This is a genomic window from Butyrivibrio sp. FC2001, from assembly GCF_000424125.1.
In the GTDB taxonomy this organism is placed as follows: domain Bacteria; phylum Bacillota; class Clostridia; order Lachnospirales; family Lachnospiraceae; genus Butyrivibrio.
Window position 1 is genome coordinate 81,344 of the sequence record NZ_KE384135.1, and the last position, 46,214, is coordinate 127,557.

Below are 46,214 nucleotides of genomic sequence, written 5' to 3' on the forward strand. Positions count from 1 at the left end.
AGAGTGCATCCGTTTTCACCCAGGCATGGACAGGTATAAATACCCTCGCTGTCTTTTTCCATTTTCAGATAATAAAGCCCATCGTCTCTTTGAATAAATGCTGCTTCTGTCTTAACCTTGTTTTCTTTATATTCTTCTTCAGTAAATCCTGGAGCATCCCAGACATCATCGTCGTCATATTTACAGCAAATTCTGCACTTCGCACATGTTCCGCTTTTCAGTATCCTCTTAAGCACTCAAAATCCCTCCACACCATTTTCCTTGTAATACTTCTTTGCCCCTTTATGGAAGGGAATGCTAATTCCCTTAACAGCTTCATTTAATTCAAACGTTGAAAAGTTTCCTTCTCCGGCAGAAATACGTTCCTTTTCCTCAAAAAGAAGTTTTAAAAGTTCGTATACTCTTTCCTTTTCCAGATGGTTTGAAGCCACCAGCACCGCCCTTACAGAAACCGTGTCGGTACTTTCCTCCAGTCCCTGATAAGTTCCAGCCGGAATAACCGAACTGGTATAAAAGCTATAGTTTTCCTGGAGAATACTTACATGTTCAGCATCAATGCCAATCAGACGAATAGTCTTTTTTTCCGATAAATCCGTTACAGCTTTTGTGGGAGTTCCTGCCACGATAAAAGCTGCATCAATTGTTCCATCAACGAGTTTATCAACGCTGTCACCGAATGAAGAATTGACAACATGAATATCGTCAAAACTCATATCATATGCACTAAGGATCTGCCTTGCGTTAAACTCTACTCCGGATCCTGAATCTCCCACGGAAACCTTTTTACCTTTGAGATCCTCCACCGAAGAAATATCATCCTTGCAGGTAACTATCTGGACATTCTCATCATAAATCCCGGCAATAGCTGAAAAGCCGGTATACATCTCCGAATCAGAGTAAAGATCCGTTCCTGTGTAGGCATAATACATTACATCATTCTGAACTATTGCAAGATCAGTGCTTCTATTAGAAAGCATCTTAATATTCTCACCGGAGCCACCTGTTGAGTATATTGCAAGTGTGCTGTTGGAGAGCTTTGTATTCAGAATATTGGCCATGGCATCGCCAAGTGAAAAATAGGTTCCGGAGGTTCCTCCTGTGGCCAATACCATTTCTCTCTTTTTTCCGCCTATAATATTGCCGCATCCGGCCTGCGCAACTATCATTGCAAAGACAATAAGCACTGCCGATAGTTTCTTAATCACCTTATGTAATCTTGAAAAATCGAATAAAGTTATCATGTTATTTCAATTTGCCTTTCCTGAAGACTTTGGAACCTCCTAATAATAGACATAGCTGCACATTATTAAGTTATCCCATACTCTATTTTCACATACACAAGTTATAGATTTATAAATTTGGGATTAAAAATAGATAATATTTTTTCCAGAACAGTTCCCCCACAACACCGAAAAAGACAACATAAAAGGACCTGACACTTTATGCTAAGATTTTCGTTAGCTTAAAGCCGGTCCTAATATATACAGTATTTTGGTTTGTTGATTTATTTAAAGGGTTTCAAATCTCTGTGTGCTGCTGTTGAATCTGCCATTCTATCCATAATGTCGTTCAGATTATCTGCCTTAGTATTGAACTTCTCGAGGATTTCATCCATGAGAACAGCCGTATTCTCATGCCGGAAGGCTTTTTAATACCATACAAATATCATTTTCAATTGAAGCAAGGTATTTTATCCTGTTTATCGTATTCTCTGTTTCTGCTTCTCCGAGCCTTATCTCTTCAGCATCATTGCTCACTACTCCCAGTGCACGCCTGATATTGTATTCAAGCCACTCTATCCAGGTATATGCTATTCCAAATAATTTATCATACGATCTGAATCCATTGTCATAAGCATTAAGATACCCCTTGAAAAAAGCCTCCAGATAGTCTTTACTGAATTTGCCGTTTACAGTTCCTGCCCATTGGAGCGCAAGATCAAGACATGATGATACAGGATTGCTGTAGCTAAGACATTCAAGATCAATCACGTAGGCATTTCCTTCATGCCACATAATATTCTTGGGATCCATATCATCATTACTTATTGCTCTCATTGCAGGAAGATTTTTCCGCGCTTTATTTAGCTTGTCCTGTGCGTTTTCAAGAAGCGGCATATTTGCCTCAAGGAGAGGTGCAATTACGCTATCTTTTTCCTTAGCACTTTCAAGTAATGCTGTAAAATCAACCTCACTTAATGCAGGTTCTTCCTGAGAAATATTCTGCGCATCTATTGAGTGAATCTTTCCAAGTATCTCACCGGCTTTGTAGCTCTGTTCAGTTAAAATCTCATTAAAATCTGTGATTTTCCCTTCCTGCCATGGAAAAATATAATAATACCTTCCATCAACAGAAACCATCTTTTTTCCATCAAAAGATAATGCTGCTACAACAGGAATTCCATTATCCTCCAATATTTTCTCAAGCCTTTCTGCTTCAGCATAATTCTTCATCGCTTCAGGCCTACTCATTATTTCAGGATTCAGACTTTTCACTGCGTATGTTCCGGTAGTTGTCTGCACTTTATACATCTTATGCATAAGCCCTCCGGACACAGCGAGAATCTGTCCTTCAATTGTCCCCAAACCGCATTGTTCTATCAATGCATTAATATTTTCCATACCCTGATCCTTTTTCATTTTTCTTCAGTATCCTAAAAGAAATTATCACCGTCTCAGTTATCATGCATCCTTAAACTTCCATCTCATATAGCGCCATTGAATTCCCATTATCATAGTCGATAATATCAACTATTTTAAATCCTGCCTTCAGATAGATTTTCCGAACCACCTTTTCATTCAGACCTGTATCTAATGGTATATTTTCACCCACTTTCATTCTTTTCTAATCTAAATATATAACAAAAAAACAGAACCCAACAAAATATCACTGATTTCGGCAGGTTCTGCACAGATTACTTCCTCAATCTATTTTCATTATCTTTTGCACAGCGAAGTAGCCCCTCTAGAACATCTGAAAACTCTAATCCGAATTTTTTTGCCTTACTGCAGTCCATCCAAAGATTATGCCTTACAGGTGCATCTTTAAGTCTTATGTTAAGTTTCATAGCGTCTAAAAATTCTCTGGTAATCTCGTACATTGACTTTGTGGTTTCACTTCCAAAATTATAAACACCGCCGGGAAGTCCGATTACCTTTTCCATATTTTCAGCCACTTCTTTAACATAGGTTATGCCTCTGAACTGCTTTGAGCTAAACGAAACCGCCTCATTGGCCCTAATCAGATTCATGAAATAATTTGGCTTTTCCAGATAATAGTCGTACATCCACTCTGCGCGAAGCATAACTGAATCAGGACATATATCAAGAACTCTCTGCTCCATCTCCAATTTATGACGGGCATAAGTATTAGCGGGTTTTACATTTTCCTCAATATATGGTCCTTCATCCTCAAGTCCGTTATATACCTGATCAGAACTGAAACATATTAGCTTTTTGCCTCCAGATGCTTTAGCCAAATAAATAGGGATTTCTACATTTGCATGATAAGAAGCCTCTGGATCCTTCTCGCATACACCCATATCCGAAATTGCCGCAGTATGTATTATCGCATCAGCACCACTTTCACATACCAAATGCTTAATATCATCTTCGGACATTCCTCGCAGGGACGGTGCCGCAATAACATCGCTACACATTTCCATAATCTTATGGCCCACAAATCCCGATGCACCTGTTACAAGTATCATATTTATACTCCCTAAACAATTGATGTCACAAATAAACTGACAAGATATATATTATTCATCCTAGATTTTGATTAGCATGTGATTATAGTATAACTCATGCAGATAAAACTATAATCCATCACTAAGAATTATGTTATGTATTTTTTTATTAGCATTTTTATTACCCTATCGTTCAACACCACACCAGAAGTTTCATAAGAAATTATCAATTTATCTCCCGGAAATATACCGTTTGCAATATATGAATTAATCTTCCTGACAGCTTTCTCTGCATATTCCGGATCATCCATTCTTCCATCATGCTCCCAGTATATTTCTTTACAATCTCTTTTTCTAAGGAATGTGAAATCCGGATATACTACTCCAAAGTTCTTTAGTTTCAGAGGGCACTCGTACTTGTATTCAATTCCCATATCAAAGAAGGTATCAGCAAGGATTTTTTCTGATTTAGATCGAACTCTTTCACCTTTCTTTGTATATATTTCAGGAATACCTGGAGCAAATTCTTTTCCTGTATATGGTTTATTCTTCCAATCTGCAAGTTTTTGCTCCCATGGAATTTCTACTGGCTTTATAAGTGTTTTCCTGGCAGGATGAAGGTTGTTGTAAATCTCTTCAATCTCATTATCTTCGTATTCCCTTGAAATTTTCTCGATATGTTTAATGCGCCTGTCTACCAGTTTTTTGATTTTCTGATCATAAGACTTCTGTGCGAGAGCATAGACAAGTGCCATGTCTTCTTTCTTGATATAACTAAGTTTGTATCCAGCTTCATTTATATCTTCTACACACTGTATATATTGAACTTTTTTTTGGATGATGTCACTCTAAGAGTACCATCCGGAACATCGATAAGCCTGCCATCTACAGTCTCTTTGATTTTCTTTAATCTCTGTTCTTCTAATGTTAGTAATTCTTTTAAACCTTGCATTTCTTTTATTTTCCTTTTTGTATCTCTTTATATTTACTGCTACCTGTTGTATATTTATTTTTCATGATTTCAACAGACTATTTTCCCCGCCTTGACCTGTTGTTATCTATAAATCCTAATATCCAACAGACTATTTTATTACTTTCTACCTGTTGTTATCCGTAACAATACTATTCTCAACAGGTAAATTGGATTATTCTCACCTGTTGGAATTCTCAAGTTCACAATTCCAGCAGGAAAAGACTGCATTTTATCACTGTTGAAATCAAGCATAATAGCAATTCCAACAGGTAACAGCTACGTTTTGTCACTGTTGAAATCCCAAAATCTACAATTCCAACAGGTAATACCAAAGATTTCAGCCTGCTGAAAAGCCTAAAACATCAAATTCCAACAGTCTCTAAACAAAATTTGTCTAAAAATCTTGGAAGTCATCCGATCATAATGGCATATATTGCAATTATGCGGAATATCCGACCACAACAGCCGCCAGCCATTGTGTGGAATAGATACGCGGCTGGATGTACCAGCCGCGATAACTAGAATAATCTCAGAAATGAATTATAATATACTCTCTAAAAAAGTCAACCAATCGTCACGACACTCAGGCTTACTTTTCAGTCGCCTTCGTCAAGAGAGCTACCGTCTCAACATGGCAGCCAGCAGCTCTAAAGCACGATAAATACTGGCTTTGAACACATTTCACCTTTTAACGATAGGCCTTAAAATGAACCCAGTTTTGAAAACACCATAAAGTTCCGTTTCTTCAATATACTATACTTGGTTATTTACGAAGGCTCCATTAAATTCCGATATAATGCTCATTCCAACAAACTGGAATTGTTAGCACTCTGTCTTATTGCACCGGAGGCATAAAGCATAAAATGCAATCGCCAGAAACTGTGATACCACAGACACAGTGACAAGATACACAGGATTCAAATCATACAGGGCACCGAGAAGCCAACTGCCCAGAAACCACGCAATACCAAATCCTGTCTCAAATATTCCGAAACCGGTGCTTCGCATGGAACGCGGGACGATTCCGCTGACAGCTGCTTTCATAATACTTTCCTGCGCACCCATTCCAATCCCCCACAGAATTATCCCAGCTCCGATCAACCAGGCATTTCCAGTCATAAAAACAAAACATGAGAAGAATGTGCTGCATAGTGTGGAAATGATCAGAGCCTTCAGCCCGACCTTATCATAAAGCCAGCCAAAGAATAGTGCAGCAAAGGCATCCACAGCCATTGCCCCAGCATATAGCAGACTGAGCATGGATTCATTAAATGCTCCGGTATTAGCCGAATGAAGTGTGATCAGGGTGAAGTCTGCAAAGCCAAAAGCAAAAAAGCAGATGGCCGCCATGAACAGAACAAATGACTTCCTGAATTCAAAGCTTGCCGGTTTGTCTTCCTGCTTTTCAAAGATCTCCGGATCAGGGTATCTTATCTTTGCTGCCAAAACAAGAGCTATGGTGATCATTGCAGGAACAAGCAGTATCGCAAAAGAGATCCTATACGTTGTAAAAAGGTCGTCTGTACCTTTTACAAGAGCTGTTACAAAAAGCAGTACCGGTCCGAGAAACGCGCCAAGCTGATCCAGAAACTCCTGATAGGCAAAGCCTTTTCCAGTTCCGATCTCGCTTGCCGCAAAGCTTACCAATGTGTTTTTGGCAGGCTTTTTTATCGCTTTTCCGATACGCTCCAGGATCACAAGCCCGCAGGCCCAAATCCAGCCATGTTCAGGTACGAGTGCCAGTGCAGGAATCGCCAGAGCCTGTATTACATAGCCTGTGATAACAAATGTCCAGTATTTCTTCGTTTTATCTGCTATAAATCCGGATATGAGCCTTAGTGAATACCCGCACAATTCTCCTATACCGGACACAAATCCGATGGTTGCAGCGGATGCCCCTGCGAGGTTCAGATATTCGCCCAATATGCTTCTGGCGCCTTCATGAGTCATGTCCGAAAACAGACTTACGATTCCCATCAGGGTTATAAATGTTATGGCGCCAGACAAAGCCCTTTTTTTATCCATGTTCTACTCCACTAATCCCGATTTGCTTATTTCATTATCCTGGAATTTAGATAAATCAAAAACAATACAAACTACTATAATCTCTTTTTTCATCGTCAAAATATATTGTAGTAAATCCCATTTCAGAAGGTATCTTCAAATTTGACGCTGTATTATCAATAAATATGCACTCTTCTGCCTTAAGACCGGACTGTTTTAAGGCTTCTTCAAATATTTTTCTCTCAGATTTTCTACTATGAACATCTGCCGAAATTATTATCACATTAAACAATTCCTTAAGTTCGGTGTTGCTTACAATGGTTTTTATTCTATCAGCTTTATTGTCGGTTATCATTCCAATTAGGTAAGACTTTTTATCCAATCCCCTATGGGCCCCAAAATGCAGAAGATGATCTGATCATTCGTTGCTACAAAATTTCTTCGCATTTATCCTGCATATCCTGCGTGATCTTGTCAAAAGCTGCGGCTCTGGGTGCAAGGTACCCTCCGAGAGATATACCTATGATCGTCACATCCTTCAATTTGAAATAGTCAATGCAAATATCACTGACCAGGATACTATAATGATACTTAAAACCAACTTGATGCCCACTTCCGGCCTGAGGTCATAGAATTCCATTTTGCCAAATCCAATCAGAGACATCAGGCCTCCAATTATGATCATGATCAATGGTAGCAGCGTCGCAAACAAAAGAAGGAAAATAGCTGCTGCGAAAAAAGCTTCTACTCGTAAGCAATCACTGATCATTGAGCTATTCAAAAATCCCACTAGCAAAAAAATGCCTACGAATAGAAAAATAATACCGGCAATGCGAAACAAAAATCCCTCTTCCCAGCTTAAGCGTTTGTGATTCCATATTCCCGGGAGATATGCAAAACCGTGATCTCTCAGATAATGTTCAATGATGGAAAGGAGTTTGTCCTCATCAAATCCAATATTCGCCCAATCCTTATGATCGATTCTTTTTCTCCAAGGCAAATTCTTCGGTGTAGAGAGTGAAAAAACAGCTCTGGTCTCCGTGGACAATGGCGGCTTATAAGTATCTTTGACAAGCAAGGTTTCACCGCCGCAAAACGTTTTGTCTCTGCTAAGTATATATGTCACATAAAAGGAACCGGTGTCCCTGTTGTCAGTTTCTTCCGAGATTTGCTGCGTTTTCCACCTGGCAACAATTTTATTTTTTTGAACAGTTACAACAAAGGGATATTCATCCGAGTTTAGATCCCTTTGTATTAAAGCTTTAAAATCATTAAATTCTTTTCTATTAATCCTTTTCTTCATGTTTTACTTAGTCCATTATCCTACTGAAATTAAATCTTACATCCAGTTTTGTCTATACAATATGTTCATTCTATTCTTTACTCGCAAAAAAATAAAGCCCAGGAGGCTTATTTCCTGAGCTTTATCTACCTTTTATTTTGTATTTTTTCTTGGCACATCTATGTCAATTCCAGCCTTAAAAATGATCTGGAATCTGTCATCGTAAATCTTGATCTCCTTGATATAGCGCCTAACCATGATATCATCAAACTCTGCAATCTCGGTAGGCGCTTCCTGAAGGAATTTTTCCATCTCCGCAACTTTTCTCTTAACTCCTTCGTTCTTGGCCTTATCAACCATCAGCTCTTTCTTATCAACTTTGAGCTTTTCTATCTCCTCTGCCAATTTCGAATAATCTTTCCTTGCCTGGGCAAGCTCTAACAACTCTTTCTGTTTTCCGGCCAGTACCTTATTGATAGCCTCAAGCTCCTTAGAATTATCATTGGCCAGAGCTGTTTCAATGTTTTCTTTGAGCTTTACCTTCATATCCTTTGAACACTTAAGGACCTGATTGATTGCTGTAACCGCTGCTTCCTTAAGCTCAACATCGGGAACCATTGGAGCCGGGCATGCATTAGGCCCATGCTCAAATCTGGTGCAGCACTTCCATTTGATGGTGACCTTGCCTCTGTCTGTTAGAACGATCCGCCTATAAACATCTCCGCATTTTGTGCAGGTACATAAGCTGCTAAGAGCATATTTGCTGGAATAAAGTCTCTTCTTACCGGTCTTAGTATAGATGCTGTTTCTCCTAAGAAATTCTTCCTGAACCTCCGTGAAGATATCCCTTGGAATAATCGCTTCATGCCCATTTGTAACATAATACTGAGGAACTGTCCCATCGTTCTTCTTTCTAGTTTTCTGCATGAAGTCTTTTGTAATAGTCTTCTGCATAAGAGCATCTCCCATGTACTTCTCGTTCTTGAGAATTTTTTCCACAGTACTCATGTGCCACTTATATTTTTTCGCGCCTGTCATAACTTTGTCTCGTTGTAAACCATTTGCGATATCTCTCAATGTAGCTCCGTCCAAAAACTCTTTATAAATGCGCCTTACTATCTTGGCCTCGTCCTCAACAATAACAAGCTTTCCATCCGGCCCTTTGGTATATCCGAGGAAACGGTTGTAGTTGATGTTATATTGTCCGTTTTGATATCTGTACTGAATACCCATTTTGACGTTCTGGCTAATGGATTCTGATTCCTGCTGGGCCAGCGATGCCATAATGGTAAGTAGGAGCTCTCCGGTAGAATCTAAGGTATTGATGTTCTCTTTTTCAAAGATGATCGCTAAAGTAATAGTTTTTCTAGTTCAAAAATAATAACCAATTATTATTATAGCAGGATTTTTTTATATACCTCAACACTTGAATCAAACAGCTTATAGCGAAAGCATATTTAATTCGCCAAATCTTTTAATTACGCCAAATCTTATTCCCCCCCACCTCTGATAATTTCTTATACACTTTCCTCATCCAGCCCAGATATGAATGGATATTTGACTCTCCTATCCTTCTGAATAGCCCTACCACTGCGTTTTCAATATGAATGGATAAGTTTAGTGCTCCGTCTGGACACCACTGATGGCCAGAACATGTATCAGCCCAAATCTATAAAAAGCTATCGTTAAACTGTATTCACTTTTCAAATCCAACAGGTCCACCGTCTCGACTCTAACGTAGTCCAATTCCCCTACACTTTAAAAAAAGCATAAAAATAACGGTGCCTCTCTGCATGCTAACATCTTTTAACGTTAGCCACAAAGCGCACCGTTAAGCCACTTGTATTTTTCTATTTAACTGGGTTCAACCTTTGTCAGCAATACTACCGTCTCAACGTGATTCGTCCAGGGGAACTGATCCACTGCAACAGCTCTCTGTACATAATATCCGCCCTCGGCGAGAATCTCCAGATCTCTCGCAAGAGAGGTAGGTTTGCAGCTGACGTAGATCATGTGCTTAACACCGTAGTCGATGATTTTCTTAAGTGCCTTGGGGTTGATGCCTTCGCGGGGAGGATCGAGGATGATGAGGTTAGGCTTATCCTCGATGTCATCCAGTACCTTAAGTACGTCGCCGGCGATGAACTCGCAGTCAAGAAGATGATTGCGGGCGGCGTTTTCCTTAGCGGCAGCAACAGCTTCCTCGACGATCTCGACACCGATAACCTTGTTGGCGATGGGTGCGATTATCTGAGCGATGGTTCCTGTTCCGCAGTAGAGATCGTAGATAATCTTATCACCGGGATCCTCTGTGGTGTTGTCATAGAGTCCGTCGATGTACTCTCTTACTGTTCCGTAAAGCACCTCCGCACTAAGGGAGTTAGTCTGGAAGAATGAAAAAGGAGTAATCCTGAATTTCAGTCCCAGAAGCTCTTCGAAGAAATAGTCCTGTCCGTAAAGGATAGTTGTTCCTTCATCAATTACTGCGTCTGCCTTAGCATCATTAATAGTGTGGAGGATACCTACGATATGTCCTGAGAGTTCAAGTGTAAGAAGCATATCCTTGTACTCTGAAAGGTCGTGATCCTCCTGAGTTGTTGTTATCAGATCTATAAGGATATCGCCTGTCTTGACAGCCTTTCTCACGAGAAGGTGTCTAAGATATCCCTCCTGCTTCATTCTGTGATAGAAGCTGATTTTTCCTTCTTTATAAAGCTTTCCAAAATATGACGTTGTAGCACTAAGAATCTGGCTGTAGTCGTCATCAACAATTCTGCAGCCTGTAACGCTAACGATGTCATGCATGCTGTTTCTTTTGTGCATGCCAAGAGTGAGGGGACCACCGATCTCCTCATCTCCGAATGTAAATTCCATTTTATTTCTGTATGCAAACTTAACCGGGCTGGTCTTGATGCCTTCCCAGGTATAGCTCTGTGTCTGCTTTTCCAGAATAGGATTAAGAATTCTTCTTACCTGCTGCTCCTTGAGACCAAGCTCCTTGACGTAAGGCATGGTAAGATAAGTACAGCCTCCACATTTACCAAAGTGAATACAGGGGCTTTCTATAGCATCAATAGGCTCTTCGAGGACCTCGAGGAGCCTGCCTTCTGCTCTGCCATTTCTGTTTTTAATAATCACGCATGACACCTTCTGGCCGGGGAGGGTATTCTTGACGATTACCTTTCCCTCAGGTGTCTCCATTATGCCTTTGTTCGGAAATTCAACACGAACAATTCTTCCCGTTACGATATCTTTTTTCTTCATTTCTCCAAATCCAGGTCAACGAAATCGTCGTCATCAAAGTCGTCGAAATCGTCATCATCATAATCAAAATCATCCTCGTACTCGGGCATCATGTAATTGAAAACTAAAAAGGCAATAGTAGCAACCGCTGCGATTGCACCAAATACTGCAAGGCACCATAAGATAATGTTTGCAGGCTTCTTAGCATTAGCTGCTTCCTTTTTCTCCAGAAGTTCATTAATCCTTGTCATTTCAAGAAGATCTTCAATTCTGTTCTTTTCCATTTCATACCCCTTTCCAAGATGTTAATTGTCAAACAACTACTATAATTATATCCAATAAATCATATTCTTTCTATCGATTTAGCAGAGTTTATACTTTTTTAAGCTTCGCAAAAGCAGCGAACATTATCTTCTGTCCATACTCATCAAAGTTGATGGTAACCTTATAATCTCTTGGCTCTTTTACGATATCAAGAACTGTGCCCACACCGAATTTCACATGTGCTACTCTGTCGCCCACACCGTATTCAAGTGTTGCTGAAGCAGGTGCTCCCTTTGATAATCCCGCAAGTCCGGGCTTTCCAAGAGAAGCCTTGCTGTGAGCGCTTGCAGCGCCTGCAATAAAGGGCTTGTCCTTTGGAACCGCTCTTTTCTTAGGAGGTGCTGGCTTTGCAACAGGTCTTCCGTAAGAGGGCTGAACTGCTGCAGTTGTGCCGGCATAGGCACTTCTCTTAAGCGGTGAACTCTGAGAATTCATGCCATAGGCGGGCTTTGAGAAGTCCATCTTCTTTTTGAAAATTCGGCCGGTATCAAGATCGATGTCGTCATCATCATCGATGGATTCTCCTCCATCAAAGAGATATGTACTCTCCGCAAATCCGACCTTTTCAAGAAGGTTATCGGGAATCTCTGATACAAATCTGCTCATGCGATTGTACTCGATCTGACCGCGGTTCATTCTGCACTTTGCACAGGTCAGAGTGAGGTGCTTCTTTGCTCTTGTTATACCAACATAAGCAAGTCTGCGTTCCTCCTCAAGTCCCTCGGGATCGCTGTCCTCGTTCATGAGAGTCATGTAGCTGGGGAATACATTCTCCTCCATACCTGCAAGATATACATGATCAAACTCAAGTCCCTTGGCACTATGGAGTGTCATAAGAAGAACCTTGTCATCATCATCAGATACATTATCGATATCAGCCACGAGAGCAACCTCTTCAAGGAAGCCTGTAAGTGTAGGCTCATCCTCCTTCTCCTCATAGGCTGCCATCTTTGATATAAGTTCGTCCACGTTCTGCTGACGCTCGTTATCCTCAGTGGTATCGCCCTCATCCAGTGTATAGAGATAATCTATAAATCCTATCTCCCTTATGATGTGCTGAAGGAGCTGATCAAGTCTGGACTCCTTTGAGAAGGCTCTGAAAACTCGTATCATCTCGGCAAAGGCCTTAATCTTAGACTGTGCCGGTTTATTAAGTCCGGGAATCAGATCAGCCTCTGCACAAGCCTTTAAGAAGCTTAAGTTATGGGTATCAGCATATTCCTGAACATGCGAAATGCTGGTAGCTCCGATTCCTCGCTTTGGAACGTTTATTATTCTTCTGGCAGCAAGGTCGTCTGCACCCGAATCAACTGTCTTAAGGTATGCAAGAAGGTCCTTTATCTCACGTCTTCCATAGAAGTTAACGCCGCCCACAAGGTCATAGGGAATGCCCTCATAGACGAATCGCTCTTCTATAAGTCGTGACTGGGCATTGGTTCTGTAAAGAACAGCGATGTCCTTATAATCTGCCTTGCCGGTTTTCTTGAGCTTACAGATATCAGATGCGATATATTCAGCTTCCTCCGGTGCCTGGGTAACCTGCTTTAATTTTACAAGCTCGCCCTTGCCCTCATCGGTCCAGAGTGCCTTGTCTTTTCGTCCGTAGTTATTCTTAATTACTGCGTTTGCAGCATCAAGTATGCTCTGAGTTGATCTGTAGTTCTGCTCCAGCTTAATGACTGTCGCATCCGGGTAAACCTTTTCAAAATCAAGAATATTCCTGATATTGGCACCTCGGAATCTGTAGATACTCTGGTCATCATCACCAACCACGCAGAGGTTCTTATATCTGTCAGCGAGAAGTCTTATGAATTCAAACTGTACATTGTTGGTATCCTGATACTCATCCACCATGATATAGCGGAATCTTTCCTGATACTGCTTCAGGATTTCGGGCTCCTTCCGAAAAAGCTTCACCGTGTTTAAAAGCAGATCATCAAAGTCCATGGCATTATTTTTCTTCAAAGTATTCTCATACTCGATGTAAGCCTTGGCTATCTTCTGCTTTCTGAAATCAGAGCCTGATGTGAGCGCGTACTCATTGGCATCCACGCAGTTGTCCTTTGCATGGGATATCGCGGTCTGGATTCCACGAAGCTTAAGCTGCATTGTCTCAAGCTGATATCTTTTACAGATGTCCTTTAAAACGGACTTTGAATCATCTGAATCATAGATGGTGAAGTTGTTGTCATATCCGAGCTTGTCCGCATAGCGTCTTAAGATTCTCACACAGGTTGAATGAAAAGTCGCAACCCATATGCTCTCTGAGCCAAAGCCCACTATCTTATCGACACGCTCTCTCATCTCGCCTGCTGCCTTGTTAGTGAAGGTGATGGCGAGAATATTCCAGGGATTAACTCCGCATTCGTCAATTAAATAAGCGATTCTGTGTGTCAGCACTCTGGTCTTTCCCGAACCTGCACCTGCAAGTATCAGCACCGGGCCATCTGTCTGCAGAACCGCTTTCTTCTGTTCACTATTCAGGGTATCGTATATACTCATTAAAAATCTGTTGCCTTTCTAATATTTCCCTCATCCGGCGCTTTGCGCCACCTTCTCCCATAGGGAGAATGCTTCTATTTTCTCATTTTTTCTTCTTCTTTTTATTTGTATCTCCGCGCTCCTCCTGGATATGGTCTATGATATTTTCAATAAGAAGCATCTTAATGAAAACATCATAAGAAAGCATGGAGATAAAGGTTAACATCTGAAGCTCATCCTTGTCCTCGCCCTTTGCTTCGGGGAATGACTCCTGAGCTCTTCCGTATTTTTCCTTAATATCCTCTTTGAGATGAGCTATTATCTCATCCTGCGCATCATAAATTGTGGTGTAGATATCCTTCAAATTGATCTCAGCATCATCATTGCCAAAGCGCTTATACAGTGGCTCAAAAAGAGTCTGAATATCGCTGAAGGACAGGATGTTTTTGTAATAATAAATATAAATCAAAAGGATTATGTGATCCTTCGAATACTTCTTCTTAATAGGCGGCGGCAGTAGATCATTCTTGGCATAATTGTTGATCATGGTCTTGGTAAGGATCTTATCAACGCCGGGATGTCTTGCTGACTTGCGAAGGTTCTCCTCCATGAAGGTCAGAAGCTGATCCATGTAAAGATCAATATTGGGAATATCATTGACCTCCACCTGCTTGGTCCTGTCAAGACTCGCCATTATGCTATTTAAAAGATCATCATAATCCAGTGTCATTATATGTCTCCAGTTAAAATCATCTATACTTTATTTGCTGCAATCAGGCTATGCTCTTTTTAACCTCATCCGCCTGGTGCATCATTTCTCTTGCATTCTCCAGAGTGGAATCCGTAATCTGGGCACCGCCAAGCATTCTCGCCAGCTCAGAAACTCTGTTGTCATCGCTGAGTCTGTGTATCTGAGTCACAGTTCTCTCCTGTCCATCCTCGTCCTGAGTTCCCTTTGCGATCTCGTAGTGGTTATCAGCCATGGCTGCAATCTGAGGAAGGTGTGTGATACAGATTATCTGGTGTCCTCTTGCAAGGAGTCCTAATTTCTCTGAAACCTTCCATGCGGTCTGTCCGCTGATTCCGGCATCTATCTCATCAAAAATGAGTGTGTCGATGTCATCCTTTTCAGCAACAACTGTCTTGATTGCAAGCATTATTCTGGAAAGCTCACCACCGCTTGCCACCTGGTCTAGAGGTCTTATCTTCTCTCCGGGGTTTGTGGATATCATGAATTCCACATCATCAAAACCGCCTGCTGCCATCTTTTCCTCATCAGGTCTTACTTCAATCTCGAATCTCACATCGATGAAGTTCAGGTCCTCAAGAGCCTTCTTCAAAAGGCCTGATAACACGTCTGCATTCTTTTTTCTTAAATCAGAAATCTTTTTGCAGATTGCGAGAGTCTCATCATGGAGTCTCTTTTCATCAGCAATGAGCTTTTCTCTATAGGCACCAAGGTCCTCTAACTTTTCAAGCTCTTTTTCCTTCTCGTCTCTGTATTCTAAGACTGCTTCGATGCTTCCGCCATACTTATCCTTTAAATGATTGATAACGTTAAGTCTGTCCTCTGTGATCTGAAAATCTTCAGGATCAAATTCCAGCTCATCGATATAGGATGAAATCGCATGTCTAAAATCCGATAATAAATTATCTATATCAGATAGCTGTTCCAACAGCTCCGCAGCCTTATCATCATAGCTGCTTACGGAAGAAAGCTCTCTCACTGCTCTGCCTATGGCATCCGCAGCACTGTCATTTGAATCTCCTGCTCCCGTAACCTCTGCAGCTATACCTGCTGCCTCGGCAATCTTTCGGGAGTTGACCATTCTCTTGTACTTTGTCTCGAGCTCATCATCCTCACCGGGTCTTGGATCTGCTTCGTTTATCTCATTAAACTCAAAGCTTGCAAGATCCTTTTGTCTCTCGCGCTCCCTCTCATCGAGGTTTGTCTCCTCGAGGCTGCCAAGGACTTCCTTCCAGCTCTTATATGAGGCTGCGCATTTTTCCTTGAGCTTTGTAAGCTCCTCGCCTGCAAAATCATCAAGTATCTCCAGGTGCTTCTTTTTATGCAAAAGCTCCTGATGGTCGTTCTGACCATGGATGTTTATCAGAATATTGGAAAGATCTCGTAGCTGCCTTGCGCTTACATTTTCTCCATTGGCCTTGCAAACGCTTCTGCCCTCCATGATCTTTCTCTGGAGTATCAGGGTTCCATCCTCATCTACAGGGATGTCCAGTTCCTTTAAGCTCTTAAGCTGAGCTTCATTGGTAATTCCAAAGGTCAGCTCAATAAGCGCATATTCTGCGCCTGTTCGAATCATGGCACTGTTGGCCTTTTCACCCAGCGCCAGATTCACGCTTCCGATTATGACTGATTTACCTGCTCCAGTCTCACCACTCATGATATTGAGACCATTTCTGAATTCAACCTCCTGCTCATTTATAAGAGCAAGATTCTTCACATGTAGACTATATAACATATTTACCTCTTTCCCTTCGTGCTTCTTCGGGCATACTTAGGGAGTGTAAATTCTTCAAAAGAAGAATGATTACCGATAATTATCCGATGATCTCATTAAGTTCATTCATAACCTTCTGTACATCGGCAGTTGTACGTATTGCTGCCATGATGGTGTCATCACCTGCAATACATCCAACTATACTTTCAAATTCAAGTGCATCCAGGGCTGCAGCTACAGCCATGGCCATTCCCGAAACCGTGCGGATAACAAGAATGTTCTGTGCACTGTCCATACTGATAAAGCCGGCTCTAAGAACATCGGCGTACTTATCATTCATTGAGGCGTTGTCCTGAAGATAGACATATTTATGCCTTCCGTCAGGCGTGGCTCTTTTAGTGAGGCGAAGCTCCCTGATATCTCTTGAAACAGTCGCCTGTGTCACCTTAAACCCTTCAGCATTGAGCATATCCGCTATCTGCTCCTGAGTTTCAATGACATTATTCTGGATAATCTCTATAAGCTTGCTCTGTCGTTTTTTCTTCATACAAGTTTTTTCCTCAAAATATTTAAAAAGCTCTCGCTACTTAGCTTCAGTATCCTGGTTACCTGTTCAGCGCGGGATATATCAATCCTGTCTCCGCTCTGCATAATAAAGCGCTTTCCGCCATCGAAGGAGGCTTCCAACCTCTGAACGCTGTCTGCTCTTCCGACTCCGATCTCGATCGTAACCTTATCATTTTCAGATAATACGATGGTCCTGGAATTAGCGGTGTGTGAACATATAGGTGTCAAAAGTAATATCTGTGCCTTGGGATCCACAATCGGTCCCCCGGCAGACATGTTGTAAGCCGTTGATCCTGTAGGCGAGGAAAGAATTACTCCGTCCGCCTTATAGGAAGTAAGCGGCTGGTCATTTACATATACATTAAAATTGTAGGCTTGCAGTGATGAGCATCTTGCAATAACGATGTCATTAAGTGCGAAGTTCTTCTTACCCTTTTCTTCGCCCTGACAAAGAATCCCCTGAAGCATCATGCGGTCTTCAATCTCATAATCATCGTTAAGGAGCTTGTCCATGGCACTCTCTGCTTCTGACAGCTCAACCTCGGTCATATAGCCCAGGGTTCCGAGGTTAACTCCGATGAGCGGAATATTCTGCTCAAGAACATTTCTCGCTGCCTGAAGCATCGTTCCGTCTCCGCCGAGAACTATGCAACACTCGGAGGAATCAGGTACTTCACATTTGTACTCAGGACCATTCCCGGCACAAACCCTCTCTATCTCTGCCACCTCACAGATGGCCCCGTGTGACTCAAGGTAGTTGCGGATCCTGTCAGTTTCCTTCATATCAGGATCCTTACTCTTATTCGTGATTATGAAAAACCGTTTCATAGTTTTTACAGCTCCCCGTGCGCTCTTTTTACCGTCTCCTCAATTAGCTTCTGCATATCTGGGTCAGAGGATTTTCCATTCCCTGCCTCCGTAACGTCTGCGAGCATGTGAAGACCTGTGCCTTCATTTATCTCACTGACCTCTGCATTCCTGCTCTCATCCTTATGGATATAGAGCAGATATTCAATATTTCCTTCCGGTCCCCTCACCGGTGAAAAATCAAGATTCAAAACATTAAAGCCGATTATGTCAGCAAAATCGATTACCTTGCGGATAACCTCTTCATGAGTTTCGGGCTCTCTTACCACACCCTTCTTTCCAACTTTTTCCCTTCCTGCTTCAAACTGGGGCTTTATGAGACATACCATCTCGCCGCCGTCCTTTAAGAGCTTTCTTGCGGGAATAAGAATTTTAGTGAGTGATATAAAGGACACATCCACAGATGCAAAATCAAGATCATCATCTATGTCGTCCCTTGTCAGATATCTGAAGTTTGTCTTTTCCATGCAGACAACCCTCTCATCTGACCTGAGCTTCCATGCAAGCTGTCCGTGACCTACATCAACGGAGTACACCTTGGAAGCACCGTTCTGGAGCATGCAGTCCGTAAAACCACCGGTGGATGCTCCTATATCCATACACACGAAGCCGTCCAGTGTCAGCTCAAAGCTCTTCATCGCCTTTTCAAGCTTAAGACCTCCTCTGCTGACATAGGGGAGCTGATCTCCCTTGACTTCAAGTGATGTAATTTTTGATTCATCGAAGGATGTTCCGGGCTTGTCCTCTCTCTGTCCGTTTACAAAAACATCGCCTGCCATAATGACAGCCTTTGCCTTTTCACGGGAGGTAGCAAGTCCTCTGGAAACAAGAATAACATCCAGTCTTTCCTTAGCCATTTGTAGTTATTTCCTCGTATTTTCTAATTACCTTTTTAGCAACAGACTCGGCGTCAACACCCAGTTCCTTGTAGAGCTGGTCGCAGGAGCCGTGGGTTACGAATTCATCTGGAAGAGCGATGCAAAGCTGCACGATATCAATCTCCTCATCACATATGAATCTTCTGACCTGATCTCCGAATCCGCCTGAAACCACATTCTCTTCCATGGTTACGATGAGCTTGTGCTTCTTAGCTGCCTCTCTGATGTAGTCACCATCGATAGGCTTAACAAATCTGGCATTTGTGAGTGAGCAGTTATAGCCCTTTTCAATGAGAATATGCCTTACCTTCTCCGCAGTCTTAACCATGCTTCCGACAGCAAAAAGAACGATATCTCTTTCCTTGTATATGGGTTCAGCCTTGCCCATCTCTATGGGCGCTCTGAACTCCTGAAGTCCATCGTAGGCGTTACCTCTGGGATATCGTATGGCAGTAGGTCCGTTAAACTGTATCGCAAACTTCAGCATATCTGAAAGCTCCCACTTATTCTTGGGTGCCATGATGTGCATATTAGGCATGCTTGAAAGGTATGACAGATCGAATATTCCCTGGTGGGTCTCTCCGTCGCTTCCTACAAGTCCGGCTCTGTCAATTGCAAAGGTAACCGGCAGATTCTGAAGGCAGACATCCTCAAGTACCTGGTCGTAGGCTCTCTGTAAAAATGAGCTGTAAACCGCAAATATCGGATGGAAGCCGCCAACAGCAAGTCCTGCCGCAAAGGTAACTGCGTGCTCCTCTGCTATACCTGCATCAAAAAATCTGTCAGGATACATATTCCTGAATCTCTTAAGACCGGTACCATCAGCCATAGCCGCTGTAATAGCAACCGCCTTGGGCTCTCTCTCACCGATCTTACACATAACTGTGCTGAAAATATCCTGATAATTAGCTGTGGTTCTGGGGTTCCTCGGGATTCCGTTTTCAATAAGGAACGGCTCTGTTCCGTGGAATCTGGCAGGGTGCCTCTCAGCAGGCTCAAAGCCCTTACCCTTTTTGGTAACCACATGTATCATAACGGCCTTACGAACCTTCTTGGCTTCGCGGATAGCCGCTCTTAAAGCTGAGATATTATGTCCGTCTATGGGACCAAGATATGTTATTCCAAGATTTTCAAAAACCATTCCGGGCACAAAGAGCTGCTTAAAGCTGTTCTTAGCTCGTCTGATTCCCTTAACCATCTTGGGACTTGAATTCTTAAGTGAATTGTAGATATCATCCCTTAAATTAAGGTATCCCTCATTTGTTCTAACCACGTTGAGGTACTTTGCCATTCCGCCTACGTTCTCAGAAATAGACATCTCATTGTCGTTAAGAACCATGATGAAATTCGTATCAAGCTTAGCCGCGTTATTGAGGGCTTCGTATGCAAGTCCGCCTGTAAGTGAGCCGTCACCGATTACGGATACGATGGTGTACTTTTCATCGGCAAGCTGTCTTGCTCTTACCATTCCAAGTCCTGCAGACAAACTGGTAGAGCTGTGTCCTGTATCAAAACAGTCACATGGAGACTCTGATCTCTTGGGGAATCCGCTCATTCCGCCAAATTTCCTAAGTGTATCAAAACCGGCCTTACGACCTGTAAGCACCTTGTGGGTATAGGACTGATGTCCAACGTCCCATATTATCTTGTCCTTAGGCAAATCAAGCTCAAGATGAAGCGCCATGGTCAGCTCAACTGCACCCAGATTTGATGCAAGATGTCCGCCTGAAACACTTATCTTTTCTATAAGAAAATTTCTTATCTCCTGAGCTAATTCCGGGAGCTTAGCATTCGGTATTTTCTTTATGTCATTTGGTTTATTTATGTTGTCCAGTAACATATTCACCCTCATCCGGCACTATGTGCCGTCTTCTTCAACAAGAAGACTTTATAGTATTTTTTAAGCTATCACTTGTTTCTGGAAATCATCCAGGTAACAAGCGGTACAATGAATTCCCCGCTGCCTTCATATTTTGACAGGATATCTACTGCCTCATTTGAAAGCTTCTCAACCTCTGCCTTCGATTCCTCAAGTCCGTGCAGTGTGACATAGGTTGTCTTCTCATTTTTCTCATCGGATCCGATGGGCTTTCCAAGCTCAGCCTCATCTCCTGTGATATCAAGGACGTCGTCCTGAATCTGGAATGCAACGCCTATCTTCCTCGCTGCCTGCTCTATATCATTAAGAGTCTTATTATCGGCTCCTGCAAGTATTGCGCCTATCATCATGCTGCTCTCAAGCATGGCAGCTGTCTTATTTTCATGGATAAAAATCAGTTCCTCAGAAGTAGCCTCTGCCTTGCCCTCTGCCTCTATGTCCGCGCACTGACCGCCAACCATGCCGTAGATTCCGGCCTTCCTTGTGAGTATCTCAAGGGCCTTGGCTCTTCTGTCGCTGATGTCTCCGTCGAAGGGTGTAAGATCAGCCTTACAGTAAAATACCTTGAGTGCTGTCTCGTATGCGTAGTTCAGAAGTCCGTCGCCTGCAAGAGTAGCCATTCCTGCGCCGTAAACAACATGGGTTGTTTTCCTGCCTCTTCTGTACTCGTCATTATCCATGGCAGGCAGATCATCATGAACAAGAGAATAGGTATGTATCATCTCAATAGCTGCCATAAAGGGCTCAACAACCTGTAAATCCTTGCCACCAAGGAGTCTGTACATCTCCATCATAAGCACAGGTCTTATTCTCTTTCCGCCGGCCATAACGCTGTAATTCATGGCCTCGATAACCTTCTTCTGGTATCCTTCCTCAGCAGGAAGATATTTCCTAATGATCTCTTCTGCTTCTCCAGCCTTCTCGTCAAGTAATTTCACAAATTCCGACATCACTCAAAATCCTCCGTCTGTCCGTCAGCCATGACCTTCTGAACCTTTTTCTCTACCTTGTCAATCGAATCATTGCAATGCTTTAAAAGATCCATTCCTTCCTTGAAAAGCTTGAAGGAATCCTCAAGGGAAACATCGCTTTTTTCAAGTTCTTTTATTTTCTCATCAACGGCACTAAATGCCTCTTCTATCGTAAGTTCTTTCTCTTCGCTCTTTTTAGCCATATTGACCCTCATCCGGCACTTCGTGCCACCTTCTCCCAAAGGGAGAAGGCTTATTATTTATAACTTCGCTTTTTCACCTCTACAACTTCAGCACCGATAACACCGTCACTCACATTGATCTCAAGCTTATCGCCTGCGCTCACAGCCTTGATGCTCCTGATATTCTTACCCTTTTCATCAGATACGTATGAAAATCCCGACTGGAGCTTATCAAGTGGACTTAAGGCTTTAAGTCTCTCAATGTCCACATCCAAAAGATGCCTCTTTTCTCTTATGATATCCGTGATCAGTCTCTCGAGTCTCTCTGCGCTCTGAGCCGCTCTCATTCTCTGATCTCTGATCTTAGCTGCAGGTGACAGGTGCTCTAAAAGTCTCTTATCACTTGCTGCCTTGTCGCGGAGTCTTTCGATTTTCTCATTCATGCGCCTGTAAAGGATATCAGCGTATGCGTCTATATCCTGGAGCAAAAGGTCTATCTCATAAACCGCAAGCTCTGCCGCCGCTGATGGTGTGGGCGCTCTAAGGTCTGCCACAAAATCCGCTATGGTCCAGTCCGTCTCATGACCCACCGCAGATATTATCGGGATGGGACAGTTAAAAATCGCCTCGGCAACCTCCTCTTCATTGAAGGCCCAGAGGTCCTCTATGGAACCACCGCCTCGTCCTACAATGATAACGTCCACATTCATATCCGTCAGAGTGGAAATTCCGCGAACTATGCTATCCTTCGCCTGATCTCCCTGAACTATTGCAGGGTACAGATATATCTGCACATAGGGATTCCTTCTGGTGGAGATATTGATTATATCCCTTACAGCTGCGCCTGTAGGAGCAGTTACAACTCCCAGTGTCTTTATATGCTTGGGAATCTCCTGCTTGTATTCCTGTGCGAACATTCCACGTTCGGCCAGTTCTTTTTTAAGCTTTTCAAAACGCTCAAATAAAGCACCTGCTCCGTCTAACTCAATTTTTGTAGCATAAAGCTGGTACTTACCATCACGTTCATATATATCAACCGATCCTGTGACCTGAACCTGCTGTCCCTCCTGCATTTTGAACTTAAGTCCTGTAGCAGCGTGACCTCGGAACATCACACAAGAAATCGCTCCGGACGCATCCTTAAGCGTAAAGTAGATGTGACCGGAGGAATGATATTTGCAGTTACTGATCTCTCCCTTCACCGTAAGGGATGAAAGAAGATAATCCTGCCTGAACATATTTTTTATATAAGAATTAATCTGCTCAACTGTATATACGTTACGCAAACTTAGCCAGCACTCCGTTTACAAAGGAGGATGCTCCGTCCTGACCAAATTTCTTAGACAGTTCAACCGCCTCGTTAATTGCCACTCCGGTAGGAATAGAATCATCAAATTTAATCTCATAGACAGCAAGTCTCAAAATAGCAAGCTCTACCTTGCCGATACGACCTGTATCCCAGCCGGTAGTAACCTCATTTATAAGCTTGTCTATCTCAGGGAGCTTATCTGCTATGCTCTCATAGCGAGTCTTAACGAAGTTAACGTCTGACTCGCTCATCTCTATATCATTTGTCTCTATGAACAGATCCTCCTGCTCTCTCATCTCTTCCTTGGTATTGAACTCAACACGGAAAAGAAGCTGAAATACCTGTTCTCTTAATTCTGATCGTTTCATAATATCCTCTGTACTTTATTATTCTGGCATTGTGATTCCTGCAATACGAACATTGACATCTGTAACGTCAAGTCCTGTCATGCTCTCGATAGAGCTCTTTACTCTATCCTGTACGAGCTTACTTGTAGCAGGTATATTGTAGCTATAGTTCATAAGTATGGACATATCCACACGAACTCTGCCCTCATTTACGAAAATTCTTGAGCTCTTCTGAATGTTCTTAGGGCTTGCCTTCTCTATATTTTCGCTTGTATAATTACCAGCCATTGCACTTACGCCCTCAACCTCAAGTGCTGCAAGAGCTGCAATCTTGGAAACCACATCATCAGCAATCTTAACTGATGCGATTCCCTTAGACTTAATAAGTGTATTATTCTGTACTTCCTTTTCCATAATAATCACGTTCCTTTCATACTGAAATCCTTATAATTATACAAGAAACCACCACAATGGGCAACTTTTTTGAACCTTATTGACGTGGGGGAGAAATAAGCCCCGCTGTGCATTCAGGGCCGAAAAAGAGCGATTGTGGTGGTTAGACGTCAAGGAGTGGTGGTGTGTAGAGCCCACCTAAAGGTCAATTTGTACTTCATACCGTCAAGGAATGATTTAGCGTACCCAGCAAGCCAATAACGTAGAGGGCTCCTTGAATCAAGCGTGGATGGGTGTGGCGGAGCAGTTGGGGAGGCGAGGCAAGTGCATCGGCGAGAGTTAAAGGTGAGGAAAAAAGTAAGGCCTCACGGTTGTGCATGAGTAATCGCACAGTTCTCGGACGAGCAGATTGATTTTAGAATTGAAAAATCCCTGAAATGCTGACTTTTCTGAGCGAAGTCGATAGGAAGCATTTCAGGGATTTTGAGATTCTAAAATCACTGCGCAGCCGTAAACGTGCGATTAAGCATGCATAAACGGGAGGCCGTATTTATCACTTATTCTTCTTATTCTCGTCGATGTACTTGTCGAGCTTGTCGAGCTGCTTGGAAGCGAATGCTTTACCGCCGATACCGAAGGAGATCGCAAATGCTACAGCAAGACCTGCAATAATGATGATGAATGCAGAATTAACGATTGTTGTAGCGATACCAAGCTGATTAAGAACCATGATGATTCCGATTATGAATACAACTGTCTTAGAAACAAGTGCGTAACCATCCATACCGTTCTTCTTAAGTGCCTTCTCTGCAAGGATTGCAGCAAAGTATGTAAGTGTAAGAACGATAACAGCAGCAAGAACCTTAGGCATGTAGCCAATGATTGCAGCGCCGATGTCTGTAAGAACCTTAAGGTCTACTACAGCGAAGCCCTGTGCAATGAAGATGATGTTGATAACAACCTGTACTACTGTGCCTGTAACCTTTGAAAGAACGAACTTCTCTGTCTTACCCTCTGTAATATCTGTGAGCTTCTTATCAACGCCTGTTGAAGCAAGGAGCTGTGTTACGATCTGACCTGCGAATCTGCCGATAAGGTAACCAACAAATACTACAAGGCAGCCGATAACGATACGAGGAATGTACTCGATAACAACTGAAAGCATGTTTACAGCAGGAGCTGTGATTGCATCAATCTTAAGTACATTAAGTGCAACGATGAATACAGGGATCATGATAAGAACATACACGATGTAAGCAAGTGTGTATGAAAGCTTAGCATTGTCCTTTACTTCCATACCAGCCTTTGCCTGAAGCTCATCAAGTCTGAGTCTTGCAAAGAGAGGTGCAAGAAGTGCACGAACTGTTGTTGCGATGATGTTGCCGACAAAGATAACGATTATTGCGGCAATGATGCTGGGAACATATCCCCAAACTGTGTTTAAGAGCCCCATGATAGGACCAGAGATGCTGTCAATCCCCAGCGCCCCAAAAATAGCCGGGATGAAAAGCATAAATACCAAGAAGTAAACCAGCTTACTGATGTAAGTAATTGTTACTCCGGGTCTCGGACCGTCTGCTCTTGACACGATAAAGCCAAGCTTAGTGTGTGTAAGAAGCTTGATGATCAGTGATTTAGCGATAGAAGCAGCAATGTAAGCTACAAGTAAAATGAGCAGAGCTACTACCACCTTTCCAAATCCCCCCAATAATCCGGTCATGAAGTTTGTAAAATTTAACATACCATTTCCTCCTTGTTTTCACAAAACTAAATACATTCTATCACCGGAAACAGTTATGTTCAATCAATATTGTTAACATTTTGTCACTTTTTAATTCGCTTAATACAGCCAAATAATGAGGGTATATTGTTCATCAAAAGTGGTATAGGAAACTGTGTTATTCGAGCCTTCCATGTAACCAAAAACATTCTGCTCTGTTATGAGATTTTTAATAAATTCGTCGTAAACTGCGCGGGTACTGCACTTAATTGTTACATTATTGCTACCATCTGAGTATCTTCTCTTAAAAAGTTCTCCAAGGGCACCAAAATCGTTCTCCGTGAAGTACTCTCCTTCTCTCACATAGTAGTTATTCCTCATGGAGGTGCAGTCCGGAACAGGAAGTGTCTCGGAGATGGTGTGGGTCTTGTTTATATCCTGAGTTGTGCAGCAAAGATAGGTGTAGTTAATAAGCGGCAGCTTTTGTGAGCTGTCCCCACCTGCCTCAAAGCGCTGATAGGATGAATCTCCCCAGGTGGTATCTACATAGGTATACTCTCCGTCCACAAGAACAAGATTCCATGCGTGTCCCACTCCCGCAACCTTACCGGTAACGAGGGTCGTAGGAATTCCAAGCTTATTAAGAAGATACTGCGTAGCCTTGGCATAGCCCTGACATACTGATCTTCCATATAAAAATACCGAGCAGATATTCTGGTTATCCGGAGCATCTGCGTCATATTCAGTGTTGGTTATGAGATAGTCATAGATGTACTTGACCTTGGTGTAGCCATCGACATTTGAGGGTACGCCGGCGAGACAGGTCTGCACATACTCATCTATCTTCTCCTGTCTTGCGGCGATCTGCTCAGCACTATAGATATAATTTCCGGTAAAGGAGATTTTCTTCAAAACTCCTGCCACAGTGTATCTGGTGTAGGTATAGCCATCCATATAAAAAAACTCGGGATGATCGGCTAAGACAAACTGGCACACCACATCAAGAGTTTCCTCATCAAGGGTGGAAACCACGATATCCTCAGCCCTGTTCTGAATGATCTTATAAAGCTCTACATAGAGAGTCTTACCGTCATTTGTAAGATGCTCATAGGCATAGTTGCCCTCCTGTGACTTCTTTATTTCATCTATATCCACAGGAGAAAGGCCTATTTCTGCACGCTGTTTTTGCTGGTAGGAATCACTGAAATAGGTGGTTGAATCCTTGCCCTTTTCCTCCTCAGTCTCCTCAACCTCCTTGCGTCTTCCGGTGCGTCCGGTCTCAATCTCTATCTGAGTAATAAGGTCATCGATTGCCTTGTTGACCTTATCTGCATCAAAAGCTGAGTCATCTGTGTTTTCACTTTCAGCAGCAGTCTCAGAAGTATCAGCTTCTGCGCTGCTATCTGCAGGAGCTGATTCTTCCGCAGAAGTGCTTTCCGATACATCTACTGCAGCAGAGCTATCGCTATTATCAGTACTTATTGCATCGGCACTGTCTGTATCATCAGTCTTAGCTTCGCCAGATTCCTCTGTAGATGCAGCCTCACCAGCTACAGATTTATCCTTTTTTCCAAAGCCAATCTTATCCCCATCATTAAGGAGATTATTGTCCTGGAAAAAATCAGACACGGAATCGTTCACACTACTGCAGGCTGTGAGCATCGTGCACATGCATAAAAATGCAAAAAAGACAGATGCTTTCCCTATTAAGTTTTTAAAACATCTGTCTTTCTTCATAGTTTAGTTCTTTCTGAATTCGCTAAGTGAGAGTCCCTTGTTTCTGTCAAGAACCATCTGCGGACTCCACTCGTTAATAAAGATAAGAAGCGGTCTTCCGTTCATATCCTTGATCTTCTTCATATCTGAAGTTCCAACAAGTGAATTCATGTCTACATCTTCATTGTCTACCCAACGTATATACTCATATGGTAACATATCCAGAATAATTTCGACATTATATTCATTCTGAAGTCTGAATTTAAGAACGTCAAACTGGAGGACACCGACAACTCCGACGATAATCTCCTCCATACCCATATTAAATTCCTGGAAAATCTGAATGGCACCTTCCTGCGCTATCTGCTCGATACCCTTAACGAACTGCTTACGCTTCATGGTATCAACCTGGCGTACTCTCGCGAAATGCTCGGGAGCGAAGGTCGGAATTCCTTCATATTTAACTGTGTCCTTAGGCATGCAAACCGTATCACCTATTGAAAAGATGCCGGGATCAAACACACCCATTATATCACCTGCGTAAGCCTCACTTAAAATCTTACGCTCATCAGCCATAAGCTGCTGAGGCTGTGAAAGTCTGAACACTTTTCCTGACTGAACGTGCTTAACTTCCTTATCAGCATCATATCTACCTGAGCAGATTCTCATGAATGCCACACGGTCTCTGTGAGCCTTATTCATGTTAGCCTGGATCTTGAATACGAAGGCTGTAAACTCATGATCCTTAGGATCAATTACTTCACCCTCTGAATCTGCTCTTCCACTGGGCGGTGTAGCCATCTGAAGGAAGTTGTGAAGGAAAAGCTCAACACCGAAGTTCTGAAGAGCTGATCCGAAGAATACAGGTGTAAGCTTACCTGCTCTAACCTCATCGAGGTTGAACTCAGCACCTGCTCCGTCCATAAGCTCGATCTCGCCCTCGAGATTCTCAAGAGCCTCCTCTCCGATAGTGGAAATGAGCTGATCTCTGTCATCCATAGGAATGATAGTCTCAGTTCCTTCCTTTGTTCCCTTCATAGTATCCTGGAAGGTAACGACATGCTTCTCTCTTCTGTCATAGATTCCCTTGAAGTTCTTACCTGAACCGATAGGAAGATTCATGGGACATGTAGCTATTCCAAGGTGGTCCTCGATATCGTCGAGAAGCTCATAGGTATCCATGGCATCTCTGTCGAGCTTGTTTATAAATGTAAAGATCGGAATGTGTCTCATTGTGCAGACCTTGAAAAGCTTCTTAGTCTGAGGCTCAACACCCTTACTTGCATCTATTACCATGACCGCTGAATCCGCAGCCATAAGTGTTCTATATGTATCCTCTGAGAAATCCTGGTGTCCGGGTGTATCAAGAATATTGATGCAGCAGTCCTCGAAGTTAAACTGAAGAACTGATGATGTAACTGAAATACCACGCTGTTTCTCAATCTCCATCCAGTCAGATACTGCATGTCTGGCTGTAGCCTTACCCTTAACTGAACCTGCAAGGTTGATGGCTCCACCGTAAAGAAGGAACTTCTCTGTAAGTGTAGTCTTACCTGCATCAGGGTGGGATATAATCGCAAAAGTACGTCTCTTATTTATCTCTTCTGTAATCTGGTTGTTACTCATTTTAGACCTTTCTGAAAAACTCTAATACATAACTCTGCGCAAAGAAATACGCATCTTACCTATTTTAAGGAAAGATGCGTATAAAGTCAAATAAATCTTGCCTTCTCCCCTGGAGAGAAGCACCGAATGAGGACCTGTTACAGCATTGAAGTTCCTTCAAACTCCGGCTTAATTCCAAAGTAATCAAGCACTGTAGCTCCTATATCCGCAAAGGTACTTCTTGTTCCGCGGTTTCCGGTCTTAACATTCTTACCATACATGATGAAAGGAATGTACTCTCTTGTATGGTCTGTGGTCTTCTGATAGCTGGGATCACAGCCGTGGTCAGCTGTCATCATGATGATGTCATCATCCTTAAGCTTGGCAACCATCTCAGGAAGCTTGGTATCGAAGTAATTAAGAGCCTTGGCATAACCATCGATGTCTCTTCTGTGTCCATAGAGCATATCGAAGTCAACAAGATTTACAAAGCAAAGGCCATCGAAATCCCTATCCATATAAGCCAGTGTCTTATCAATGCCGTCTGCATTTCCTTCTGTAAATACAAACTCTGTAAGTCCTTTTCCTTCAAAGATATCACGAATCTTACCTACACCGAGGACATCCTTGCCTGCTGCCTTGAGCTGATCAAGCATGGTTGTCTTCGGAGGCTCAAGTGAGTAATCATGTCTGTGAGGTGTTCTTGTGTAGTTGCCGTTCGAACCAACAAAAGGTCTTGCAATTACACGGCCAACTCCAAGATCACCCTGAAGCATCTCTCTCGCGATGTGGCAGTACTCGTAAAGAGTCTCAAGCGGAACTACCTCCTCATGAGCTGCAATCTGGAACACACTGTCCGCTGATGTATAAACGATAAGGTCTCCGGTTTTTACATGCTCATCGCCGTAGTCGTTAATAACCTGAGTTCCTGAATAAGGCTTGTTGCAGATAACGCCACGTCCAACTCTCTTAGAAAAAGCATCAAGAAACTCCTGCGGGAATCCGTCAGGGAACTTCGGCATGGGCTTAGGTGAAATCACACCTGCGATCTCCCAGTGTCCGATGGTTGTATCCTTATCCTTACTTGCCTCCTGGCATCTTGCGAATGCTGCTGTAGGAGCATCTACTGCAGGTCTGCAGTCAACACCATCAATATTGAAAAGGCCCATAGCGCCCATGTTGGGCATATCAAAGTACTTGCTTGTAGCACAGGCTCTGATTGTGTTCACGTCAAAATCGCCGTACTCAGCTGCATCGGGCTCTTCGCCAATTCCAAAGCTGTCTAAAACTATCAAGAATATTCTTCCCATAAAAGTATCCTCCTCTATAAACGCTAATTTATGTCTTACTAAATGTTGTCGGATGTCCGTTTTTGTGATGTCGTGCAAAATACGCACGACAACAAAAAAGGCTCCTAGGAATTAATTTAGAAAAGGGGATGCGAAGTCTCGCATCCCCTTTATTTTACCATATTTCGCCCTCATCCGTCAGCATAGCTGACACCTGTCTCCGCTCCGCTTCGGTCCGCGCAGAACCGACGTCCACTGGACGTCGTGCGCCCCAGAGGGAGAAGGCGAGCTAAATAATTACTTCTGTGCTACATCCTTCATTGAGAATGAGATACGTCCCATGCGATCCTTGCCAAGGCATACAACCTTAACCTCATCGCCAAGAGTAAGAACATCCTCAACGTGGTCGATACGCTCGTTAGCGATCTTGCTGATGTGAACCATTCCCTCTTTACCGGGAGCGAACTCAACGAATGCACCGAACTCCTTGATGCTTACAACTGTACCTGTGAAGATCTGGCCCTTCTCGAAGTCTGTTGTAATGATGTTGATCATGTCGATAGCCTTCTGCATCATATCCTTATCTTCGCCGCAGATGCTTACCTTACCGTCATCTGTGATGTCGATCTTAACGCCTGTGCGGTCGATGATCTCGTTGATAGTCTTACCTCTCTGACCTACAACATCACCAATCTTATCAGGATCGATCTCGATAGAGATGATCTTAGGAGCGTACTGGCTAACTTCCTTACGAGGCTCAGCGATTGCCTTGCTCATGCACTCATCCATGATGAAGAGACGAGCCTGACGGCACTGAGAAATAGCCTGCTCAACGATTGCCTTTGTAAGACCGTGGATCTTGATATCCATCTGGATAGCTGTGATACCTTCCTTAGTACCTGTTACCTTGAAGTCCATGTCTCCGAAGAAGTCCTCAAGACCCTGGATATCTGTAAGTACTACGAAATCGTCATCTGTATCGCCTGTTACAAGACCGCAGCTGATACCTGCAACCATCTTCTTGATCGGAACACCTGCTGCCATAAGTGACATACATGATGCACATGTGGAAGCCATTGATGTTGAACCGTTACTCTCAAATGTCTCTGATACGCAGCGGATAGCGTAAGGGAACTCTTCCTCTGAAGGAAGTACAGGGAGAAGCGCTCTCTCTGCAAGAGCTCCGTGACCAATCTCACGACGTCCGGGGCCTCTTGAAACCTTAGTCTCACCTACTGAGTAAGCAGGGAAATTGTACTGGTGGATATATCTCTTACCTGATACGTAAGGATCAAGTCCTTCAACCTTCTGCATCTCTGAAAGAGGAGCAAGAGTTGTAACGTCGCAGATCTGAGTCTGTCCACGAGTGAACATTGCACTACCGTGAACACGAGGAATAAGATCGATCTCAGCTGCAAGAGGACGGATCTGATCAAGTGCTCTTCCGTCAGGACGCTTGTGATCCTTGAGGATCATCTTACGTACAGTCTTCTTCTCATACTGATAAATAGCTTCGCCAAGGATTGCAAGCCACTCTTCGTTGTCAGCGAACTTCTCTTCAAGACGAGCAGTGATGTCAGCGATGTTAGCCTCTCTCTTCTGCTTCTCATCTGTGAATACTGCGTTCTCCATCTCTTCCTGAGGAACAACTTCCTTGATTGCATCAAAGAGCTCCTGAGGAACTGCACAGCTTGCATACTCGTGCTTCGGCTTACCAACCTCAGCTACGATGCCCTTGATAAACTCAATGAGCTTAAGGTTAACGTCGTGTGCAAGGTAGATAGCTTCCTTCATCTTCTCTTCAGGAATCTCGTTACATCCTGCCTCGATCATGATAACCTTCTGACCTACTGAAGCAACAGTAAGTCTCATATCACCCTTATCCCACTGCTCCTGAGAGGGATTAACAACGAACTCGCCATCGATGATACCGATCTGAGTCATTGCACAAGGGCCGTCAAAAGGAATGTCTGAAATAGAAACTGCAACTGAAGCACCAATCATAGCTACAAGCTCAGGACGGCACTGTGTGTCTACTGACATTACCATTGTCTCGATTGTTACATCATTTCTGTAATCCTTAGGAAAAAGAGGACGCATAGGTCTGTCGATAACTCGGCTTGTGAGAATTGCATTCTCAGAAGGCTTACCCTCGCGCTTGTTAAATCCTCCGGGGAATTTTCCTACAGAATAGAACTTCTCACCGTACTCTACACTAAGAGGAAAGAAGTCGATTCCGTCCCTGGGCTTATCGGAAGCTGTTGCTGTACAAAGTACTGTTGTGTCGCCGTACTTCATGAATGCGCATCCGTTAGCCTGCTTACCAACTTTGCCGATCTCGATTGTAAGAGTTCTTCCGGCAAGTTCTGTTGAAAATGTTTTCATATTGTTCTCCTTCTCGCGCCATCCTCGGGCGCATTGTTATGTAAACTTATTAGTTATTACCTTTGTAATTAAAAAAAGTGGCAAATAAAGAAACAAGGCGGAATAAGCCGACTATTTCTAATCGGCATCCCCGCCCTATTATCCCTTAGGAAATTATTTTCTGAGTCCAAGATCAGCAATAAGCTTACGATACTTCTCAAGGTCGTTCTTCTTGAGGTATGAAAGAAGAGCACGTCTTCTACCTACCATCTTAAGAAGACCTCTTCTTGAGTGGTGATCCTTCGGATGTGTATTAAGGTGCTCGTTGAGCTCCTTGATTCTGGTTGTAAGAATAGCAACCTGAACCTCCGGTGAACCTGTGTCGCCAGCTTTTCTAGCGTACTGATTGATAACTTCTGTCTTCTTTTCCTTTGAAATCATGTTTCGTCTCCTTTTTGATTACAATTTGCCGTATACCAGGAAGCGGCTGGAGTACCATCATCCGAGTATCGGTAATAACAACATCGTTCCTCACATGAGAAACCAATTGATTTTAACATAGACAACTATGCTTGTAAAGCCTTGTGAACAGTTTCTTCTATTTACAGTAGATTATTAAATGCAATTTTGCTACAATGAAATAGTACATACGCTTAATTTTTCAGCTATTCACTCTTGTTTCTATATGAGAGGAGTCAGCACTATGTTAAAAAAATCATCCGATAAAAAGGACAACACTCTGATCGACGATTTCGGCATAATTCAGACTGGTAGTAAAAAAAGAACCTTCATCTTTGTCGCGCTATGCCGTATTCTGTCCATTCTACTAATAATCCTGGGCATCGTAACCATTCTCAATCCATAAGAAGGTGAATTCCATGAGCGAAACAAAAAGAAGAATCCACGAAGTTCTTGAAGCTTCACAGACAGGAGATGTCTCCTCCCGCGCATACGATCTGCTTATGACCACTACAGTAATTGTGGGCATGATTCCTCTTGTCATGAAAACCGAGAGCATATATCAGCGACAGATCGATATCGCTACCTTTGTAATTTTTCTCATTGATTACGTCGCCAGAGTATATACCGCCGATTACAAGATGGGCTATAAAAGCATCAAGGCTTACATAGCCTATGTTTTCACACCGCTTGCCATAATCGACTTCCTTGCAATGCTTCCGATTCTGTATGTTCTTTTCCCTGTAAGCAGCACTCTGCGTCTTTTCAGACTGTTCAGAGCCTTCAGGGTAATCAAGCTCGTTCGCTATTCCAAGACCATGGTAGTAATCGCCAATGTTCTTCGAAAGGTCAGAAAGCAATTGGGCGCGGTTCTCATACTGATCGCCATTTATATTTTCATATCTGCCATGCTGGTGTTCCAGCTTGAGCCTGATCTGTTCGACACCTTCCTTGATGCTCTGTATTGGGCAACAATCTCTATTACAACCATAGGCTACGGAGACATATCTCCCACTACGACGCTGGCCCGCATAATAACCATGTTCTCCGCCCTTGTAGGAATGGCAGTCATCGCTCTTCCCACTGGTATAATCACCGCCGCTTATATGGATGAAATCAGAAGGAAAAAGTCCAAGTACGAGTTATAACATATCAAAGAAGTTTCTTCCTGCCTCAAGGTCAAGCGAAAGCTGACTCTGGAGGGCATCAACTCCGGAGAATTTCTGCTCTTTTCTGTGGAAGGTCAAAAGAGCTATCTCCAGATATTTTCCATATATATCATCATCGAAGTCGTAAATATAGGTTTCAACACTTACCTGTCCGTTATTGGAAACAGTAGGTCTGCAGCCTATATTTGTCATGCCGTGGTGCTTCTCCCCGTCTATTCTTACCTCTGAAAAATAGACTCCGTAGGGCGGAAGGCATTTCTCGTCGGGCGGAAGAAGATTAACTGTAGGAAAACCTATAGTCCTGCCAAGCTTCTTACCATGCTCAACAAAGCCGCCTACATAATAGGTCTCACCGAGGAGCTCTGCTGCTCTCTCCATCTCGGCTGCAACGATTTCTTCCTTAATAAAGCTGGAGCTGATATTTCTTCCAAACATCTGAAGCTTCTTAATGGCGTGTGTTCTATAGCCAAGCTCCGGTGCCAGCTTATTAAGAAGAGCAAAATCTCCTCTTCCCTTATAGCCATAGGAAAGATCGTCTCCTGCTGCGATATATGCAGCATGCATCTGGTCATGCAGAATTTTTCTTACAAAATCCTCCGGCATGGTATGTGCCGTCTCCGCATTCATGGGGAATTCCACCATAATATCGATACCAAGCTTTTCAAACTTTCTGCGCTTCTCATCCCTTGTAAGAAGCTGCGGCTGTTTCTTTTTAGAGAAAAATACAGCCGGCGGCGGATCAAAGGTGAATATGGTCGCCTTCATTCCCTGATCCTTTTTATCAAGTATATGATTAAGGAGCTTCTGATGCCCCAGGTGAACACCGTCAAACTTACCAATGGCGACAGCAGTAGGACCTTCTATATGAAATTGTGCGTCGCCTGAAATTATCTGCATTAGTATTATTTACCCTCTCTTCTCCCTATTAGGGAGAAGGCTTTATTGTTGTGTATAAAAAAACTTCTCAACCCTGAACTGCCCGGTCCGCTCGTCACATTTGTAGATTCCAAAGAACGTTCCATCCTCCGAATATACTCTTACTCTTGTTCCGTCGGCATAGAGCTCTTGGGGCTCTACGAAGTCCTGCTCGTCCTCGGGGGCTTCACTTACAAGGTTCTCCACCCTGAAGCTGTTTCCGTTTTCAAGCATTCTTCTGAAATCATCCTTAACTATGCAATAATCAAGGTCCCTGAAAAGGCTCTCTGTTGAAGCAACAATCTCCTCTACTCTGCCCTGATCTCTAAGCTCTTCTATCTGATCAAGAGTGCGGGCTGTTTCAAGGTGGAAGCTTCCCACAGCAGTTCTTGTGAGGTGCTCCATTGCAGCACCACAGCCAAGTGCCTCTCCTATGTCATTACATAAGGTTCTGATGTAGGTACCCTTTGAGCACTTTACTTCCATAGTGAAAATATGCTCATCCTGAAGATGGGATTCGTCCAGAATTGTTATCGCCTCGATATTTATTCTTCGGTGCTTTCTCTCAACCTCTTTACCCTGTCTTGCAAGCTCGTATAATTTCTTGCCGTTTATTTTTATAGCGGAATACATAGGCGGAATCTGATCATATTCGCCCACAAACCTTTTTACAGCCTCGTGAAGCTGCTCGCTTGTGACATTAACCTCTTTTTCAGAAAGAACGCGTCCTGACATATCCTGAGTATCAGTTGTCACACCAAGTCTGCACACCGCAATATATTCTTTATCATGATCGGTCAGCATATCGCAAAGCTTAGTGCCGTTTCCTACACAAATAACAAGGACTCCAACCGCATCCGGGTCCAGAGTCCCTGTGTGTCCGATCTTTTTCATCTTTAAAATGCCACGGAGGCGCGCTACAACATCACTTGATGTATAGCCTGCCTCCTTGTAAACATTGATAAGTCCGTTATACATATAACCTCATTTAGCATTAACGCCCTTTAAATCTCTCTCGATATACTCAGAGAGACTGTTAATTATATCGTGCTGAGTTCCGTTCATTGTACAGCCCGCAGCTCTTGCATGGCCGCCGCCTCCGAACAGCTCTGCTATCTTGGCAACATTTACCTTGCCCTTTGATCTGAGACTTACCTTGTACTCAAGGCTTCCGATCTCATACATGAAAACTGCACACTCAGTTCCCTTTGTCAAAAGAAGCTGGCTCACGATTCCATCAAGATCACTGGATGTAACCTGATAGAAATCCATGGTCTGTCTTGATACAACGCTGACGATGCAGTCACCGTGCATAATGCGCATGCTCTCAAGAAGTGCTCTTCCTAGGATCTGATTCTGCACATAGGTCTTTTCATAAAATACCTGATCAATGAGTTCGCCGAACTCAAAGCCATAACTGATAAGATCAGCTGCAACCTTCATGGTGTTGGGTGAAGTGTTTGAATACTTAAACACTCCGGTATCTGTAATGATACCCATGTAAATTGCCTTGGCAATATTTGCGTCAAGCTTTTCACTGTCCATGCAGTTGTACACAAGCTCTGATGCGGAGCTTGCTGTGGGAACGATATAGTTCTCATCACCTGTTCCCTGATTGCTTATGTGATGATCGATATTAACTGTTTTCTTAGCTGCATCAAAAAGCTTCTCAGCATTTCCAAGTCTCTCTTTTCCGCAATCAAGCGCAAAGAAAACATCATAGCTGTCTACATCCGTCGTATACTCAGTATTAACCTCATCTATAGCAGCTATAACTTTGTAGCTGTCGGGGATATTTTCAAGGAAAACATCCACCTTAAGCTCCGGGTAATTCTTTTTCAAATAGAGATATAATGCCATGTTGGAGCCTATACAGTCTCCATCGGGGCGGATATGTCCGCTGATGGCTACAGTTTTTACTCCTTTTACCAGTTCATCAATTCTCATTATAATTCCTCATCTGAATCGGAAATATCTTCGTCAGTTTCGCCTCTGGCTGCCTTTGCAGCTGCATCCTTGGCTGCGACCTCGTCGATTTTCTTGGACATATTGATCGCATACTCGATGGAATCGTCCATGATAAATCTGAGCTCAGGTGTGTTGCGCATGTTAAGTTCCTTGGCAACTGTGCTTCTGATATAGCCGGCAGCTGATTTTAAGCCCTCCTCCGTGCGGAGTCTGTCTTCATCGTTACCCATAACAGACACCCACACCTTGCAGGTCTTAAGATCCGGAGCAACCTCAACATCCATTACAGATGTCATGGGGCTGATCCTGGGATCCTTGCTGAATCTGATAGCCTCAGATATAACCTTCATAACTTCGCCGTTAATGCGAATATTCTTTATACTGTTTTTTCTCATATTGTGCTCCTTAGTACCGTTGAAAAAGTACCGGCTGCATTCTGTTTATTCTGATTAGTTCTTTTTGTCAAGCTTCTCACGGGGTATCTCAACCATGATATAAGCTTCAACTACGTCGCCTACATTGATTGAATCAAAGCCCTCGAATACAAGACCACACTCATATCCGTCCTTAACTTCCTTAACGTCATCCTTGAAGCGCTTAAGTGAAGCAAGGTCACCCTCGAAGATCTGCTCGCCGTCTCTGCTGATACGAACCTTGCAATCCTTCTGGATCATACCGTCAGTTACGATTGCACCTGCGATGTTACCGAGCTTGGAAGCCTTGAACAGCTGACGAATCTCAGCATGCCCGATAACCTTCTCCTCGTAAACAGGAGCAAGCATACCCTTCATGGCATATTCAACATCCTCGATTGCCTGGTAGATAACCTTGTAAAGTTTGATCTCAACACCTTCGTGCTCAGCAGTGCTCTTAGCAACAGCATCGGGACGAACATCGAAACCGATGATGATAGCATTTGAAGCTGCAGCCAGTGATACGTCAGACTCTGTGATCGCACCAACACCGCCGTGAATAACCTTTACAACAACCTCATCGTTAGAGAGCTTAAGAAGACTTGCCTTAAGTGCTTCTACACTACCCTGAACGTCAGCCTTGATGATAAGGTCAAGCTCCTTGAGCTTACCTTCCTCAATCTTGGAGTAGAGCTCATCAAGAGACATCTTAGCCTTTGTCTCTTCGATAAGATCCTTCTTCTGCTGCTGGAGGTATGTATTAGCATACTGCTTAGCTTCCTTATCGCTCTGGTGTCCAAGGAATACCTCACCTGCTCCGGGTACATCTGAAAGACCAAGAATCTCAACGGGCTGTGAAGGACGAGCCTCTTTAAGTCTCTTACCCTTGTCATCTATCATTGCACGAACCTTACCTGAGCAAGCACCTGCAGAAATGAAATCACCAACATGAAGTGTTCCCTTCTGTACAAGTACGTTAGCAACAGGCCCACGGCCCTTATCAAGCTTAGCCTCGAGGACAAGACCTCTTGCCTCACGGTTCGCATTAGCCTTAAGCTCAAGAATATCTGCTGTAATAAGGATTGTATCAAGAAGTACATCCATGCCTTCGCCAGTCTTAGCTGAAACGGGAACAAACTCTGTTGATCCGCCCCAATCTGTAGCGATAAGGCCGTACTCTGTCATCTCCTGCTTAACTCTGTCAACGTTAGCGCTGGGCTTATCGATCTTGTTTACAGCAACGATAATTTCAACACCTGCAGCCTTAGCGTGGTTTATAGCTTCGATTGTCTGAGGCATTACACCGTCATCAGCTGCAACTACGAGAACTGCGATATCTGTAGAGTTAGCACCACGCATACGCATAGCTGTGAAAGCTTCGTGTCCGGGTGTATCAAGGAAGGTGATCTTTCTATCCTGAACCTTGATCTGGTAAGCACCGATACGCTGTGTGATACCGCCTGCTTCCTTGTCAGTTACGCTTGTGTCACGGATAGCATCAAGAAGTGATGTCTTACCATGGTCAACGTGACCCATTACGCAGACTACCGGAGGTCTGGGAGTAAGAAGGCTCTCATCCTCCTCTTCCTCCTTAAGAAGCTCTTCGATAACGTCTACCTGAACTTCCTTCTCACAGATGATATCGTAATCAATTGCAATGTTCTCAGCATCTTCGTATGAGAGCTCAGAGTTAACTGTCACAATCTGTCCAGCCATGAAAAGCTTCTTAATGATAGCTGAAGGCTGAAGCTTCATCTTATCAGCAAGCTCTTTGATAGTAAGCTTCTCGGGGATTGTGATAACCTTGATCTGCTCCTCGGGCTCCTCTACCTTCTTAACCTCAGGCTTAATGAAACGACCAACCCTCTTACTTCTGGGCATCATCTCTTCATTCTCTTCATAGATATGATCCTTCTTGGATCTCTTATCCTTATCCTGAGTAGAGCGTCTCTTACCTTCGCCCTTACCGCCTTCATTTATAGGAGCTGCATCAAAGCCGCCTCTGTCCTTGCTCTTGGAGAAGTCCTTACCTTTTCCGCCCTGAGGACGATCATTGCCGGGTCTTCCCTGAGGCCCCTGTCCGGGTCTTGCTCCGCCAGCACCCTGACGAACGTTACCCTGACCTGCTCTGCCTCTGTCATTCTGAGAGCCTCTCTTGAGCTGTCCGCCCTGCTCTCTGTTATCTCTGTTGTCTCTGTTGTCCCTGTTGTCTCTGTTGTCTCTGTTGTCCCTGTTGTCGTTCCTGCGGTTCTCTGTACCACGGTTATCTCTCTGCTCTCTCTGAGGTGCAGCTGCAGCCTTAGGTGCTGCAGGTGCCTGAGCAGGAGCTGCAGGCTTCTTAGCGGGCTCAGTCTTGGGAGCTGTCTCTGCAGCCTTAACAGGCTTCTGAGGTGTCTCCTGATACTTCGGGATCTCTGTATTATATGACTCAAGCTGTGAAGGAGCTGTCAAAGGCTTGATAGGATGATACACATTCTGTGAACGGGCAAATGTTCCCTGCTTCTGTCCTCCACGGTTGTCGCGGTTCTGATTATGATTCTGGTTCTTGTTCTGTCCGCCACGATTTGCGTTATTCTGTCCATGGAAATTGCCGCTCTTGGAATTGTTAGGGTTTGTTACAAAGATGATATTCTTCTTCTTTTTAACAGCGCCATCTCCCTCGGGCTTTTTCTTCATGGGCTTCTTATCTCCCTTTTTTTCATCGGACTCGGGAGCTGTCTTGGACTTTTCCTCCTTAGCAGGAGCATCTGACTTGCTCTCGGTTTTCGCATCGGCTTTGCCGCTTCCGAAGTGTTTTCTTACCTTCTCCGCATCCTCATCTTCAACGGAACTTGTTGATCTTTTTGCAGCTTCAACACCCTGATCATGCAGGTATGTTATAAGCTCCTTACTTTCAACACCAAGCTCCGAAGCGAGTTCGGATATTTTAATTTTCGACATTCGTATTTCCTCCGTACTATTCATCTACGCGTAAGTTCTTCTGAAAGCTTTTTGCAAATCCGTCGTCCGTGATCGCAATACTCGTTCGAACTTCCTTGCCGATCGCATGTCCCAGTTTTTCCTTATCCCCAAACATGTAAAACGGCACTTCATAATAATCACATTTATCCCGGAATTTTTTGCTTGTATTCTCTGAGGCATCATTACTTACGATAACCAGACAAGCCTTTCCGCCTTTTATGGCATTCTCAACTGAGAACTCACCGCTCACCAGTTTTCCTGCCTTTTGACATAAGCCGAGCAGAGAATAAATTCTATTTTCATCCATTTATCTCAAGCTCCTTCTTCAACTGTTCCAGAGTCTCCTCCGGAATTACAACCTTAAGTGATCTCTCAAGGCCTCTTTTCTTTATTGCCTTTTCCAGGCATTTGCTATCCTTGCATACATAAGCGCCTCTTCCGTTGGCACGTCCCGAAGGATCAAGATGAATCTCTCCCTCAGTATCCCGGATCACGCGGATAAGCATTGCTTTTTCCTTGCTCTCTCCGCAGCCGACGCATTTTCGCATAGGTTTCTTTTTTTCCATAGCCATCCTTTTAACTGACCTTCATTGCAGAATCGGGATTACTCTTCGTCCTCAGCAGCCTCAGCATCTTCCTCAGCCTCGTACTCCTCTTCAGTGTACTCTTCCTCGGAATACTCGCCCTCTTCGAACTCTTCACCCTCTTCGTACTCTTCGCCTTCGTAATCTTCCTCGTCATCCATGTAGTCCTCGATACGGAATCCGGGAGCATCCTTAGCCTGGGTCTCACTCTTAATGTCAATCTTGTAGCCTGTAAGACGAGCTGCAAGTCTTGCGTTCTGTCCTTCCTTACCGATAGCAAGTGAAAGCTGGTAATCAGGAACTACTACCTTTGCGCTCTTTTCATCAGGATCAGCGAAAACTGCAACGATCTTAGCAGGTGAAAGAGCATTCTGAATAAGGTTACCGGGGTTCTCATCCCAGTTAACGATATCAATCTTCTCGCCGTTAAGCTCATCAACGATAAGGTTAACTCTGCTTCCGTTGATACCTACACAAGCACCTACCGCATCAACGTTAGGATTGTTGGAGTAAACAGCAATCTTGGTACGGTTTCCTGCCTCACGGGCAATGCTCTTAATCTCAACTGTACCATCCTGGATCTCAGCAACCTCCTGCTCGAAAAGTCTCTTAACAAGATCAGGGTGTGTACGTGATACAAGGATTCTGGGTCCCTTGTTTCCGTTTCTAACCTCAAGGATATATACCTTAATACGCTCTGTGGGGCGATAGTGCTCAGTCTTAACCTGCTCGTTCTCATTGAGCATTGCATCTGCCTTACCAAGGTTGATGCTGATATTCTTACCAATGAATCTCTGAATCACACCTGTAACGATGTCGTGCTCGTGCTCATAATATTCGCTGTAGATAGCATCCTTCTCCTCCTCGCGGATCTTCTGAAGGATAACGTTCTTGGCATTCTGAGTTGCGATACGGCCGAACTCCTTGGAATTAAGTGAAACAGGCACGATATCACCGATCTGAGCCTTAGGATCGATCTTGTGTGCATCATCAAGACAGATCTCAAGAAGAGGATCCATTACATCGTCCTCAAGCTCGACTACCTCTTTATCAGCAAAACATCTGAAATCGCAAGTATCACGATCAACTTCAACGCGGATGTTCTCTGCTCTGCCAAAGTTATTCTTGCAGGCAGTGATAAGGGAATTCTCGATTGCATCGAACAGTGAATCTCTGCTGATGTTCTTCTCCTTTTCAAGTAAATCGAGTGCGTCCATCAATTCTTTACTCATAGTATTTTTCTCCTTGATCTATGAAAGTTTATCAATTAACCATTTTTATAAAAACATTGGATCCGTATTAGAAATCCAACGTAAGCTTAACGCTTGAAATTTCTTTTCTAATAAAAGTGATGTCGTTGCCGGCATTCTCTATGGTAATGCTGTCGGCATCGAAGCTCTTGAGCTTGCCGGTGAACTCCTTGGTTCCATCCATGGCTTTGTAAAGCTTCACATCAACGTCCTGTCCAAGGCTATTCTCAAAATGTCTGTCCTTTTTAAGCTGTCTGCCAAGTCCCGGGCTGCTGACCTCCAGGGTGTATGCTTCCTCAATGAAATCGTGCGCATCAAGTGCATCTGAAAGTGCATGGCTTACGTCGACACATTTGTTGATATCAACTCCGCCGTCCCTGTCAATGTATGCCCTTAAATACCACTCGCCCGCTTCCTTGACGAATTCCACATCATAGATGCGAACCTCGTTCTGCTCTGCGATAGGCTTAAGAAGGGCTTCTGTCTTGTTTTCGATCTCTTCTCTTCTTGACATTGCAGTCCTCTCAATATAAAAACAATTACGAAATGTCATAGAAAAAGTGGGCTCTTGCAAGCCCACTTTCAGTCTGTTCTATTTTTAGTTACATCTGTAATATAGCACCACAGGTGCATTTCGTCAACCCCCCAGAGGGTTAAAACAGGCATTTCGCCTTAAACTGCCGCTTATCGGTCGCAAAAAAAGCCTTTATTTACAGTTTTTTTATAAATTCATCATAGGCTTAACGGTTCTCTCAACGGCTCTGAGCATCGCATAGGTAATGAATGTATCGATGGGAAGCATGATCGCGTTCTTTAAGATTCTTCCGGGAAGCATTACCATGATAGCCTGATCGTAAAGGATCTTGAGCCAGAGTGAATTAAGGCCCACATTTACAAAAACGCTTACGATAAGGTGAGCGATAAATACTCTTACCAGTGATATCTTCTTCTTATAAAAAGCGAAGCCGTAGATTATTCCGCCAAGGGCTGCACTTATTGTAAAGCCGGGGAAGAAATCTCCTGTAGGCTTGATGAACCACTTAATGATATCAAGTGCCGCACCGAAAATAGCTCCAACCGCAGGTCCAAAGAGACAATCCACAACCTGATTGGGAAGGCCCGAAAAGCCGATGCGGATGTACTGTCCGATATTGATGGTTGCCACATAGCCGAGAACTACTGCTATCGCTGCCATCATTCCACAGAACACCACGTTCCTGAGCTTCTTGAACTCAGCAAGAGAGCCCATCCATCTGTTTACATTGATACTGCCGTTTACTTCTGCTGTTACATTTTTCTGCATAAAAAACACCTCCTATGCATTCCACGGTATGCACAAGGAGGTGTATGAATTCATAACACGTTCAATATGCTACAGTGGGAACCGAATCCGACATCGCGGTTGCCCTTCGTCCGTCTGGCAGTCCCTGTCCAGATGGCACTTAAGAAATTGCAACGAATACTTCTGCAATTCCTAACGCATCGAATTCTACTCTGCTTTTTGTTAGTTACGAATTTTATTATAACGATACTTTTCTTATCGTCAATAACATTTTATAAAATTAAATTATTTTATCAAAAGTTTCAGCAAGTGCAGGATAGATTGTCTTGAACTGCTGATATCTTGCTTCATACTTAGCAACGAGCTCAGGATCGGGCTTCTCTGTCTTATCAACCTTAACGATTGCTGCAGCTGCTTCCTCTACACTCTTGTATGCGCCACATGCTACCATTGCAAGCATAGCGCCGCCCATTCCTGGGCCTTCCTCACATGCGGGAACATCTACTTCTATATTGAGGATGTTCGCGATCATCTTTCTCCAGAGAGGACTCTTGGCACCACCACCGCAGATCATTGTGCGCTCAGGCTTAACACCGATGCTCTTAGCAACTTCATACATATCTCTTGTAGCAAAAGCAACGCCCTCAAGAACTGCCTGGCTCATGTCATCTCTTGTGGTATCCATTGTGATACCTGTGAAGGTTGCGCGGGCATTCGGGTTGTTCCAGGGAGATCTCTCACCCATGAGGTACGGAAGGAAGAACACATGATTCTCACCAAGCCTCTGAATACGACTCTGCTCTCCTGCGTAATCCTTGGTATTAAGGATGCCATCCATCCACCACTTGTTGCAGCTTGCAGCGCTGAGCATGCATCCCATGAGGTGGAAGCTTCCATCTGCATGGTCAAATGAATGAAGTGCATTGTTACTGTCTACTGCGAAATTCTTGGAAGACATGAAAATAGTTCCGCTTGTTCCAAGTGAGATATTACATCTGTTGTCGCCTACAGTTCCTGTTCCAACTGCAGCTGCTGCGTTATCGCCTGCACCTGCTGCTATAACTACACCGCTGTTAAGTCCAAGCTCTGCTGTAAGCTCAGGATTAAGCTCACCAACCTTCTCATAGCTCTCATAGAGCTTAGGAAGCATATCTGTTGTGATGTCGCAAAGCTTGCACATTTCCTCAGACCACTTGTGGTTCTTAACGTCAAGAAGGAGCATTCCTGATGCATCAGAATAGTCTGTGCAGAAGGTTCCTGAAAACTTATATGCAAGATAATCCTTGGGAAGCATTATCTTCTTGATCTTCTTGAAGTTCTCAGGCTCATTCTCCTTAACCCAGAGGATCTTGGGTGCTGTGAAGCCTGCGAATGCAATATTTGCAGTGTACTCAGAGAGCTTATCCTTACCGATCTCGTTGTTGAGGTAATCAACCTGCTTCTGAGTTCTGCCATCGTTCCAAAGAATTGCAGGACGGATAACGTTATCATTCTCATCGAGAATTACAAGTCCGTGCATCTGTCCACCGAAGCTGATACCTGCAACCTGAGACTTATCTACGTCCTTAAGAACTTCCTTAAGGCCCTCAACTGCCTGAGCATACCAGTCCTCGGGCTTCTGCTCTGACCAGCCGGGATGAGGGAAATATAAAGGATATTCCTTTGTAGCTGTGCCATGAATTTTGCCTGTCTCATCCATGAGAACAAGCTTTACTGATGATGTTCCTAAATCTACACCTATATAAAGCATATACAACCTCCCATTAATTATTTGTTTTTGCTTTTTACTTTCTTTTATAGACCATAAAGTCACAATGATAATTATAAATGTTTTTTATAAGAGGTGCATCACACTTTTTGCTCTTTAATCACTAATTATTGCAGATTGGTTGGGCTTCTGTTAGGTTCTTTCAACAAATCAGCCTTATGCTACGTGTATACTAATTGTTTATATCTTTTTACGCGAAGGTTTATGCCATCGCGCGAGCACGGCTACGCGCATTACTTTGGATTTGTGTAGTTTAACGCGTAGTATTCCCCCTTGGATAGGGTCTAGGCTACGTGTATTACTTTGGTTTTAGGTAGCTAAACGCGTAGTGTTTCCCCTTAGATAGAATCCAGTTTACGCGTATTGCTTAGATTTTGCGTAGTTTAACGCGTAGAACTTCCGCTTTTGAATGGATCAGGCTACGCGCATTACTCCGATTTTTGTGCTCTTTTCGCGTAATGACACCATATATGTTGCCCGTATGTTGGCATATATTCCCCTATATTATGGCATTTAACCTGGCATTTATTTAAGAAGTTAAATTTTTTTCAAAAAAGGCTTGCAATTATTCCGGAAATATAATCCTGTCTTTGACAGTTCAACAACAATAAATAACGCCGAAAACCTTGAATCATCTGGCTTTCGGCGTTATCTTTGTGCTTCTTGAAATATAGTAATATTACCTTTGCTTACTCTGTTTTTCTATTGTTCTCATATCAGCTTTGGTGATGAATTCGTAGTCAGTTCTGAATCCGCATGTTCTGTGGAGAGCATCAGTCAGTTTGTCTCGAACATAAGTAGGCATGTATCCCTGACCTTTTATGTCTGCAAAATTCATAGATTTTAATTTATCCAGGATTTCTTCACAGGTATACTTGCTTTCAAGCTGCTTTTCCAATAA

General features: G+C 43.3%; 43 protein-coding genes, 1 pseudogene and 1 riboswitch (1 of these 45 cut by a window edge). Of the genes and pseudogenes, 2 read left to right on the forward strand and 42 right to left on the reverse strand.

What is annotated here, in order from left to right; all coding sequences use genetic code 11:
* The 30 genes from G601_RS0120445 to rpsO form a co-directional block, all read right to left on the reverse strand.
* Nucleotides 1–236, reverse strand: partial view of a GNAT family N-acetyltransferase gene (locus tag G601_RS0120445; RefSeq protein WP_026666446.1) — the start only. Its footprint begins 859 nt before the window's first position; 236 of the gene's 1,095 nt are visible here — the first part of the coding sequence; it begins with the start codon at nt 234–236; the stop codon falls past the left edge of the window.
* The gene (locus G601_RS0120450; protein WP_051206121.1) at nt 237–1,241 is read right to left on the reverse strand and encodes a TAXI family TRAP transporter solute-binding subunit; all 1,005 of its coding nucleotides are present in this window, start codon (nt 1,239–1,241) and stop codon (nt 237–239) included.
* Between the two features lie 390 nt (nt 1,242–1,631).
* Nucleotides 1,632–2,585: an aminoglycoside phosphotransferase family protein gene (locus G601_RS0120460; protein ID WP_207638079.1), complete on the reverse strand. Its 954-nt coding sequence runs from the start codon at nt 2,583–2,585 to the stop codon at nt 1,632–1,634.
* 106 nt (nt 2,586–2,691) lie between these two features.
* Nucleotides 2,692–2,832 carry a hypothetical protein gene (locus tag G601_RS26355; RefSeq protein ID WP_155834589.1) on the reverse strand — a complete coding sequence of 47 codons (141 nt, stop codon included), beginning with the start codon at nt 2,830–2,832 and terminating at the stop codon, nt 2,692–2,694.
* 82 nt (nt 2,833–2,914) lie between these two features.
* Nucleotides 2,915–3,709 (reverse strand): SDR family oxidoreductase, encoded by a 795-nt coding sequence (locus G601_RS0120470; RefSeq protein WP_035791248.1) that lies wholly within the window; start codon nt 3,707–3,709, stop codon nt 2,915–2,917.
* A gap of 128 nt (nt 3,710–3,837) precedes the next feature.
* Complete coding sequence (locus G601_RS24415; RefSeq protein WP_051206123.1) at nt 3,838–4,443, reverse strand: hypothetical protein; 606 nt, start codon at nt 4,441–4,443, stop codon at nt 3,838–3,840.
* A 1,040-nt stretch (nt 4,444–5,483) separates the two neighbouring features.
* Nucleotides 5,484–6,686, reverse strand: coding sequence for an MFS transporter (locus tag G601_RS0120485; RefSeq protein ID WP_026666450.1), 1,203 nt, complete (start codon nt 6,684–6,686; stop codon nt 5,484–5,486).
* Nucleotides 6,687–6,741: 55 nt separating this feature from the next.
* Nucleotides 6,742–7,047: an HAD-IA family hydrolase gene (locus G601_RS24420; protein ID WP_155834590.1), complete on the reverse strand. Its 306-nt coding sequence runs from the start codon at nt 7,045–7,047 to the stop codon at nt 6,742–6,744.
* Between the two features lie 156 nt (nt 7,048–7,203).
* Nucleotides 7,204–7,968, reverse strand: a complete 765-nt coding sequence (locus G601_RS0120495; RefSeq protein WP_026666451.1) for a hypothetical protein — start codon at nt 7,966–7,968, stop codon at nt 7,204–7,206.
* Between the two features lie 132 nt (nt 7,969–8,100).
* Nucleotides 8,101–9,306, reverse strand: coding sequence for a recombinase family protein (locus G601_RS24425; RefSeq protein ID WP_330368890.1), 1,206 nt, complete (start codon nt 9,304–9,306; stop codon nt 8,101–8,103).
* A 495-nt stretch (nt 9,307–9,801) separates the two neighbouring features.
* Entirely contained in the window at nt 9,802–11,211 is a 1,410-nt protein-coding gene (gene rlmD / locus G601_RS0120505; protein ID WP_026666452.1) for a 23S rRNA (uracil(1939)-C(5))-methyltransferase RlmD, read from the reverse strand.
* Nucleotides 11,208–11,474, reverse strand: a complete 267-nt coding sequence (locus G601_RS0120510) for a hypothetical protein (RefSeq protein WP_026493403.1) — start codon at nt 11,472–11,474, stop codon at nt 11,208–11,210. The genes rlmD and G601_RS0120510 overlap by 4 nt, the downstream gene beginning before the upstream one ends.
* A gap of 88 nt (nt 11,475–11,562) precedes the next feature.
* Nucleotides 11,563–14,016: an ATP-dependent helicase gene (locus G601_RS0120515; RefSeq protein WP_026666453.1), complete on the reverse strand. Its 2,454-nt coding sequence runs from the start codon at nt 14,014–14,016 to the stop codon at nt 11,563–11,565.
* 82 nt (nt 14,017–14,098) lie between these two features.
* Complete coding sequence (locus G601_RS0120520; RefSeq protein ID WP_026493401.1) at nt 14,099–14,725, reverse strand: DUF1836 domain-containing protein; 627 nt, start codon at nt 14,723–14,725, stop codon at nt 14,099–14,101.
* 43 nt (nt 14,726–14,768) lie between these two features.
* Entirely contained in the window at nt 14,769–16,478 is a 1,710-nt protein-coding gene (gene recN / locus G601_RS0120525; protein ID WP_026666454.1) for a DNA repair protein RecN, read from the reverse strand.
* A gap of 79 nt (nt 16,479–16,557) precedes the next feature.
* Nucleotides 16,558–17,004, reverse strand: a complete 447-nt coding sequence (gene argR / locus G601_RS0120530) for an arginine repressor (RefSeq protein ID WP_026493399.1) — start codon at nt 17,002–17,004, stop codon at nt 16,558–16,560.
* On the reverse strand, nt 17,001–17,852 hold the full coding sequence (locus G601_RS0120535) for an NAD(+)/NADH kinase (protein ID WP_026493398.1): 852 nt from the start codon (nt 17,850–17,852) through the stop codon (nt 17,001–17,003). Before G601_RS0120535 ends, argR begins: the two co-directional genes overlap by 4 nt.
* A gap of 5 nt (nt 17,853–17,857) precedes the next feature.
* The gene (locus G601_RS0120540) at nt 17,858–18,748 is read right to left on the reverse strand and encodes a TlyA family RNA methyltransferase (protein WP_026666455.1); all 891 of its coding nucleotides are present in this window, start codon (nt 18,746–18,748) and stop codon (nt 17,858–17,860) included.
* Nucleotides 18,741–20,609 carry a 1-deoxy-D-xylulose-5-phosphate synthase gene (dxs, locus tag G601_RS0120545; RefSeq protein WP_026666456.1) on the reverse strand — a complete coding sequence of 623 codons (1,869 nt, stop codon included), beginning with the start codon at nt 20,607–20,609 and terminating at the stop codon, nt 18,741–18,743. The genes G601_RS0120540 and dxs overlap by 8 nt, the downstream gene beginning before the upstream one ends.
* A 68-nt stretch (nt 20,610–20,677) precedes the next feature.
* Nucleotides 20,678–21,598, reverse strand: coding sequence for a polyprenyl synthetase family protein (locus tag G601_RS0120550; protein ID WP_026493396.1), 921 nt, complete (start codon nt 21,596–21,598; stop codon nt 20,678–20,680).
* Entirely contained in the window at nt 21,598–21,822 is a 225-nt protein-coding gene (gene xseB, locus G601_RS0120555) for an exodeoxyribonuclease VII small subunit (RefSeq protein ID WP_026493395.1), read from the reverse strand. Before xseB ends, G601_RS0120550 begins: the two co-directional genes overlap by 1 nt.
* A gap of 53 nt (nt 21,823–21,875) precedes the next feature.
* On the reverse strand, nt 21,876–23,087 hold the full coding sequence (gene xseA, locus G601_RS0120560) for an exodeoxyribonuclease VII large subunit (protein ID WP_026666457.1): 1,212 nt from the start codon (nt 23,085–23,087) through the stop codon (nt 21,876–21,878).
* On the reverse strand, nt 23,080–23,478 hold the full coding sequence (gene nusB / locus G601_RS0120565) for a transcription antitermination factor NusB (protein ID WP_026493393.1): 399 nt from the start codon (nt 23,476–23,478) through the stop codon (nt 23,080–23,082). The genes xseA and nusB overlap by 8 nt, the downstream gene beginning before the upstream one ends.
* 18 nt (nt 23,479–23,496) lie before the next feature.
* Nucleotides 23,497–23,871, reverse strand: coding sequence for an Asp23/Gls24 family envelope stress response protein (locus G601_RS0120570; protein ID WP_026493392.1), 375 nt, complete (start codon nt 23,869–23,871; stop codon nt 23,497–23,499).
* Nucleotides 23,872–24,403: 532 nt separating this feature from the next.
* Nucleotides 24,404–25,591, reverse strand: coding sequence for a mechanosensitive ion channel (locus G601_RS0120575; protein WP_026666458.1), 1,188 nt, complete (start codon nt 25,589–25,591; stop codon nt 24,404–24,406).
* A gap of 99 nt (nt 25,592–25,690) precedes the next feature.
* On the reverse strand, nt 25,691–27,307 hold the full coding sequence (locus G601_RS25520; RefSeq protein ID WP_051206129.1) for a transglutaminase domain-containing protein: 1,617 nt from the start codon (nt 27,305–27,307) through the stop codon (nt 25,691–25,693).
* A 3-nt stretch (nt 27,308–27,310) separates the two neighbouring features.
* Nucleotides 27,311–28,912, reverse strand: a complete 1,602-nt coding sequence (locus G601_RS0120585; protein ID WP_026493390.1) for a peptide chain release factor 3 — start codon at nt 28,910–28,912, stop codon at nt 27,311–27,313.
* 137 nt (nt 28,913–29,049) lie between these two features.
* Nucleotides 29,050–30,201 carry a phosphopentomutase gene (locus tag G601_RS0120590; protein ID WP_026493389.1) on the reverse strand — a complete coding sequence of 384 codons (1,152 nt, stop codon included), beginning with the start codon at nt 30,199–30,201 and terminating at the stop codon, nt 29,050–29,052.
* 276 nt (nt 30,202–30,477) lie between these two features.
* Nucleotides 30,478–32,565 (reverse strand): polyribonucleotide nucleotidyltransferase, encoded by a 2,088-nt coding sequence (locus G601_RS0120595; protein WP_026666459.1) that lies wholly within the window; start codon nt 32,563–32,565, stop codon nt 30,478–30,480.
* Between the two features lie 153 nt (nt 32,566–32,718).
* The gene (rpsO, locus tag G601_RS0120600) at nt 32,719–32,985 is read right to left on the reverse strand and encodes a 30S ribosomal protein S15 (RefSeq protein WP_026493387.1); all 267 of its coding nucleotides are present in this window, start codon (nt 32,983–32,985) and stop codon (nt 32,719–32,721) included.
* 262 nt (nt 32,986–33,247) lie between these two features.
* Here rpsO and G601_RS26360 point away from each other — a divergent pair, with 262 nt between their 5' ends.
* The gene (locus tag G601_RS26360) at nt 33,248–33,409 is read left to right on the forward strand and encodes a hypothetical protein (protein WP_155829614.1); all 162 of its coding nucleotides are present in this window, start codon (nt 33,248–33,250) and stop codon (nt 33,407–33,409) included.
* A 13-nt stretch (nt 33,410–33,422) separates the two neighbouring features.
* Nucleotides 33,423–34,151: an ion transporter gene (locus G601_RS0120610; protein ID WP_035791252.1), complete on the forward strand. Its 729-nt coding sequence runs from the start codon at nt 33,423–33,425 to the stop codon at nt 34,149–34,151.
* Here G601_RS0120610 and ribF read toward each other — a convergent pair.
* From ribF to G601_RS0120670, 12 genes and pseudogenes are all read right to left on the reverse strand, one after another.
* A complete protein-coding gene (ribF, locus tag G601_RS0120615) occupies nt 34,146–35,069 on the reverse strand; it encodes a riboflavin biosynthesis protein RibF (RefSeq protein ID WP_026493385.1) in 924 nt (307 codons plus the stop codon). The genes G601_RS0120610 and ribF overlap by 6 nt on opposite strands.
* 42 nt (nt 35,070–35,111) lie before the next feature.
* Nucleotides 35,112–36,065, reverse strand: coding sequence for a tRNA pseudouridine(55) synthase TruB (gene truB, locus G601_RS0120620; protein ID WP_026666461.1), 954 nt, complete (start codon nt 36,063–36,065; stop codon nt 35,112–35,114).
* Nucleotides 36,066–36,071: 6 nt separating this feature from the next.
* Entirely contained in the window at nt 36,072–37,034 is a 963-nt protein-coding gene (locus G601_RS0120625; protein ID WP_026666462.1) for a DHH family phosphoesterase, read from the reverse strand.
* Nucleotides 37,034–37,450 (reverse strand): 30S ribosome-binding factor RbfA, encoded by a 417-nt coding sequence (gene rbfA, locus G601_RS0120630; RefSeq protein WP_026493382.1) that lies wholly within the window; start codon nt 37,448–37,450, stop codon nt 37,034–37,036. Before rbfA ends, G601_RS0120625 begins: the two co-directional genes overlap by 1 nt.
* Before the next feature lie 54 nt (nt 37,451–37,504).
* Nucleotides 37,505–40,408: a translation initiation factor IF-2 gene (infB, locus tag G601_RS0120635; protein ID WP_081673656.1), complete on the reverse strand. Its 2,904-nt coding sequence runs from the start codon at nt 40,406–40,408 to the stop codon at nt 37,505–37,507.
* Between the two features lie 16 nt (nt 40,409–40,424).
* Nucleotides 40,425–40,736, reverse strand: a complete 312-nt coding sequence (locus G601_RS0120640; RefSeq protein ID WP_026493380.1) for a L7Ae/L30e/S12e/Gadd45 family ribosomal protein — start codon at nt 40,734–40,736, stop codon at nt 40,425–40,427.
* Nucleotides 40,729–40,995: an RNase P modulator RnpM gene (gene rnpM / locus G601_RS0120645; protein ID WP_330364525.1), complete on the reverse strand. Its 267-nt coding sequence runs from the start codon at nt 40,993–40,995 to the stop codon at nt 40,729–40,731. Before rnpM ends, G601_RS0120640 begins: the two co-directional genes overlap by 8 nt.
* A 38-nt stretch (nt 40,996–41,033) precedes the next feature.
* Nucleotides 41,034–42,245, reverse strand: a complete 1,212-nt coding sequence (gene nusA / locus G601_RS0120650; protein WP_026666464.1) for a transcription termination factor NusA — start codon at nt 42,243–42,245, stop codon at nt 41,034–41,036.
* A gap of 67 nt (nt 42,246–42,312) precedes the next feature.
* Nucleotides 42,313–42,777: a ribosome maturation factor RimP gene (gene rimP / locus G601_RS0120655; protein ID WP_026493377.1), complete on the reverse strand. Its 465-nt coding sequence runs from the start codon at nt 42,775–42,777 to the stop codon at nt 42,313–42,315.
* Nucleotides 42,778–42,984: 207 nt separating this feature from the next.
* Entirely contained in the window at nt 42,985–43,566 is a 582-nt protein-coding gene (locus G601_RS0120660; RefSeq protein ID WP_026493376.1) for a folate family ECF transporter S component, read from the reverse strand.
* 70 nt (nt 43,567–43,636) lie between these two features.
* Nucleotides 43,637–43,762: riboswitch (THF riboswitch) on the reverse strand.
* Between the two features lie 63 nt (nt 43,763–43,825).
* A complete protein-coding gene (gene xylB, locus G601_RS0120665) occupies nt 43,826–45,295 on the reverse strand; it encodes a xylulokinase (protein WP_026666465.1) in 1,470 nt (489 codons plus the stop codon).
* A gap of 697 nt (nt 45,296–45,992) precedes the next feature.
* Nucleotides 45,993–46,214, reverse strand: a pseudogene (locus tag G601_RS0120670) (IS1634 family transposase); the annotation flags it as partial.

Coding starts and splice junctions, on each gene's coding strand:
- G601_RS25520 (WP_051206129.1), bottom strand. CDS start 27,307: ATGAAGAAAGACAGATGTTTTAAAAACTTAATAGGGAAAGCATCTGTC.
- argR (WP_026493399.1), bottom strand. CDS start 17,004: ATGAAGAAAAAACGACAGAGCAAGCTTATAGAGATTATCCAGAATAAT.
- xylB (WP_026666465.1), bottom strand. CDS start 45,295: ATGCTTTATATAGGTGTAGATTTAGGAACATCATCAGTAAAGCTTGTT.
- G601_RS0120570 (WP_026493392.1), bottom strand. CDS start 23,871: ATGGAAAAGGAAGTACAGAATAATACACTTATTAAGTCTAAGGGAATC.
- nusA (WP_026666464.1), bottom strand. CDS start 42,245: ATGAGTAAAGAATTGATGGACGCACTCGATTTACTTGAAAAGGAGAAG.
- G601_RS0120470 (WP_035791248.1), bottom strand. CDS start 3,709: ATGATACTTGTAACAGGTGCATCGGGATTTGTGGGCCATAAGATTATG.
- infB (WP_081673656.1), bottom strand. CDS start 40,408: ATGTCGAAAATTAAAATATCCGAACTCGCTTCGGAGCTTGGTGTTGAA.
- G601_RS0120515 (WP_026666453.1), bottom strand. CDS start 14,016: ATGAGTATATACGATACCCTGAATAGTGAACAGAAGAAAGCGGTTCTG.
- G601_RS0120495 (WP_026666451.1), bottom strand. CDS start 7,968: ATGAAGAAAAGGATTAATAGAAAAGAATTTAATGATTTTAAAGCTTTA.
- rbfA (WP_026493382.1), bottom strand. CDS start 37,450: ATGAGAAAAAACAGTATAAAGAATATTCGCATTAACGGCGAAGTTATG.
- G601_RS24415 (WP_051206123.1), bottom strand. CDS start 4,443: ATGGCACTTGTCTATGCTCTCGCACAGAAGTCTTATGATCAGAAAATC.
- G601_RS0120520 (WP_026493401.1), bottom strand. CDS start 14,725: ATGACACTGGATTATGATGATCTTTTAAATAGCATAATGGCGAGTCTT.
- G601_RS0120550 (WP_026493396.1), bottom strand. CDS start 21,598: ATGTCGGAATTTGTGAAATTACTTGACGAGAAGGCTGGAGAAGCAGAA.
- G601_RS0120625 (WP_026666462.1), bottom strand. CDS start 37,034: ATGAGAATTGATGAACTGGTAAAAGGAGTAAAAACTGTAGCCATCAGC.
- rlmD (WP_026666452.1), bottom strand. CDS start 11,211: ATGAAGAAAAAAGATATCGTAACGGGAAGAATTGTTCGTGTTGAATTT.
- truB (WP_026666461.1), bottom strand. CDS start 36,065: ATGTATAACGGACTTATCAATGTTTACAAGGAGGCAGGCTATACATCA.
- rpsO (WP_026493387.1), bottom strand. CDS start 32,985: ATGATTTCAAAGGAAAAGAAGACAGAAGTTATCAATCAGTACGCTAGA.
- G601_RS0120595 (WP_026666459.1), bottom strand. CDS start 32,565: ATGAAAACATTTTCAACAGAACTTGCCGGAAGAACTCTTACAATCGAG.
- dxs (WP_026666456.1), bottom strand. CDS start 20,609: ATGTTACTGGACAACATAAATAAACCAAATGACATAAAGAAAATACCG.
- recN (WP_026666454.1), bottom strand. CDS start 16,478: ATGTTATATAGTCTACATGTGAAGAATCTTGCTCTTATAAATGAGCAG.
- G601_RS26360 (WP_155829614.1), top strand. CDS start 33,248: ATGTTAAAAAAATCATCCGATAAAAAGGACAACACTCTGATCGACGAT.
- G601_RS0120540 (WP_026666455.1), bottom strand. CDS start 18,748: ATGGCTAAGGAAAGACTGGATGTTATTCTTGTTTCCAGAGGACTTGCT.
- G601_RS0120510 (WP_026493403.1), bottom strand. CDS start 11,474: ATGGAAAAGAACAGAATTGAAGATCTTCTTGAAATGACAAGGATTAAT.
- nusB (WP_026493393.1), bottom strand. CDS start 23,478: ATGAAACGATCAGAATTAAGAGAACAGGTATTTCAGCTTCTTTTCCGT.
- G601_RS0120485 (WP_026666450.1), bottom strand. CDS start 6,686: ATGGATAAAAAAAGGGCTTTGTCTGGCGCCATAACATTTATAACCCTG.
- rnpM (WP_330364525.1), bottom strand. CDS start 40,995: ATGGAAAAAAAGAAACCTATGCGAAAATGCGTCGGCTGCGGAGAGAGC.
- xseB (WP_026493395.1), bottom strand. CDS start 21,822: ATGGCTAAAAAGAGCGAAGAGAAAGAACTTACGATAGAAGAGGCATTT.
- G601_RS0120585 (WP_026493390.1), bottom strand. CDS start 28,912: ATGAGTAACAACCAGATTACAGAAGAGATAAATAAGAGACGTACTTTT.
- G601_RS0120575 (WP_026666458.1), bottom strand. CDS start 25,591: ATGTTAAATTTTACAAACTTCATGACCGGATTATTGGGGGGATTTGGA.
- G601_RS0120660 (WP_026493376.1), bottom strand. CDS start 43,566: ATGCAGAAAAATGTAACAGCAGAAGTAAACGGCAGTATCAATGTAAAC.
- ribF (WP_026493385.1), bottom strand. CDS start 35,069: ATGCAGATAATTTCAGGCGACGCACAATTTCATATAGAAGGTCCTACT.
- G601_RS0120640 (WP_026493380.1), bottom strand. CDS start 40,736: ATGGATGAAAATAGAATTTATTCTCTGCTCGGCTTATGTCAAAAGGCA.
- G601_RS0120450 (WP_051206121.1), bottom strand. CDS start 1,241: ATGATAACTTTATTCGATTTTTCAAGATTACATAAGGTGATTAAGAAA.
- G601_RS0120590 (WP_026493389.1), bottom strand. CDS start 30,201: ATGGGAAGAATATTCTTGATAGTTTTAGACAGCTTTGGAATTGGCGAA.
- G601_RS0120535 (WP_026493398.1), bottom strand. CDS start 17,852: ATGAAACGGTTTTTCATAATCACGAATAAGAGTAAGGATCCTGATATG.
- G601_RS0120610 (WP_035791252.1), top strand. CDS start 33,423: ATGAGCGAAACAAAAAGAAGAATCCACGAAGTTCTTGAAGCTTCACAG.
- rimP (WP_026493377.1), bottom strand. CDS start 42,777: ATGTCAAGAAGAGAAGAGATCGAAAACAAGACAGAAGCCCTTCTTAAG.